48 protein-coding genes and 2 tRNA genes are annotated in these 50647 nt (G+C 42.9%); 29 read left to right on the plus strand and 21 right to left on the minus strand.

The window, feature by feature from the left end:
* Positions 1 to 568 precede the first annotated feature (568 nt).
* Together FTU45_RS11965 and FTU45_RS11970 are read right to left on the minus strand one after the other, a co-directional pair.
* Positions 569 to 644 (minus strand) — tRNA-Gly (locus tag FTU45_RS11965).
* A gap of 48 nt (positions 645 to 692) precedes the next feature.
* Positions 693 to 765 (minus strand) — tRNA-Gly (locus tag FTU45_RS11970).
* A 233-nt stretch (positions 766 to 998) separates the two neighbouring features.
* Here FTU45_RS11970 and FTU45_RS11975 point away from each other — a divergent pair.
* The 5 genes from FTU45_RS11975 (at position 999) to FTU45_RS11995 (ending at position 3835) form a co-directional block, all read left to right on the plus strand.
* Positions 999 to 1307 (plus strand): BolA family transcriptional regulator, encoded by a 309-nt coding sequence (locus FTU45_RS11975; RefSeq protein ID WP_005094610.1) that lies wholly within the window; start codon positions 999 to 1001, stop codon positions 1305 to 1307.
* A 9-nt stretch (positions 1308 to 1316) separates the two neighbouring features.
* Positions 1317 to 1709 carry a SirB2 family protein gene (locus tag FTU45_RS11980; RefSeq protein WP_180076443.1) on the plus strand — a complete coding sequence of 131 codons (393 nt, stop codon included), beginning with the start codon at positions 1317 to 1319 and terminating at the stop codon, positions 1707 to 1709.
* A gap of 95 nt (positions 1710 to 1804) precedes the next feature.
* The gene (locus tag FTU45_RS11985) at positions 1805 to 2641 is read left to right on the plus strand and encodes a ParA family protein (RefSeq protein WP_180076444.1); all 837 of its coding nucleotides are present in this window, start codon (positions 1805 to 1807) and stop codon (positions 2639 to 2641) included.
* A 13-nt stretch (positions 2642 to 2654) separates the two neighbouring features.
* Positions 2655 to 3047: a hypothetical protein gene (locus FTU45_RS11990; RefSeq protein ID WP_005094604.1), complete on the plus strand. Its 393-nt coding sequence runs from the start codon at positions 2655 to 2657 to the stop codon at positions 3045 to 3047.
* 194 nt (positions 3048 to 3241) lie between these two features.
* Positions 3242 to 3835 carry a threonine transporter RhtB gene (locus FTU45_RS11995; RefSeq protein ID WP_180076445.1) on the plus strand — a complete coding sequence of 198 codons (594 nt, stop codon included), beginning with the start codon at positions 3242 to 3244 and terminating at the stop codon, positions 3833 to 3835.
* A 21-nt stretch (positions 3836 to 3856) separates the two neighbouring features.
* Here the strand turns inward: FTU45_RS11995 and FTU45_RS12000 are convergent, their stop codons facing one another.
* The gene (locus FTU45_RS12000) at positions 3857 to 4495 is read right to left on the minus strand and encodes a DedA family protein (RefSeq protein WP_074383709.1); all 639 of its coding nucleotides are present in this window, start codon (positions 4493 to 4495) and stop codon (positions 3857 to 3859) included.
* Positions 4496 to 4766: 271 nt separating this feature from the next.
* Here FTU45_RS12000 and FTU45_RS12005 point away from each other — a divergent pair, with 271 nt between their 5' ends.
* Together FTU45_RS12005 and guaA are read left to right on the plus strand one after the other, a co-directional pair.
* Positions 4767 to 5129 carry a NirD/YgiW/YdeI family stress tolerance protein gene (locus tag FTU45_RS12005; RefSeq protein ID WP_005173783.1) on the plus strand — a complete coding sequence of 121 codons (363 nt, stop codon included), beginning with the start codon at positions 4767 to 4769 and terminating at the stop codon, positions 5127 to 5129.
* Between the two features lie 191 nt (positions 5130 to 5320).
* Complete coding sequence (gene guaA / locus FTU45_RS12010; RefSeq protein ID WP_005094597.1) at positions 5321 to 6889, plus strand: glutamine-hydrolyzing GMP synthase; 1569 nt, start codon at positions 5321 to 5323, stop codon at positions 6887 to 6889.
* Positions 6890 to 7295: 406 nt separating this feature from the next.
* Here guaA and FTU45_RS12015 read toward each other — a convergent pair whose 3' ends face one another.
* Positions 7296 to 8645, minus strand: coding sequence for a GGDEF domain-containing protein (locus tag FTU45_RS12015; protein ID WP_180072484.1), 1350 nt, complete (start codon positions 8643 to 8645; stop codon positions 7296 to 7298).
* Between the two features lie 513 nt (positions 8646 to 9158).
* On the opposite strand from FTU45_RS12015, the gene FTU45_RS12020 reads away from it, so the two are divergent.
* Together FTU45_RS12020 and FTU45_RS12025 are read left to right on the plus strand one after the other, a co-directional pair.
* Positions 9159 to 10106 (plus strand): pirin family protein, encoded by a 948-nt coding sequence (locus FTU45_RS12020; protein WP_180076446.1) that lies wholly within the window; start codon positions 9159 to 9161, stop codon positions 10104 to 10106.
* Between the two features lie 159 nt (positions 10107 to 10265).
* A complete protein-coding gene (locus FTU45_RS12025; protein ID WP_180076447.1) occupies positions 10266 to 10916 on the plus strand; it encodes a glutathione S-transferase family protein in 651 nt (216 codons plus the stop codon).
* 48 nt (positions 10917 to 10964) lie between these two features.
* Here FTU45_RS12025 and phoR read toward each other — a convergent pair whose 3' ends face one another.
* From phoR to FTU45_RS12040, 3 genes are all read right to left on the minus strand, one after another.
* Positions 10965 to 12323, minus strand: a complete 1359-nt coding sequence (gene phoR / locus FTU45_RS12030) for a phosphate regulon sensor histidine kinase PhoR (RefSeq protein WP_074383705.1) — start codon at positions 12321 to 12323, stop codon at positions 10965 to 10967.
* Between the two features lie 25 nt (positions 12324 to 12348).
* On the minus strand, positions 12349 to 13059 hold the full coding sequence (phoB, locus tag FTU45_RS12035) for a phosphate regulon transcriptional regulator PhoB (RefSeq protein ID WP_005094589.1): 711 nt from the start codon (positions 13057 to 13059) through the stop codon (positions 12349 to 12351).
* Positions 13060 to 13308: 249 nt separating this feature from the next.
* Positions 13309 to 13986: a TetR/AcrR family transcriptional regulator gene (locus tag FTU45_RS12040; RefSeq protein ID WP_005173788.1), complete on the minus strand. Its 678-nt coding sequence runs from the start codon at positions 13984 to 13986 to the stop codon at positions 13309 to 13311.
* Positions 13987 to 14209: 223 nt separating this feature from the next.
* Between FTU45_RS12040 and FTU45_RS12045 the strand changes: the two genes are divergently transcribed.
* Positions 14210 to 15058, plus strand: coding sequence for an SDR family oxidoreductase (locus FTU45_RS12045; RefSeq protein WP_074383703.1), 849 nt, complete (start codon positions 14210 to 14212; stop codon positions 15056 to 15058).
* Between the two features lie 97 nt (positions 15059 to 15155).
* Here FTU45_RS12045 and FTU45_RS12050 read toward each other — a convergent pair whose 3' ends face one another.
* Both FTU45_RS12050 and FTU45_RS12055 read right to left on the minus strand, forming a co-directional pair.
* A complete protein-coding gene (locus FTU45_RS12050; protein ID WP_100329698.1) occupies positions 15156 to 16520 on the minus strand; it encodes an MATE family efflux transporter in 1365 nt (454 codons plus the stop codon).
* Positions 16521 to 16648: 128 nt separating this feature from the next.
* Entirely contained in the window at positions 16649 to 17803 is a 1155-nt protein-coding gene (locus tag FTU45_RS12055) for a methionine aminotransferase (protein WP_100329699.1), read from the minus strand.
* A 245-nt stretch (positions 17804 to 18048) separates the two neighbouring features.
* Here FTU45_RS12055 and FTU45_RS12060 point away from each other — a divergent pair, with 245 nt between their 5' ends.
* The 3 genes from FTU45_RS12060 to FTU45_RS12070 are packed head-to-tail and all read left to right on the plus strand — an operon-like array spanning position 18049 to position 23891.
* The gene (locus tag FTU45_RS12060; protein ID WP_180076448.1) at positions 18049 to 20850 is read left to right on the plus strand and encodes a type VI secretion system Vgr family protein; all 2802 of its coding nucleotides are present in this window, start codon (positions 18049 to 18051) and stop codon (positions 20848 to 20850) included.
* Between the two features lie 15 nt (positions 20851 to 20865).
* Positions 20866 to 22998, plus strand: coding sequence for a LysM peptidoglycan-binding domain-containing protein (locus FTU45_RS12065; RefSeq protein ID WP_180076449.1), 2133 nt, complete (start codon positions 20866 to 20868; stop codon positions 22996 to 22998).
* Positions 22999 to 23006: 8 nt separating this feature from the next.
* Positions 23007 to 23891: a hypothetical protein gene (locus tag FTU45_RS12070; RefSeq protein ID WP_180076450.1), complete on the plus strand. Its 885-nt coding sequence runs from the start codon at positions 23007 to 23009 to the stop codon at positions 23889 to 23891.
* A gap of 47 nt (positions 23892 to 23938) precedes the next feature.
* Here FTU45_RS12070 and FTU45_RS12075 read toward each other — a convergent pair whose 3' ends face one another.
* Positions 23939 to 24859 (minus strand): Dyp-type peroxidase, encoded by a 921-nt coding sequence (locus tag FTU45_RS12075; RefSeq protein WP_005094570.1) that lies wholly within the window; start codon positions 24857 to 24859, stop codon positions 23939 to 23941.
* 161 nt (positions 24860 to 25020) lie between these two features.
* Between FTU45_RS12075 and FTU45_RS12080 the strand changes: the two genes are divergently transcribed.
* Entirely contained in the window at positions 25021 to 25641 is a 621-nt protein-coding gene (locus FTU45_RS12080) for a LysE family transporter (protein ID WP_005094568.1), read from the plus strand.
* A 328-nt stretch (positions 25642 to 25969) separates the two neighbouring features.
* Here FTU45_RS12080 and FTU45_RS12085 read toward each other — a convergent pair whose 3' ends face one another.
* The 4 genes from FTU45_RS12085 to FTU45_RS12100 are packed head-to-tail and all read right to left on the minus strand — an operon-like array spanning position 25970 to position 28521.
* Positions 25970 to 26452: a DUF523 domain-containing protein gene (locus tag FTU45_RS12085; RefSeq protein ID WP_005094567.1), complete on the minus strand. Its 483-nt coding sequence runs from the start codon at positions 26450 to 26452 to the stop codon at positions 25970 to 25972.
* A 3-nt stretch (positions 26453 to 26455) separates the two neighbouring features.
* Positions 26456 to 27256 (minus strand): zinc ABC transporter permease subunit ZnuB, encoded by an 801-nt coding sequence (gene znuB, locus FTU45_RS12090; RefSeq protein ID WP_100329705.1) that lies wholly within the window; start codon positions 27254 to 27256, stop codon positions 26456 to 26458.
* A gap of 3 nt (positions 27257 to 27259) precedes the next feature.
* Positions 27260 to 28042, minus strand: coding sequence for a zinc ABC transporter ATP-binding protein ZnuC (gene znuC, locus FTU45_RS12095; protein ID WP_005173813.1), 783 nt, complete (start codon positions 28040 to 28042; stop codon positions 27260 to 27262).
* Positions 28024 to 28521, minus strand: a complete 498-nt coding sequence (locus FTU45_RS12100; protein WP_180076451.1) for a transcriptional repressor — start codon at positions 28519 to 28521, stop codon at positions 28024 to 28026. Before FTU45_RS12100 ends, znuC begins: the two co-directional genes overlap by 19 nt.
* Before the next feature lie 146 nt (positions 28522 to 28667).
* Between FTU45_RS12100 and FTU45_RS12105 the strand changes: the two genes are divergently transcribed.
* The 10 genes from FTU45_RS12105 (at position 28668) to FTU45_RS12150 (ending at position 36860) form a co-directional block, all read left to right on the plus strand.
* Positions 28668 to 29504: a metal ABC transporter solute-binding protein, Zn/Mn family gene (locus FTU45_RS12105; protein WP_100329707.1), complete on the plus strand. Its 837-nt coding sequence runs from the start codon at positions 28668 to 28670 to the stop codon at positions 29502 to 29504.
* A gap of 174 nt (positions 29505 to 29678) precedes the next feature.
* Positions 29679 to 30071 (plus strand): ATP synthase subunit I, encoded by a 393-nt coding sequence (locus FTU45_RS12110; RefSeq protein WP_005173819.1) that lies wholly within the window; start codon positions 29679 to 29681, stop codon positions 30069 to 30071.
* Between the two features lie 110 nt (positions 30072 to 30181).
* Positions 30182 to 31057 carry a F0F1 ATP synthase subunit A gene (gene atpB / locus FTU45_RS12115; RefSeq protein ID WP_005094552.1) on the plus strand — a complete coding sequence of 292 codons (876 nt, stop codon included), beginning with the start codon at positions 30182 to 30184 and terminating at the stop codon, positions 31055 to 31057.
* A gap of 85 nt (positions 31058 to 31142) precedes the next feature.
* On the plus strand, positions 31143 to 31388 hold the full coding sequence (atpE, locus tag FTU45_RS12120) for a F0F1 ATP synthase subunit C (RefSeq protein ID WP_000424060.1): 246 nt from the start codon (positions 31143 to 31145) through the stop codon (positions 31386 to 31388).
* A gap of 39 nt (positions 31389 to 31427) precedes the next feature.
* Positions 31428 to 31898 carry a F0F1 ATP synthase subunit B gene (locus FTU45_RS12125; RefSeq protein WP_005173825.1) on the plus strand — a complete coding sequence of 157 codons (471 nt, stop codon included), beginning with the start codon at positions 31428 to 31430 and terminating at the stop codon, positions 31896 to 31898.
* A gap of 12 nt (positions 31899 to 31910) precedes the next feature.
* Positions 31911 to 32447 carry a F0F1 ATP synthase subunit delta gene (locus tag FTU45_RS12130; RefSeq protein ID WP_005173826.1) on the plus strand — a complete coding sequence of 179 codons (537 nt, stop codon included), beginning with the start codon at positions 31911 to 31913 and terminating at the stop codon, positions 32445 to 32447.
* 43 nt (positions 32448 to 32490) lie between these two features.
* Positions 32491 to 34035, plus strand: a complete 1545-nt coding sequence (atpA, locus tag FTU45_RS12135; RefSeq protein ID WP_100355398.1) for a F0F1 ATP synthase subunit alpha — start codon at positions 32491 to 32493, stop codon at positions 34033 to 34035.
* 88 nt (positions 34036 to 34123) lie between these two features.
* On the plus strand, positions 34124 to 34993 hold the full coding sequence (gene atpG / locus FTU45_RS12140; RefSeq protein ID WP_004280996.1) for a F0F1 ATP synthase subunit gamma: 870 nt from the start codon (positions 34124 to 34126) through the stop codon (positions 34991 to 34993).
* 26 nt (positions 34994 to 35019) lie between these two features.
* Positions 35020 to 36414 carry a F0F1 ATP synthase subunit beta gene (gene atpD / locus FTU45_RS12145; protein ID WP_004280997.1) on the plus strand — a complete coding sequence of 465 codons (1395 nt, stop codon included), beginning with the start codon at positions 35020 to 35022 and terminating at the stop codon, positions 36412 to 36414.
* Positions 36415 to 36440: 26 nt separating this feature from the next.
* On the plus strand, positions 36441 to 36860 hold the full coding sequence (locus FTU45_RS12150) for a F0F1 ATP synthase subunit epsilon (protein ID WP_064096955.1): 420 nt from the start codon (positions 36441 to 36443) through the stop codon (positions 36858 to 36860).
* A gap of 50 nt (positions 36861 to 36910) precedes the next feature.
* Here FTU45_RS12150 and FTU45_RS12155 read toward each other — a convergent pair whose 3' ends face one another.
* Complete coding sequence (locus tag FTU45_RS12155) at positions 36911 to 37549, minus strand: hypothetical protein (protein WP_180076452.1); 639 nt, start codon at positions 37547 to 37549, stop codon at positions 36911 to 36913.
* A 362-nt stretch (positions 37550 to 37911) separates the two neighbouring features.
* Here FTU45_RS12155 and FTU45_RS12160 point away from each other — a divergent pair, with 362 nt between their 5' ends.
* The gene (locus FTU45_RS12160; protein WP_180076453.1) at positions 37912 to 39288 is read left to right on the plus strand and encodes an NAD-dependent succinate-semialdehyde dehydrogenase; all 1377 of its coding nucleotides are present in this window, start codon (positions 37912 to 37914) and stop codon (positions 39286 to 39288) included.
* A 24-nt stretch (positions 39289 to 39312) separates the two neighbouring features.
* Here the strand turns inward: FTU45_RS12160 and FTU45_RS12165 are convergent, their stop codons facing one another.
* From FTU45_RS12165 to FTU45_RS12175, 3 genes are all read right to left on the minus strand, one after another.
* Positions 39313 to 40329, minus strand: coding sequence for a pirin family protein (locus FTU45_RS12165; RefSeq protein WP_074383692.1), 1017 nt, complete (start codon positions 40327 to 40329; stop codon positions 39313 to 39315).
* Positions 40330 to 40458: 129 nt separating this feature from the next.
* Complete coding sequence (locus FTU45_RS12170) at positions 40459 to 41061, minus strand: hypothetical protein (protein ID WP_005173841.1); 603 nt, start codon at positions 41059 to 41061, stop codon at positions 40459 to 40461.
* A gap of 528 nt (positions 41062 to 41589) precedes the next feature.
* A complete protein-coding gene (locus tag FTU45_RS12175; RefSeq protein WP_180076454.1) occupies positions 41590 to 42135 on the minus strand; it encodes a glutathione peroxidase in 546 nt (181 codons plus the stop codon).
* 190 nt (positions 42136 to 42325) lie between these two features.
* Here FTU45_RS12175 and FTU45_RS12180 point away from each other — a divergent pair, with 190 nt between their 5' ends.
* Positions 42326 to 43222: a DMT family transporter gene (locus FTU45_RS12180; RefSeq protein ID WP_180076455.1), complete on the plus strand. Its 897-nt coding sequence runs from the start codon at positions 42326 to 42328 to the stop codon at positions 43220 to 43222.
* Positions 43223 to 43663: 441 nt separating this feature from the next.
* On the opposite strand, the gene FTU45_RS12185 is transcribed toward FTU45_RS12180, so the two are convergent.
* From FTU45_RS12185 to FTU45_RS12195, 3 genes are all read right to left on the minus strand, one after another.
* Positions 43664 to 44233: an L-threonylcarbamoyladenylate synthase gene (locus tag FTU45_RS12185; RefSeq protein WP_074383691.1), complete on the minus strand. Its 570-nt coding sequence runs from the start codon at positions 44231 to 44233 to the stop codon at positions 43664 to 43666.
* Positions 44234 to 44274: 41 nt separating this feature from the next.
* Positions 44275 to 45414 carry a DNA-processing protein DprA gene (gene dprA, locus FTU45_RS12190; protein WP_100329712.1) on the minus strand — a complete coding sequence of 380 codons (1140 nt, stop codon included), beginning with the start codon at positions 45412 to 45414 and terminating at the stop codon, positions 44275 to 44277.
* 92 nt (positions 45415 to 45506) lie between these two features.
* Entirely contained in the window at positions 45507 to 46661 is a 1155-nt protein-coding gene (locus FTU45_RS12195; RefSeq protein ID WP_180076456.1) for a LysM peptidoglycan-binding domain-containing protein, read from the minus strand.
* A gap of 119 nt (positions 46662 to 46780) precedes the next feature.
* Here FTU45_RS12195 and def point away from each other — a divergent pair, with 119 nt between their 5' ends.
* The 3 genes from def (at position 46781) to FTU45_RS12210 (ending at position 49975) form a co-directional block, all read left to right on the plus strand.
* Positions 46781 to 47311: a peptide deformylase gene (gene def / locus FTU45_RS12200; RefSeq protein WP_005173860.1), complete on the plus strand. Its 531-nt coding sequence runs from the start codon at positions 46781 to 46783 to the stop codon at positions 47309 to 47311.
* Positions 47312 to 47403: 92 nt separating this feature from the next.
* Positions 47404 to 47817 carry a DUF2946 family protein gene (locus FTU45_RS12205; RefSeq protein ID WP_005173863.1) on the plus strand — a complete coding sequence of 138 codons (414 nt, stop codon included), beginning with the start codon at positions 47404 to 47406 and terminating at the stop codon, positions 47815 to 47817.
* Between the two features lie 70 nt (positions 47818 to 47887).
* Positions 47888 to 49975 carry a TonB-dependent copper receptor gene (locus tag FTU45_RS12210; protein ID WP_180076457.1) on the plus strand — a complete coding sequence of 696 codons (2088 nt, stop codon included), beginning with the start codon at positions 47888 to 47890 and terminating at the stop codon, positions 49973 to 49975.
* The last annotated feature ends 672 nt before the right edge of the window (positions 49976 to 50647 follow it).

Genomic DNA, 50647 nt, shown 5'->3' on the forward strand with positions numbered 1-50647 from the left:
GTACATAGTGCACTAGGTTATGTATCACCTTTTGATTTTGAAGCAATGTACTATGATAAGATTAACCCGTTAGGTCAGGTGGCCTAACTTAAATAAAAAACTCTCCGACAAACCCGGTACGGTTCAGTTGAAGTGGGTGATTTATTAAAATTTAAGAAAAATGAAGAGCAAAATGATTGATTGAAAGAGAATAAAATTAAGTTTTTTATCATAAGTAAATGTTTTATTTATATATTTTTGGTGACCATATTTGGTCACCATAAAAATTAATAAAATAAAAAATACTAAAATTGATGGGAAAAAGAGAAGTCAAGTGTATGGGGGAGGGGTTCTGATTATCTATAATGAAATTGATTAAAAAAATACCAAAATAGTGAATGAGTTGATTTGTATATGATAAAGGGAAGGCACGTTTAGGGCACTTTTGGTCACGCATCAGCTTCAAAAAACACGTTGTCTAAAAATTTTAGAACTTCTTCCAAAGCTAGAACAGAGAGGTTTTAGAAAAAATATTGTTAATAATCAACATAAAAAAGCCCCCATCTTTCGATGAGGGCTTTTTTGAATCTGGAGCGGGAAAGGAGACTCGAACTCCCGACCCCAACCTTGGCAAGGTTATGCTCTACCAACTGAGCTATTCCCGCGGAGTCTATAAAGTTTTTTAAATGAAAAAACTAAATGAAAAAATTTTGAGCGGGAAAGGAGACTCGAACTCCCGACCCCAACCTTGGCAAGGTTATGCTCTACCAACTGAGCTATTCCCGCATGCCGTGTATAATACAGCATGAAAAAATGTGGTCAACACCTTTGTTAAAAATCTTGTATCAATTGCATAAAATAAAAGCAAAATACTTTAGACCAGACAATAAATCGCCAATATTCATGTGGGAATTCATGAAACTTCGCCACAATCAACAGATTGCGCTGTGACAGATTACCAAAATACTCAGCAGAACAAGGTATACTGACTTTATATTTTCAAAGATTGGAGTCAGGCCATGAGCTTAGAACAACAACTGAAAGATCGTTTAGCACAATTATCTCCGACCCATTTAGACGTGGTGAATGAATCTTCGGGTCATGGCGGTTATTTCCCTGGAAAAGAGTCTCATTTTAAAACTGTGATTGTCAGTCAGGCCTTTGCCGGTTTACGTCCAGTCCAGCGTCATCAGAAAGTCTATGCTGCTGCTGGTGATTTACTGGCCAAAGACAAGATTCATGCGCTGGCAATCCATGCATTTTTGCCTGAAGAATGGGCAGGGCAGGACACGACCAGTCCAGCTTGTGCACATGCACCAAAAAACTAAGAGGAAATGATGGAAACTCAACTTTTAGTCAAAATTATTCATATGTCAGCAGCAGGATTGGTGATTGTCGCCATTCTTGCCCGTGCCTTGACTTTGTTTATTGGTACACAAGGCAACCTACCGAATCCAAAGGCACGAATTGCGCTGGTGGCTTTACAGCATCTGGCCATTACGGTGATCGCGCTTACAGGTATTGTGTCATTGGTGATCAAGGATTTTGATGTGCAACCCTGGTTTTATGCCAAGGTTATTTTATTTTTTGTGCTGGTATCCTCTTTAGCTAAAGCCTATAAAAAAGATGATTCAATCTTGCTGGCACAACGCCGGGCTGGCTTATTTATTGCGGTAGTTGCATTGGTTTCTATTTTGATCTTGGTGATGATCAAGCCGAATTTTGGCTAAAAGCAAGCAGGCTGTGACTTCAAGCGCAGTCTGCCTATGTGAATAATTAAAAAATACAAGTGTGATAAAAGTAGTTAAAAATAACAGGAGGGGACATGAATACACGTGTGGTATTTAATCAAAAAGGTGGGGTGGGTAAGTCCAGTATTACCGTTAATCTGGCCGCGATCAGCGCACATCAGGGTTTAAAAACTTTACTCATTGACCTGGATCCACAAGCCAATTCCAGTCAATACGTATTAGGTGACGATGCGACCTATTCAAGTGACAAGCCGGCATTAGAACCGAATATTGAAAACTATTTTGAAAATGTGCTGGGCAATCAGCAAAGTAAAGGCTTGCTCGGCAATGCAATTGGCTCGATTTTGAAAAGCCGTAGCAAAGGTCTGGAAAGTTATGTGCATCAGTCTCCCTTTAAGTATCTGGATGTTATTCCAGCCAGCCCGACACTGGGCGCTTTGGCTCATGCCCTGGAATCCAAGCACAAGATTTACAAGTTAAGAGATGCCTTGCAACAACTGTCGGGACATTATGACCGGGTGTTTATTGATACACCGCCTGCATTCAATTTCTTTACCCTCTCCGCACTCATTGCAGCAGATCGCGTGCTGATTCCTTTCGACTGTGACGTATTTTCTAAACGCGCCCTGCAGACCCTGATTGAAAATGTGATTGAAACCCAAGATGACCATAATGAAAATTTGGAAATTGAAGGCATTGTCGTCAACCAGTTTCAGGCACAGGCCAAATTACCGCGTGAAGTGGTGCAGCAACTGAAAGATGAAGGATTGCCCGTACTCAATAGTATGTTACCGCCCTCCATCTTAATGAAAGAATCTCATCATAAAAATCAGCCCCTGATTCATTTGGCTACTGATCATAAATTGACTCAGGCCTATCAATCGTTGTTCAATGAGATAGAGCAGAACTAAGATCGAGTGAGCTATGAAACTTGTGAAATTAAGCCTGAGTATTGCAGCACTTGCATTGCTGAGTGCTTGTGCAACAACGGTGAAACCCACCTATGTGTCCCCGACCCAGTATCAGACCTTGGGTTGTCAGCAGCTGCAAGGCGAATATAACCGTATTCAGCAATATATCGACAATGGTGTGGAAGCGCCAAAACGCACGGGTGTAGGTGTGGGCGTCGGTCTGGGTGGTGGCTGGGGCAGTCGCGGTGGTTGGGGAATTGGTCCGAGTGTTTCCGTCAATATGGGACAGTCATCCAATACCAAGCGAACCGAACTGGCACGGCTTTTAGGTGAACAGGAAGCGATTGTTCAGGCTGCCCGTTACAAAAATTGTCCGATTGTGGTTCGTCAGAATATTGCTAAATAACGAATTCCTGATCTCTTCATAAATGCTGATCTTGGGTCAGCATTTTTTATGATTTTTTCAAAATAGCCGAGCTGATATTCCGCTTAATATCACTTGAAATGGCGCGTATCGTCTCAGCATCCTAGATTTATAGAGCTGTTCTGGCATGAGAATATTGATTAAGCTATAAGCTAGGCCCGGAATAGTTCATCACGATGATTGAAAATTGGTTATTTGTATTGGGGCTAATCGCCGTTCTGATGATTCCAGGGCCGGCGAATGCCTTGGTCGCCAGCTCTGCGTATCAGCAGGGTCAGGCCAAAACCAGCCTTTATATTCCTGCCATTCTGATGGGCTATTTTTATGCGATTAATGTCTGGGCTTTGTTAATTCATCTGGCTTTACCGATCTGGCCAAACTTCAAAAGCTTGCTGTATGTCCTGAGTACTATCTGTGTGGGCTGGATGACGCTGCATTTATATAAGGCCCAACAGTTAGAGCGCTATAATAAGAACCATCCTCAGATTCGTCCTTGGCAAATGTTTAGGGCCACCTTAAAAAATCCTAAAGCAGCATTGTTGGCCTCCGGGATTTTACCCATGGAAACCTGGCAAAGTCCGACCAACTTTGTTCTGGTGTTTGCTGCCTTTTGCTTGAGTACCGTTCCAGTAGGGATTTTCTGGATGGTCTTTGGTCAGGCAATTTTGAGCAGTCACTCTGAAAAAATAAAAGCCGGCCTTATTTATAAAGGCTCGGCTCTGTTTGTACTGCTTTGTCTGATCCCATTACTGATCAAGCTTTGGGATTAAATGCACAGGCTATAAAAAATCTTAAGCTGTTTTACTTTTTTTGAGTCTTTGTTGAATAAAGCCGATCACACCTGGCAAGACACTTAAAATAATAATACCGAAAATCAAATAGGTGAAGTTATCTTTGACGATCGGCATATTACCGAACATATAGCCCAGAATGACAAATGAGCTGATCCAGATGAATCCACCCACTACATTATAGCTCAGGAAATATTTGTAATTCATGCTGCCAGCACCAGCGACAAAAGGTGCAAAGGTACGAGCAAAAGGCACAAAACGCGCAAAAATAATGGTTTTACCACCATGTCTGGCAAAGAATTGCTGAGTTGCCAATAAATGTTTTTTATTGATAAAGCGCGATTCAATCTCGAAAACCCGCGGCCCGATATATTTGCCAATATGGTAATTCAGGGTATCGCCCAATACTGCCGCAACAAATAAAAGCGGAATCAGTACCCAGGGATCCATCACACCTGTAGACGCTGCCAAAGCACCTGCTGCAAATAGCAAGCTGTCGCCGGGCAGGAACGGCATCACCACCAAACCTGTTTCCACAAAGATAATCAGGAAAAGAATGGCATAAATCCAGATCCCGTAATTGGTGATAAATTCAAGCAAGTGATCATCAACATGCAAGATAAAATCAATCAGTTCCATGAGCCCAGTACAAGCAAAAGTGTGCTCAAATCCTAACAGCGATCACCTATAAAGTCAGTAATAAAAGTCGACTATTTTGCGGCTTATTTTTCTGCTGTCGGGCGAATCCCTTCACTTTTAAAATAGATATATCAGCGTATAAACATATTTTTATTGGGGCTTTTTGAGCAGATGACACAAGTTCATCATGGTGTTACACAACGTCTGCGGCATCTATTTCGGCTTTCTGTTTAGATCATGGAATCATCATAAAAATGGCAGGTCAAAACACATGAAAAAATATATTCTGGCGACACTGGTTCTGGCAGCTGCCAGTCCGGCACTTTGGGCTAAATCAGATCAGGCTATTCTGGAGGAAGCAAAACAGAATGTGGTCAGTATTGCTCAGGCACATAAAATGAAAGATGAAACTGGCGTGACCTTAAGGGGGCAGATCGTCAAACAGCGTGCAGCACAAAGTGACGAATTTGAATTAAGAGATAAAACCGGCAGCATCATGATTGATGTGGATGACGACCACTGGAAAAGATTAAAACTCAAAGCAGGCGATCGGGTAGAAGTTTGGGGCGAGGTCGATACGCACCGCAACAAACCCACCGATATTGAAGTGATTCAGATTGAACGCGTGAAATAAACCATTCATTTGGCTGGAACAGGAAAGCAGCGAAACTCTGCTCTCCTGTGAACCAGTCAAAAATGAGGGCATTATTTTCTGAAATTTCTTAACTGTTTAATATTTAAACCAATTGGAATAGTGTGCTTAAACACAAGAAAAATGCTAGAATACGGCGCTTATCTTTCGTTTGCCTTTCATAGTTGTTCGTCATGACTACCAATACTCAAATTACTGAAGATCGTATCCTGATTCTGGATTTCGGTTCTCAATATAGTCAGCTCATTGCACGCCGTGTCCGTGAAGCTGGTGTATATTCTGAAATGTATGCCTATGATATGTCTGAAGAAGACATTCGTGCATTTAATCCAAACGGTATCATCTTGTCTGGTGGACCTGAGAGCGTTCACCTTGAAGGCAGCCCGCGTGCGCCACAAGTGGTATTCGAGCTCGGTGTGCCGGTATTGGGTATTTGTTATGGCCTGCAAACCATGTGTGAACAGCTTGGCGGTAAAGTCGAGCCAGGTACTGTGCATGAGTTCGGTTATGCAGAAGTTGATATCGTGGTACGTGACAAGCTGATCGGTAATTTACAGGACCGTGAAAACCAGTTGCATGTCTGGATGAGTCATGGTGACAAGGTTGCCCGTATTCCAGAAGGCTTCCAGATCACTGCACAAACTCCAAGCTGTCCAATTGCGATGGTGTCTGACGAAACTCGTGGTTTCTATGGCATTCAGTTCCATCCTGAAGTGACACATACCTCTAAAGGTGCAGAATTACTGTCGAACTTCGTTCATCAAATTTGTGGTTGCCGCGGTCTATGGACGCCAGAACACATTATTGATCTACGTGTAGAACAGCTTCGCCAACAGATCGGTGATGAAAAAGTATTACTTGGTCTTTCAGGTGGTGTGGATTCATCTGTCGTTGCAGCGCTGTTGCATAAAGCGATTGGTGATCAGCTGACATGTGTGTTTGTCGACAATGGTCTGCTTCGTTTGAACGAAGGTGATCAAGTGATGCAAATGTTTGCTGACAATATGGGGATTCGTGTCATCCGTGCTGCTGCAGAAGAGCGTTTCTTGACTGCACTTGCAGGCGAAGTTGATCCTGAAGCAAAACGTAAAATTATTGGCCGTGAGTTTATTGCAGTCTTTGCTGAAGAAGCACGTAAATTAGATGGGGTAAAATTCCTGGCTCAAGGTACGATTTATCCAGACGTGATTGAATCTGCTGCAAGCAAACAGGGCAAGGCACATGTGATTAAATCGCACCACAACGTGGGTGGTTTACCAGCAGACTTGGCTTTTGAACTGGTTGAACCATTACGTGACTTGTTTAAAGATGAAGTACGTAAATTGGGTACCACTTTGGGCTTGCCACACAGCATGATTTACCGTCATCCATTCCCAGGCCCAGGTCTAGGTGTGCGTATCTTGGGTGAAGTGAAAAAAGAATATGCAGACATTTTACGTCTTGCTGATGACATTTTCATGCAGGAACTTCGTGCCAGCGGTTGGTATGACAAGACTGCTCAAGCATTTGCGGTATTCCAGCCGGTGAAATCTGTCGGTGTTGTCGGTGATGGTCGCCGTTATGCATGGGTGATTGCACTGCGTGCGGTAGAAACTGTGGACTTTATGACTGCTCGTTTCGCGCATCTTCCTTATGATCTAGTCGATAAAATCTCGACTCGTATCATGAATGAAATTAAAGATGTTTCTCGTGTTGTGTATGACGTATCGTCTAAACCACCTGCAACTATTGAATGGGAGTAAAATCGGGATTTCTAAAAGCGATAGCTTTTAGCCGATTTTACGCCAAGCGCTATGCTCGCGCCAATCAGGATTTCACGAAGCACGGCTTCTTGCCTGAATGATGCCAAGCGCTATGCTCGCGCCAATCAGGATTTCACGAAGCACGGCTTCTTGCCTGAATTACTGCCAAGGCTATGGCTGCGCCAGTCAGTGTTTCAAGGAGCACGGCTTCTTGCCTGAATGATGCCAAGCGCTATGCACGTAGTAAATATCTGGTTGATCGGAGATATCCCGATAAAAAAAGAGCGCTTCGGTGCTCTTTTTTATGAGTTTTTATGAGGATTTTTTCTTCGTGATAGAATATGCAACTTTTCCATGTAAAGTTTATAAAAATTTAAGCTTTCACTAATATTCCTGATTTCATTATTTAAAGGGCGGACCAGAACTGCTTGGTTTGATTGGCCTTTGAATGACCTTGCTGGGTCACGGGCTTAAAGGCATTCCAGGGATTGGCTGGAGCAGGTTTGGGCTTTTCCAGCATTTTGGAATGATAAACTTCAATCCGATTTCGGCCTGATTTTTTCGCCTGATATAAAGCGATATCGGCTTGCTTGATCAGCTCCTCCAGCTTTTGCGTAGGCGACTCCAGTTCTGCTATACCAATCGAAATGGTAAAACGAATGGGCTGGTTCGGTTTGGCATAAACAAATTGTTTCTGAATTGCACAACGAATTCGCTCTGCAATCACCAGACTGTCTGGCAGCTGGGTATCTTCCAAGAGAGCAATAAACTCTTCACCACCAAAACGTGCAAGTACATCGCTATGGCGCATTTCTTTACGGGTTACCTCAGCAATCAGCTGTAGCACACGATCACCGATGTCGTGGCCATAGTTGTCATTGATATTTTTAAAATGATCGACGTCAAACATCAGCAGGCAGGTGCTGGCATGTTTGGGCCATTTATGAATCGAACGTTCAGCCATATCGACAAAATGGCGACGATTATACAACTGGGTCAAATCATCGGTATGTGCCAGATTCTTTAAGGTTTGATAGTTCCACTCATCGAGTAGTGATCGCAGGAAAGAACGTCGTACATTCAGAATATTATTCCAGTTAATATAGATGCTAAAAAACCAGAGTGGACTAAAAACCACAGTAAAGATAAAGGCTTGAGAAGCAGTCATTAACTGGGTCACCCCAATCGTGATAAACAGCGCAATCAGGATAGAACAGTACACTGCTACTTTAAACTGGATCTGCACACATAGATTGGCAATCAAGATAAAGATTGCAGAGGCATAGATATAGGTAGCCACATGGGGACTGCTTGAAAGTAACAACAGGCTAATCCAGCCCGCTGCAGCCAGGGTGGTGCCAATTGGCAAAATCCTGTCCAGAATCTGAATATTCTTATTTTTTTTGAACAGGTAATAGCAGCAAACCATGGCGCCGAGTACCAGCACCACACGCATCAGGCCGGAAATAAAAAACATGTCCGGAATAATCAGAATGTCGGCAAAGAAATACAGCAGAAAAGCAATTTGAGCCAGATAGTTAATTTGACGCAAGTTATGATGAGTATTGGTATAGACATAGTCATGGAAATATTGCTGAAATTGGCCAGGAATACGCGCCTGAGTATCGGTCAGCGCCTGTTCAATCAGCTGACGGTTCTGCAGGTCACACTCAGACAGTTTTAGTGATTTATCGGTCATCGAATTTTGAAAAGATATATTCGCTGCTGAATATATATTCTCATTTTTAGAAGACATGTCCATGGTCCGGTATTATTGTTCTAGGTGCCTATTATGCCGTGACTGGGTGAAAAATAACCTCCCTATAATTGGGTATCTGACATAAATTTAAAGTTAAAACGTAACAAAATTTATGTTTATTAAATGCAGAAAAGTTATTGAAATCACTAAAAAATAATTTTTATCCGCTAAAATTTTCTAAATTATGTTATTCGTTTCACGTGAAACATAAGGTAATTAGACCAGTCTGGTTGAGGTCAGTTCGAGTTCATATCTGGCAGCCTATACTTAAGCATTTAGCTGTTTATTTTCAGGTTTTGGCAGGGTGACATTTTAGATTGTATACGCAATGCAGGAGTATAGCGGTTCACTGCAGGAGCGTTTTATACGTATCTAAATATTTCCAAAGATAGATTTTGCAAATAGACCCTGTACATTGTCCTGAATAGGGAGACATCTTGCAGCAGTCCAAGGGAAGAATGTTTCACATAATTTAAGATTTAGAATGAAAATGTTGAGGTGAGCTCAGCCATGTCGAATAATAGTGATATTGAACTGTCCAATTCGGATGATTGTGAAAAATATGTCAATCAGTTTATTCAGGAATTCCCTTTACGCCGTGCCGAAATCGGACAGGGTACCGTAATCAAACGTGCCTTGCCCAGCCGACATAAACGCATGATTGGTGCCTGGTGTTTTCTGGATCATGCCGGTCCGGCCAGCTTTCCACAAGGCGATGGCCTGGATGTTGGGCCACATCCCCATATTGGTCTGCAGACCTTTACCTGGATGCTCAAAGGCACCATGATGCACAATGACAGTTTAGGTACTCAGCAGCTGATTCGTCCCAAACAGGTCAATCTGATGACCTCGGGCTATGGTATTTCACATACGGAAGTTTCTCCAGAAAGCGAAACGCATATGCATGCGGTGCAGTTATGGATTGCCTTACCGGATGACAAGATCAATATGGCACCGGCTTTTGAGCATTATCCTGAATTGCCTGTGGTTAATGATCAGGGCATCGAATTTACCGTCTTAGTCGGTGAATATTTAAAAACCGTTTCACCGGTAAAAGTGCATAGTGAACTGCTCGGGGTAGACCTGTATGCAGCAGAAAGTACCAGTGCGCGCTTAGCCCTGAATCCAAAATTTGAATATGGTTTTATGGTACTTGAGGGAACAGCCAGCATTAATGGGCATGAACTGACGGAAGATAACATGCTGATCCTTGAACCGGGATTAGAGCAGGTTAATGCTGATATTCATGCCGGGAGCCGTATATTACTCATTGGGGGTGAACCATTTGAAAGCTCGATTTTACTGTGGTGGAATTTGGTCGGACGTACCACCGAGGAACTTAAAATTGCGCGGCAACAATGGATTGAAGGCCATGAACGCTTCGGTTCGATTCCGGCCTATGATGGACCACGTTTAGAAGCTCCCGTATTTCCAGACCGGATGCGTGCTTCCAGATAAACGATCAGAATTGCAGGGGTGGGTGGAACCCGGATTTGAACTGAAAATGGCAAATCTGCAACATAGGGAACAGAGCATTACAGTCATCAAAAATTGCGCTACATTCCGCTGCTTTTTGCTATGCTCAGCAAGCAAGAACAATAAAATCATGAGTCTAATATGCGTGTTTTACATCATCTCGAACAATCACGATCGTTTCGTATTCTCTGGGCCATGGAAGAGTTAGGACTGGATTATGAAGTGCAATATTATCAGCGCCAGCCTAATCTTTCCGCGCCACCGGCCTTAAAACAGATTCATCCCTTGGGTAAGGCACCAATTCTGACCGATCAGGAGCAGGTACTGGCGGAATCTGCGGCGATCCTGGAGTATTTACAGGAAAGCTATGATGAACAGCAGCAGTTTCGCCCAGAAGATCCTGCCGATAAGGCCCAGTACCGTTACTGGATGCATTATGCAGAAGGTTCATTAATGCCGCTGTTGGTGATGCAACTGGTGATGACTACTGTACCGAAACATACCCCGTTGCTGATTCGGCCTGTAGCCAAGAAAATCTGTGATGGAGTGAAGAAACAGTTTGTACAGAGCCGCTTAAAAGATCATATCCAGTTTCTGGAAAGCTATTTGAGCGAGCATGATTATTTTGCCGGACATTTCAGTTTTGCCGATATTCAAATGAGTTTTCCTTTGGAAGCGATGCAGAGTCGGACAGGCCAAAGTTATCCGGCCATTCAGGCCTATCTGAAACGGGTCTCGCAACGTGCAGCCTATGCGCGTGCACTGAGTAGGGAAAAACAGATCAGCTCTTAAATGCTTAAAAGAAAAGGTGCCGATGGCACCTTTTTTGATTTTGTGAGATTAGTCCGGGAAGCTGAGACGTTCTTTGGGGAAAATTACCTTAAAAGTGGAACCCTGGTTTTCCTTGGAGTCAATTTCGAGATGTGCCTGATGTTGCATCAGGACATGCTTAACAATTGCCAATCCTAAACCGGTTCCACCAGTACGCCGGCTACGATCTGAATCGATCCGGTAAAAACGTTCAGTCAGACGGGGCAAGTGTTTGGGATCAATTCCGATGCCGTTATCTTCCACTACAAAATAGGCAGATTCACCATCATCATGCCAACCCATGGTAATGATTCCACCTTTAGGCGTATATTTAATCGCATTGGTGATCAGGTTGCTAAAGGCGCTGGCCAGTTCCATATCTGAACCGATCAGATCGCAATGACTGTCAATATCCAGATTCAGGGTATGCCCATAGTCGATATTATAGGCCTGTGCATCATCAAATAGCTGATTCATCAGACTTGGCATTTCGATGATCTGGTTTTTGGCAATATTCTTGTCATTTTCCAGACGTGACAGCAGTAGCAGGTCATTCACCAGCGCGTTCATGCGTCGGGTCTGCGACTGCATCTGATCAAAGGCGCGTTTCCAGCGCGGATTGATATCTTCCTGGTCGGTAAAGGTTTCAATATAGCCACTGAGTACGGTTAAAGGCGTGCGCAGCTCATGCGAAATATTATCGACAAAATCTTTACGCATCTGTTCCAGATTGTGCATCCGGGTCACATCATAGGCGACCAGTACCCGGCTTTCACCGCCGAAACGGGTCATTTTGACCTGGACATAATGATCTTCGAACAGCGAAGATCGCATTTTCAGGCCATCTGGTGACTCATCAATATGATGATAATATTCAATAAAACTCGGTTGGCGCAGCAAAGTTAAAATATTACGGCGACGGTCATCACTGGAAATCCCGAGCAGACGTTCGGCGGCTGGATTCCACCATTCAATCTGCTGGTTTTCATCAATTAAAACCACCGCTTCTTGCAAGGCCACCAGTGAAGACTGCGCTCGATCGATCAGTTCCACCATTTCTGCCTGCACAATCCGTTCCTGCCGCTGAGCGCGATAAACATTGAATAACAGTGCGCCCCAAATCCCGCCGATATTCGGCGGAACATCATAAGGGCGATTAGAAATCCATTCATTGACCAGATATAAAGAGCGCATCTGGGTGCTAAAGAACGCCACAAAGGCAATGACGATACAAATCCAGAAATACCCAATCCCAAAACCGATAAGGCTGGCGATGATCAGGAAAAAAGCCAGTAAGCGTAAATCCTGTTTGGCAAAATCCCATAAACTGCTGTAACGGATTCTTTTGTGCTCACGTGCCAGTTCGGGGACAGGGTAGGGTTCATACATAAAACAAGATTTACCTTAAAAGACGTTAACCTAAAGCCACATCTGCACGGGTTGAAAAACGGTAACCGGTTCCACGTACGGTTTGTACATAGCGGTTTGCGCCATAAGGTTCCAGCACTTTGCGCAAACGGCGTATATGGACGTCAATAGTGCGGTCTTCAATATAGACGTTGCCGCCCCAAACCTGATCCAGCAATTGCGCACGGGTATAGGCACGTTCCGGATGGGTCATAAAAAACGCCAATAGACGGTATTCAGTGGGCCCCATTTCCAGAATTTTATCGCCAAAATTAACCCGCTGACTGACCGGATCCAGAATCAGGCCATTGGCATCAATGGTTTTTTCACCGCTGAGTGCATTGGCACGGCGCAGGACAGCTTTAATGCGTGACACCAGTTCCCGGGTCGAGAACGGCTTGGTCATGTAATCATCGGCACCGGCATCCAGACCTTGTACTTTGTGGTCTTCTTCACCGCGTGCGGTCAGCATGATCACCGGAATTTCTGACAGGCTTTCATCACGTTTCAGACGACGACATAGATCTACACCGCTGATCCCGCCCGGCATCATCCAGTCCAGTAAAATCAGTGCCGGACGCTGATCCACAATCATCTGATGCGCCTGCTTGGCATCTTCGGCTTGTAAGCATTGAAAACCGGCCATATCCAGAGAGGTATGGATCATTTCCCGAATCGGGAGTTCGTCATCGACGATTAATATGTAGTCATCTTTCACAACGCAATACCCTATTTCATGTAAACGGTGAACCGTTTTATATTTATGACAGGCTTATTACAAAGACTAATTATGACAGTATCATTGCAGAAAGGGAAAAACTGCTGAAATTCGCAAAGATTTGTGACAATTTTAGTAAAGAAACTTGTTAAAAAATCATAAATTAATTTTACTTTTATCGGTGCTTCAGCAGAAATTAGCAACCTGTTTTAGAATGCAGAAAATCTGGTTAAGCCTTCGATTTAACAGCTATTTTTTGTCGGAAAATGACTCCAATAATGCCAAAAATACCACACTGCACGATGATAAAACTTCCTCCAATGACTGCTTGAATCCGCTCATGACCCAGCGAATGGCAATTTGGGTGACATAGCCATTTAACCCGGTCGACACCAGTGAAATTTCCTGCTCACTACGATTTAACTGCGGCATCATTAACATGACAAAGGCATGAATCATGCGGTCGAAGCGCGACATGGTTTCATGAATGGTGGCCTGATTATGCAACTCCTGTACCAGCATGGCATCAATATAAATGATCCGTGCCATACGCGGATTGTCACGCAAGGTGCTAAGCAAGGCGGTTAGCCCCGCTTCAATCATTTTTTTCGGATCAGTGGATGCCTGCATCATGGCCTGCATGACATTCTGTTGCAGTTCATCAATCAGTTTTAAAAAGATGGTCTGAAACAGGTGCTCACTTTTTTTAAAAGATTCATAAAAATAACGTTCGGTCAGTTTGGCTTCATTGCAGATATCTTTTACGGTTACTGAAAAAAAGCCATGGCTGCCATAAGCTTCAATGCCGGCTTCAATCAGCTTTTCACGACGTACCTGCTGTCGCTCAGCCATCGACAGGCCTTTAAACTGACGTTCCTTGCTTTTGGGTGGTCGTGATGGTGCTGCTGCATTGATTGAATCGGTCATAAGGCCTGGCTACTCATCTGCATGAAGATTTTGAATATCTTAGCAATAAATCACGCTTTGACCTATGTCGAAATTCAGCAGAGGAATTTGGCCGCTAAGGACATCGGATAATTATTGACAATATATATTGTCAAAATTATATTGAGGGTCTGTGCTAACTCCTGAAACAACAGAACAAGATCCTGCTGTCATGGAAGAGCAGTTATTTACATAAGGAAATTCAATGAAAAATTTTAAGAATAAAGTCGCTGCCATTACCGGTGCCGGTTCAGGGATCGGTCAGCAACTGGCAGTTTTGCTGGCACAGCAAGGCTGTCATCTGGCACTAAGTGATATTAATGAACAGGGACTGGCACAAACGGTTGAATTGTTGCAGGGCAGTGATGTCCGGGTGACGATTCAAAAAGTCAACGTGGCCAAGCTACAAGAGGTACGCAGCTGGGCAGCACAGGTGGAGCAGGATCATGGCAGTGTCAACATGATCTTTAACAATGCCGGCGTGGCACTTGGCTGCACCGTAGAAGGTGCGAGCTATGAAGATCTGGAATGGATCGTCGACATTAATTTCTGGGGCGTGGTGTATGGCACCAAAGAATTTTTGCCTTTAATCAAGAAAACCGGCGATGGTCATGTGATTAATATTTCCAGTCTGTTTGGTTTAACCGCGCAGCCGACCCAGTCGGCATATAACGCGACCAAGTTTGCAGTGCGTGGTTTTACCGAATCCTTGCGTCAGGAACTGGATCTGCAAAATTGCGGTGTGAGTGCACTTTGTGTACATCCGGGGGGAATTCGTACCAATATTGCCAATGCTGCGAAAATGAATGACAGTATGCTGACCCTGGGCATGAATCCGGAAAAAGCCGCCCGTAATTTTAATAAACTGCTGCGTTGCCCGCCAGTAGAAGCCGCTCGTCAGATTCTGGAGGCGGTACAGAAAGACAAACGCCGTTTATTAATTGGTAACGATGCCAAAGCTGTTGATTTGATTCAACGGATCTTGCCAAGCGGCTATCAGCATGTCACTGCACTGGCAAGCCAATTCGGCAAAAAGAAGAAAAAATCTGCTTAAATCATTGGATATTAAACCCGCGAAAGCGGGTTTTTAATCTTTTATTGCAGATCAGGAGTGAGTTGCTGTAAGGCTGTAGGCATGTAAAATAATGAAGCTAAACCAATATTTTAATGGTTTTTTTCTTCCAGACCAACTGATAATACAGTCCCTGCAAAATACACATGCTGACAAAGGCCAATGCATAGGCATACCAGATCCCTTCCAGCCCCCACCACTGGCTAAACAGATAAGCGGCAGGAACTTCAATACAAAGAATTGCAAAAATATTGATCAGCATCGGTGCAGTTACCGTACCACTTGAACGCATAATTGACGCAAAAATGGCGCTGGCACCAAAGAATAAAATAGACCAAAGCACAATGAATAAAAGTTGCTGACCCAGCACCACGACCTGAGGATCAGTAATAAACAGTGCCATTAAATATTTTGAGAACAGATAGGCCAAAACCACCAAACCGCCAGTAAACAGAATATTCATACTGAGTGCAGTCCGTGTGACTTTATTCAGCAAATCGGATTTTCCTGCACCAATCGCTTGTGCACCAAACACAGAAGCTGCAATCGCAATCGACAGAGCAGGAAACTGGATATAATTTAACACCTGGTTGACCGCACCATAGGCAGCCGTTGCTTCTGCGCCATAGCGGTTGACCAAGCCGACAATCACCAGACCGGCGACAGAAGTCGTGATCATCTGTATTCCAGTCGGAACGCCCAGACTTAAAATAATTTTGCTTAATTTAGGCTGATGGCGGATATGTTTTAATAATGCCCAGTCCAGCCTGAGCGGATGTTGTTTATAATTTAAATACAGGACTAGAAACAACAATACGGCCAGATTACCCAAAATGGTGGCAATTGCCGGCGAGATAATGCCCATTTGGGGAAAGCCAAAATATCCGGCAATTAATATCGGGGTGACTACCAAGCCCACGCCAATGGTGAGTGCGGAAGCAAACAGCGGTGTGGTGCTGTCGCCTACACCGCGCAAGATAGAGGTATAAATAATATAAATAAAAATTAGGGGACTACCTGCCAGCATCCATTGCACATAGGGCAAGGATAAATGCATCACCTCCAGATCTGTACCGAGCGCCAAGAGGATATTTTCGGCAAAAATCACTCCAAACAGCGCGATCAAGCTTCCGCCAATCAAGGTCATAAATAAAGTTGAACCGACCACACAGCGCACTTTTTCGATATTTTTTGCGCCCCAAGCCTGTCCAATGAGTACAGTAGAACCGGCAGATAAGCCAATGACAAAAGCCATCAAACAAAACAGGATCGGGAAAAATACCGCAACCGCAGCAATAGCATTGACTCCCAGCATTTGCCCGACAAAAACCGTATTAATCGTACCTGAAAGGCTTTGCAGGATGTTGGTTGCAATTAATGGCAACAGAAATACCAGAAAGGCCTTCCATAAATTCTGTTGTTGGATCAGTGATTGCTGTGCCATGCCCTATCCTGTTATTGATTTTTCATCTATTTAATTATGTTGCTATTATTGAATAAAGCAGGAATAAAGGCCTTAGCTTTTAAGTAACTAAGGCATTTATTTTATAAGAATTTTAGTTAAAATTTGAATTAAACCTTTGAAAGAATTTGACCTGCCTGAATCAGGGTCTGTTCTTTTTTTGCAAAACAGAACCTGAGCAGACGTAAATTGGCAGGCGGTTGCTGGTAGAACACAGAGACTGGAATTGCCACGATCCCGTGTTGCTCTGCCAGAAAATGACACATCTCTACATCATTTAAATCAGGCCGGATAGCCGAATAATCGAGATTCTGGAAATAAGTTCCTTGAGAGGGCGTCCATTTAAAACGTGATGTTTCAATTGATGAATTAAATAGATCACGTTTGTTTTGATAGAACCGTGAAAGTTCGCGTATATGTTCAGGATGCTGTTGCATGTATTCTGCCAAAGCCACCTGAATCGGAGTCACGCCACAGAAGCTGGCAAACTGATAAATCTGTCTGAACATTTTCATGAGTGGCGGTGCCGCAATACAAAAACCGGTTTTCCAGCCGGTGACATGAAAGGTTTTACCAAAAGAACCGATCACGAAGCTACGCTCGCGCAGTTCAGGAAATGACCAGGCTGAATGGTGCTGAACGCCGTCAAAAACCAGATGTTCATAGACTTCATCGGATAACACCACAATATTGCGCTCACGGATCAGCTCAATCAGATGCTGCCAGTCTGCTCTGGACCAGACACTACCGCTGGGATTGTGAGGAGTATTGACCACAATCATGCGGGTATGGTCATTGATGGCATCTTTCACCTGACTCCAGTCCACAGAAAATTCTGGATGCTGTAATGCAATATGTACGGGGGTTGCACCAGCCAGCTGTATTGCAGGTGCATAACTGTCATAGCTCGGATCGAAAATAATCACTTCATCACCCGCACGAACTGTGGCCTGAATCGCACAAAAAATCGCAATTGTGGCGCCGGAAGTAATCGTGATCTCTTCTAGCGGGTCAATGCTCAGCTGATCGCGCTGTCGATACAGATCGGCCACCAGCCCACGCAATATCGGCAAGCCATCTCCAGGTGCATACTGGTTAAATCCGTTATGACTGGCCCGGCTCAAAGCCTCAATCAATGCCGGTGGCGCAGGAAAGTCTGGAAATCCCTGTGAAAGGTTCAATGCGCCGAGTTTTTGTGCCAGGGCCGACATGGTGCTAAAAATCGTGATGCCTAGATCAGGCAGTTTAGAGGGGAATTCCAGCATGTCCTTGGCCTTGAAAATAAGATTGAATCCAGTGTAGCAGCAAGTTCTACTCTGGATAATCAGAAAATTCTGAAATATTTGGCATTATTTTTACTTCTATTTTTCAGAGATTTATTGAATAGGTGCAATTGAATTACTGAAAATCAAATGCCTAATTATGTGAAATGCACACTGAGCTGGACGAAATGGACAACTTTTCCTAGAATTTGCTCCACAATAATAATGCTTAAAACTATAACTATAAAATGCCAAAACATATTCATCTGCTACTGGAGCAACTTGGGCTGAACCGGCAGCATCGTGCGCTGTATCTGCAGTTTTCACATCTGCTCTTAAATCATCAGGTCCTGATTCAGCGGATTGATGGCCAGCATCAGATTAATCAGGGTCTGCAGGCAGAACTGATCTGCCTTTCTACGCAGGCCAATCTTGCTTTAAAGCAATTTATAGGCTGTCAGGTGGCAGTAGATCAGGTAACAGATCGTGGCGAACTTTTTCGAACCAGTGGCATTATTACCGCAGCCAGTCAGGGACACAGCGACGGTGCCTTGAGTCTGTATAAACTGACCATGCAGGATGCTACTGCATTCTGGCACAAACGCCGTAATAGTCGGGTGTTTATGAATAAGAGCGTGCGCGAAATCAGTGAAATATTATTTAGTGAATGGCAAAGTAGAAGTGCATTATTTGCAGCCAGTCTTAGTCTGGACTTGACCGGATTAAATCGGGATTACGATGTACGCCCTTTTGTGATGCAGTCCAATGAGTCGGATTATGATTTTTTAACACGTTTATGGCGTAGTGAAGGAATAAACTGGCTGGTTGATGAAAAGCACTCCATTGTTCCGGTGTCCGCTACTGAGATTCAGCCGCAGATCCTGCGTTTAATCGATCATTCTCAAGCCTTTTCAGCTTTAAAACGCCGTTCAATCCGCTTCCATCGCAGTCATGCCACCGAGCAGTTTGATACGCTGACCAGTCTGATTGCCGTACGTCAGCTTAATTCCAACAGTACCCATACCCAGCGCTGGCAAGCGCAGCACCTTGCGCAGGATCAAAGCCAGTCCTTATTAAATACTCATCAGCAAAGTAGCGTGCAGGATACGGCCAGTCTGAATCTTGAGGATGCCTGGAACATTAGTCCGGCCTGGACAGGTGATTTGAATGCCGAGGATCAGGTGACGGCATCTGGTACGGCACAACTGGAACGACTGAATCAGCAGCTCAATCATTATCATGCGCTGCAATCCAAATATTTTAAAGCCAGCAGCAGTGTACGTGATGCTCAGGTCGGGTATTGGTTTGAATTAAAACAGCATGCTGAAATTGATCAGCATCCCGTGCATGAGCGTGAATTTTTGATTTTGGGTAAACGCTTCTATAACCAGAATAATTTACCTAAAGATATTTTATTGCAGCTAGACAGCTTGCTCGGCCAAAGTGATTGGCAAATTTCGGAGGAAGAACGGCAGGGCAATCAGCTGTATATCGTCCGTCGTGACATTCCGGTCGTACCTGAATATCAGCCTTTTGTGCATCGCCCCGTTGCATATCCGCAGCGAGCTCGAGTGGTCGGGCCTGAAGGTGAAACAATCCATGTCGATGCTTGGGGAAGAGTGAAAGTTCGTTTTCTATTTACCCGAAGTGATGACCATCAACATGATGCCGGTGCAGGCAGCAATGACAATGATAGCGATTCGGCCTGGATTGATGTATTAACCCCTTGGGCTGGTGAAGGTTATGGAGTCAGATTGCATCCACGAGTTGGTGAAATGGTGGTGATTGATTTTTTTGAAGGCGATATCGATCGGCCCTTTGTTATGGGACGGATTCACGAAGCAGAACGACATCCAGTGATGTTTGATGCGAAGGGACAATTACCAGCCACCAGAAAACTCAGTGGGATCCGTTCCCAAGAAGTGGATGGCGAGGGTTTCAACCAGCTGCGTTTTGATGATACGACGGATCAGATTAGTGCGCAGTTACACAGTAGTCATGGTGCTAGCCAGTTGAATTTAGGAAATCTCAGTCATCCTAAAGAAACAGAATCGAGTGAAGGTCGTGGGGAAGGGTTTGAACTTAGGACAGATCAGTGGGGGGTGGTACGAGCAGGGCAAGGCTTACTGATTTCGACCTATTCGCAAGATACAGCAGCAGGTAATCACCTGGATGCTAAGCCTACCAAGAACCAGATGGAATCAAATCTGAATAACACCAAAGTTCTGAGTGACATGGCAGAAGCTCAGCAAACTGATCCGCTTGAGCTTTTTAATAGCTTAAAACAATTTCTGAATCAACTAGAAACTGAAGATGCGAGCAAAGCCACTGCATTTAAACAGGCTGTTATGGTATTAACGGCACCACATTCGATTGCGCTGAGTACAAATGAAAATATTCATTTATCTGCAGACCAGCAGATAAATTACAGTGCAGGGGAAAGTATCCATCTATCGACTCAACAGTCTCTGATTGCACATGCGCAGCACAAGATCAGCCTATTTGCTGCTCAGAACGGAGCACGCTTATATGCAGGCAAAGGTAAAATTGAAATACAGGCCCAAGATGATGCCATCGAAGCAATTGCACGGAAGGTGATTAAGCTGATTTCAACTGAAGACAAGATTGAGATCACCAGTCCGAAAGAGATCCTGCTAACCGCGGGAGGGTCTCAAATAAAGATTAATAGCAGTGGAGTATGTATCACAACTGGTGGAAAGTTTGAATGTAAAGCGGGGCAGCATTTGTTTGAAGGTGGAGCCAAAGTTGCTTATAAGCTGCCTCAGCTTCCAAATAACGCTTTATGTAGCAATAGGCTAGATGCATATAATCTATTTTGGCAATCTGATTTCAGCTCAATAAGCTATAAGGCTTTTATTCCTGATACGAATTCGTATATTTCAGGCCAGCTGGATAGACATGGCCGCACTGGCAAAATTGCTACAACAGACCCCTCTAAAGTTGAAGTATTGGTGGGTTTCGATGGGGACTGGGGGTTAAGTGTCCAAGGCTACAACATAGATGATTTAATAGAGCATCATAATAAATAGGATATAAAAATAAAAATGACGAATAAGTCTTTAGTTACAGTACAAATTTTAGATTTGCTAGGTAATCCCATCCCTAAAGTTCAATATGAGGTTAAAAACAGTAAAACAGGCCAGCATGTGGTACGGGGGGCTACTAACTCCAAAGGATGTCTGTATGAAATACAAAGAGATAAAGGAACAGTCTTAGATGTATACGTCAAAAACTTTTTTGGCGGCAGTATGAAAAAAGTTCAGACATTTAAAATGTCTAAAGACCGTATGTTGGTTAAAGTGATTAGTCCAAAAATTCTTTTAGATTTAAAGACTATAGAGAATGAAGGAAGCAACGGAGATTATAAGCGCAAAACGCATATAGTTAAAAAGGGTGAAAACTTATTTTCTATTGCGCAGCAGTATCATACGACAATCCGGGTGTTGGAAAGACTGAATGGAATAAAAGACCCTAATATAATCAGCATTGGGCAAGTAATTAAGTTACCAGTTAACGTACCGGAAACAGGGAATAATACAAGCAGTGATAGAAAGCTAAATCCTCAAAAAATCGATTCTCAAAATAATAAACTTCAATCATTTGAAGAGTACCAAAAGAAAGCATTAGAACAACTTAATGAATGGTATGAGGAAGGGAAGAAAGCACTTTCAGATGTGGTGAAAATTGATATGAAAGAGAAACGCAGTCAGGATGGTGGAACACCGAAAATGGAGACTTCTAATTTATGTAAAACCAATCCTCAATGTATATCTCAAGGTAAAAGTGAACTCATTAGAGAAGTTAATATTAGGTTGGTGGGCTTTGGAGGTGCGTTGCCTACTGATGAATTTACTCCCTTAACAGTTGAATGTATTAAGCAGTTTCAGCGGGACTATATGGGAGTTTCTGAAACTGGGAAAATATGTGGAACATTACTAGCCGCATTAGATAAGTTCTATTATGATTATCCAATTGCAGATTTTATGAAGAAAGCAACGTGTCCATGTGGTCAGTGTAAAGGATATGGAAACAATAGAAGAGGGTTTAGTTCCGGGGTTAGTACAGCGAATGAATATCCAGGTTTGCATCGTTCACTGATCTGGATTTTAAAAAGTTTAAATTTTTATCTCAAAAATGAATTTAAGTCTAGACAGCTTGAAGTAGCGTATATTGAGTCAGGGTATCGATGTATATTTGATAACCAAAGAAAAGGACGAACCACCGTAAATCATATGGGATTAGCGCTGGATTTACATATTAAAAAAAATGGAGTAAGAACCCGAGATGTGAGTGACATGGAATTTATTAGAAAAAATATTATGATTGTTAAGATGAAGGCTAGTGAAGAAAGGATCACTAATAGAATATATTTGGAACCTACAAAATTTAAAAGTGGAGCTAAAGGGGCAGATACTTGGATTCATTTTGATATAACAAGATTCTCAAATAATTATATTGATGACCAATATTTTAAAAAAAGTATTTTGGAGTTAAATGGTCAGGTTCTAGCTGCTATTGTGCAATCATCAAATTCAATGTCCCTGTTAAATTGTTCTGGATTGAAAATAGATGCTTCCATAATTCTAAAGGTATCGGATCAGACAATTGATGACTTAGTGGTTGAGCTAGGCAATGCAATCGCTAGTGGTGAAGGTAGTTATGAAGCTTGGAATGCTGGAGCTCCAGAAGGAAAAAGGGTCAAATTTGGTAAAATGAATGATTTACCCGGAACGATTACAGGTAAAACTATTAATCAACTTTTAAATGCTGCAAAAAATTATACATGGGAAGATAAAAGAAGAAGATTTGCAACAGGAAAATATCAAACAATTCCTTCAACTTTAAATGCAGCTAAAGCCAGACTAACTTTAACTGGAAATGAATTGTATGATGCAGCGATGCAAGAAAAAGTTTTTAAAGAACATCTTTTGAGGGGACGTTCTTCTATCTATAACTTAATTACTATAGGAAGCAGTACAGTAGATCAGGCTATGATAGATGCCTCCAAAGAGTGGGCATCAATAGCCCTGCCGAAAGGATATAAAAATAAATATGGTATTCTCTCTGAGGGAAATATTGGATATCATGAATCCGGTACTAATAAAGCAAATAAAAATTCTACAGAAAAAGTTAAAAATATATTTGAAAAAATCAAAAGCTACCATTCACAAAAATGAGTATTAAAATGAAATTATTACAATTAATAGGGTTATTTTTTTTAATTTTATTACTCTCAAACTGCAGCTATTCTAAAGAAAATGATAATGAAAAATTAATTAGTCGAGATAATATCTCAATATGTAAATTTGAAAATGAAAATATTGATTTTTGCTCAAAAGAAAAAATATTAATTTATAATAAAAATATTAAAGGTATTGCTAATTTTTCAAAAGATAAAATACTCTTAACTTTAAATCATAAGCGAAATGTAGGTAAGGGTGAAGAAAGAATTGTTAAGATAATGGTGATATTAGATCCAAGTGAAAAAACTGTAACTCCAGTTCCTCAAGTAGTGGGAAATTTTGTAGATTCAAGGTTGAAAGAGATTAGTAATGAGCCTGCTAAAATTGAATACAGTAAAAATAATAATAAATTTTGTTTATCGGGAACAACTTATTTTTTAAAAGATAATAATATTAATGTTGAAAATGAATGTTATAAATTTGAAAATGGTAAAGTGTTTAAAGTTAAGAATATTCAAGGGGTAAATATAAATAAATTTTCAAATCTACCTTATTATTCAGATCTTCATGTTAAATGTATAAATAACTTTAATAAAGTGGAATGTAAGGATATGAAGTTATTTCCACCAAATGAAATAATAAAAATTTATAGTTTTATCAATCGTCAAGATGGGGAAAGTGTTTTTTTAAGAAGTGATAAAAAATATTTTTTAATTGTCTCTCCTTTTGCTGATGAAGAAGGTAATTTTTTAAGGATCATGCAAGTTGAAAGTGATCGTTTAATTGCAGAAAAGTATTTTTATATTGAGAGAAATATAGAAATAGATAGTGATTTAAAAATAAAATATTTTGAAGGAAGTAATAGAAAAGAATTTATTTTCAAGTAGTGATAGCTTTTTTTAAGGTTAAAGCCGACTTCCGTCGGCTTCTTAAATTAACCTTCCAAAACTTCTTCCAACAACTCTTCACTCGGTGCAAAGTAATATGCTCCATCTAGTGGAGTGACGAAGTGTAGCAAGCGGTCATGGATCCCATCGCCAGACGTACCAAACATACGCTCTAACATGGCATCAATAATAGTTAAATCTTTGGTATAGGCAATGAAGAATAGACCTTGGTCACCACGGCCATCACCATAAGGCAAGGAATGACGGAGAATCTCCATTTCTTCGCCTTCTTCATCTTCCACTACAGTACGTGCAACGTGAGCATTTGCCGGTTTAACCTCATCCTCCAGTTCAATCGATTCCAGTTTGGTACGACCCATCACTTGCTCTTGAGTATCGACTTTCAGCTTTTTCCACTTTTCCAGATCATGCGCATAACGCTGGGCAAAAATAAATGAACCATCCTGGAAAATGCCCGTATCTTCACTAAGTAATGCCACCTCAGCACGATCATCTGGGAATTGCGGATTTTCAGTGCCATCAATAAAGCCTGTCACATCACGGCCATCAAAATAGCGGAAGCAGACACGTTCATCCAGAACTTCAACCTGATCCTGAATTCCTTCAAAAAAAGCCTGACTCAGCGCAAAACAGATATCCGCCCGTGCACTGGCAATATGAATCAGAATATCTGCCGGAACAACCGGCATTGCAAATGAACCCTGAATCGGTTCAAGCTGTTTGAAACCCGCAGGGCTTTGTGAATAAAGTCTTGACCAAAGCTCAGGACCAAAAGCGACCGCTGTTTTAATTTGTGCTTGAGGATGTTGCGTAATCAGACGATCACGAGAAGTAAAAAGATGTTCTAATTTTTCTTTGAGTGCTTCAATATTTAAGTCTTTAAGACGCAATACAATAAAGCGAGCATGATCTGAGGGGAGGGGCAAGATTACCGATTGGGCTGTCATTCATGGCTCCTGTAATGATAAATCCTGTTTTTTAATGCACATATTGTGCCTGAAGCTCTGCAGAGTGAACAGTGCAGCGCCTTATATTTAAGCAATTTTTTAGCCTGAACCTATTGGATAAGTCCTATAATATTGTGCAAGTTTTCCAGAGTTGAATGTTCATGTCCTACCAAATGTGGTTTGCCTATATGCTGGCCTGTTGGGTGATTAGTGTTTCACCCGGTGCAGGGGCAATTGCCTCGATGTCGAGTGGGCTGAATTATGGTTTTCGACATGGCTACTGGAATGCATTGGGTCTGCAACTGGCATTACTGGTGCAGATTGCAGTGGTGGCAGCCGGAGTGGGGGTGCTGTTTGCGACCACGCCATGGGCATTTTTGGTGGTGAAATGGTTTGGTGTGGGCTATTTATTATATTTGGCTATTTTACAGTGGAAAGCGCCACTACAATCCATTGAAATTAAACATGAATTGGCACGTAAATCTGCGGGAAAACTGATTTTATATGGTTTTTTGGTGAATATGAGTAATCCAAAAGCCATTGTATTTTTACTGGCTGTATTGCCACAATTTCTGGATTTATCCAAACCACAATGGATTCAGTATGTGATTATGGCGCTGACCATGATCACGATTGATCTGATTGTGATGGCGGGCTACACGGGGCTTGCTGCAAAAGTTTTACGATTGCTCAAGTCACCAAAACAACAGAAAATTCTAAATCGTACATTTGCCGTATTATTCGGTTGTGCTGCTAGTTTGTTGAGTTTGGTACATCAATAACAGTATGGAATACATTTTTAAGTCTATTAATTGATTTTTAAGCGTATTTCATCTAGTTTGATCGCATGAAAACAACAATAGGCAAAGCAGCATGTCAACGCCATTATGGATTTTGATCTATGTCTTACACTGCATTTTAACCAAGTGGATTATTTCGTGGGGCGGGGCAGCATATATTAGAGGCTGGAAAACATGGTTTGTGTTTAACACATCTCAATCTGAAGAATGAACGAAAGATCAGGTAATTATGATGGCGTGGTTCTTTTGGATTGCATTCACGATTTTATTTTTGATTGGGCTGTTTAATCCTGAATTTCGCTTTTATAAATTAAAGAATAGTCTGTGATAATTGCGCCAAGAATTCATCTTCAGTCATCACAACAATGCCATGTTGTTTAAAGAGTGCAGCGGTAACACCATCGCCCTGAATTTTATGTCCTGAAAATGATCCGTTATAAATCAAATCACTACCACAAGAGGGACTGTGAGCTTTAAGAATTGCATGTGTGGCGTGAAAGTCTTGCGCAACTTTTAAAGCGAGATATGCACCTTGTATAAAAGCTTGAGAAACATCATTGCCTAGAATATCTATAACTAAAGATTTTTGCGCAAGTACATCTAAGCCTGAACCATTTTGAATTTCGGCAGGTGGACGTGGAATCGGTAGTCCACCTGAGATTTCAGGACACAGACTGATATATTGATTTGGAACTAAAGATTCGAGCACTTCTTTGACAAGGCAATCCTTGCCATCGTAACGAACTTTTTGACCGAGCAAACAGGCACTCACAAAGTAGCGTTTAGTCCCCATGTCCTAGCTCAGCTTTTTAAATTTCTGAAAGATAAACATCATTGCAAATAACACTGCCATGGTCAGCACAATGGTCAGCCCAGTTGAAGTATTAAGGCCTGCGCTCGACCAGAGGCCTACTGTCACGCCAATCTGTGCAATCACGAATGCCCAGATCACCATTTGGCGTGGAGAGTTTGCCAAAAGGCGAGCAGTCAGAGCAGGAATAACCAACAATGCACCCATCAATAGGGAACCGACTGCACGTAAAGCCAGTACGGTAAACAGTGCCAATAGCAACATAAAGATCAGGCGTTGCCATTTGGCATTTACCCCTTCACTGACCGCCATATCCGGATCAATCGCGATCTGAATCTGGGCTTGCCAGCTTTTATATAAAACACCTAAGGCCAGAATGATCACAATGGCAAACGTGGGCAAGTCCGTCCAGGAAATGGTCAGTAGATCACCGAATAAATAGCTGAGCAGTTCAGGTCTTAAACTTGGTAAATGTTGAATAAACAATAAACCCGAGCAAAGTAAGGTCGCTGAACACAGTGCAAGCAGGGCATCATTGGGGAGGCGGGGATCATGTAGCACCCACAGAATGGCAACCAGCAATAATGCCAAGAAGGTCACGCCCATCCACAGCGGTAGACTTAAGGCGCCTGCAATCGCAACACCTAGTAAAGTACCATGTGCCATAGTATCAGCAAAAAATGACATACGACGCCACAGCATCAAGCAGCCTAGCGGCGCCGTCAGAAACACCAGTAGTGTGCCCATAATCCATGCAGGTAAAAGGAGTTGTAACCAATCCATCATGGTTTAAGCTTCCGGCTCGGGGTGAATATGAGGGCGCGTATCATGCTGACACGGCGTAGCAGAATCGCCATGCGCACAATGATCATGATGATGCTGATAAAACACCCGATTGGTGCCAAAGATTGCCTGATATTCCGGATGCTGCTGTACGCTTTCTGGCAGGCCACTGCAACAGATATGCTTGTTCAAGCACACCACCCGAGTCGTACCTTGCATCACCCATTGCAGGTCATGTGACACCATTAATACGGCACAGCCATATTTTTCCGGCAAGTTACGCACATATTCATACAGTTCAGCTTCGGATTGAATGTCCAGACCTTGCATCGGTTCATCCAGCACCAGAATATCCGGCTGGCGTAATAAGGCCCGTGCCAAGAGCACCCGCTGACGCTCACCGCCTGAGAGTTGCTGAACTTTGGAATCTTGCAGTTTACTAATGCCAGTATCGCGAATAATTTCAGTTTTGATTTTGGATGGACATTTTTCCAGCGCCAGTAAATCTTTGACCCGCAGCGGCAAGCTATGCGATGGATTGAATTTTTGCGGCACATAAGAGAATTTCAGTTTACGTGCAGTTTTGATCTCACCGGATTGCGGTTTCAAGATGCCGAGCATGACTTTAATTAAAGTCGACTTGCCTGCACCATTCGGGCCAATCAGCGTGACAATCTCTTTTTCTTGCAATGAAAAATCAATGGCTTTTAAAATATCACGCTCATCAATCTTGACCCAGATCTGGGAGAGCTGAATCAGGGGGGAGGCACTTAAGCTTTGTTGCGACACTGCTGACAGATTCCTGAAATTTCAATAATGCTGTGATGTGCGCTAAAGTCATCCGAGCTTGCAAGTGCATCAAGTTGGTCAAGCAGACCTTGCGCTGATGCTTCTGTCACCGCTTTACATTCGGTACAGATTAAAAAAGCCGCCTGATGCCCTTCACGTGGATGGCAACAAGGAATATAGGCATTGATCGAGGTCAGGCGGTGAATCAGCCCTTTACCCAATAAAAAATCCAGAGTTCGGTATACCGTAGGTGGCGCCGCAGGACGATCACTGGTATTTTTCATTTGTGCCAGTAAATCATAAGCCCCCATCGGGCCAGTCGCATTTAAAATGAGTTCCAGCACTTCTTTACGCAAAGGGGTAAGGCGTGCGCCTGTTGCTGCACAAAGACTTTCCGCTTCAGCAAGACGTTGTGCGACATTGGGATGGTCGTGCACGCCGTGCAATGCGTTGTGGTGTTCGTGCGAACAAGAACCCATAGTTCACCTCAAGTGCGAAACTGAAAATTAATAGATTTCAAATCTTAACATGAAGCGTTCAGAGTTTCGATTGGGCATAGGTATTTTTGTATTTTTGTTATATTATAACACTTACTAATTTTCTCGTTTTTAAGTGATTTCTACTCATGTTCCGTCTCCTTGCAATGGGTCTTTTGGCTTTGTTCAGCACACTCAGTTGGTCACAAAGTCTGGTGGTCTCGACTCAGCCGATCTATCTGATTGCCAAGAAAATTACCCAGGGCGTGGAACAGCCGACTTTATTACTGGCCAATCAGAGCGGACATGATGTCAGTCTGACCCCGGCACATCGTAAAATCATTCAGGATGCCGGTCTGGTGATCTGGTTGGGTCAGGCGCATGAAGCACCGCTGGCCAAAGTGCTGAATGACAGTCATAAAGGTATCGCTATTTTGGAATCCGGTATTTTGACCACATTGCCGATGCGTAACCCGCGTGGTGAGGCCTTAAAAAATACGGTAGATACGCATGTCTGGCTCGATCCAAACAATGCCGTAAGGATTGGCTTCTTTATTGCGGCGCTGCGTTCGCAACAATTGCCGGAGAACCGTGAACTGTACTGGAAAAATGCACGCGACTTTGCGCAAAGCATGTTTGCGACGGCCCAGCGTTATAGCTCCAGCACTAAAGCCAAAGCTTACTGGTCGTATCATGATGCCTATCAATATCTGGAACGTCCCTTGAATCTGAAGTTCATGGGCGCACTGACCGATGATCCACATGTCTCGCCAACTGTGGCACAAATCAAGTTCTTACAGGATCATCGCCCACAGCCTAAAATGTGCCTTCTGGCCGAAGGTCATGCCAGTGAAAATCAGTACCGAAAACTGAAACCGGTGGTGTTTCAGCATGTCGATGAAAGCATGAGCGGGGCAGGGGACTTTGTGCAAGCCTGGCAGCAATTAGCAGCAGAAACCCAGAAGTGCGTATTAAATGCACGCTAATGATTTAAAAAATAGACAGATTTTGATTAGTTTAACAGCATTGCCCCGATTTAAAAAAACACGACTAAGGTCGGGAAAAGATTGCATGTTCAGGGGTGTAACTCTATAATGCCTGCGATTAAAAATAATCACCTGTTAAACTTGTCAAGCATGATTGCTGTGAGTGAATAAATAATGAGCCGAACTAGTCGCTTGATTGACCGACGATTAGCGAAAGCTTTGGTCCTCCTGCAAGCCTGTATGATCCCTGTTTCAGCCTTGATCGGCTGGGTCGTGAAAGACTCAACCGCAGCCCTGAGTGCAGCATTAGGTGCGCTCGTTTGTTGGCTTGCGACTTGTTATTTTTCGTGGCAATCGTTTCGAGCAGCAGGAGCCCGCGCGTCTAAACAAGTTCTTTCGAACATGTATAAAGGCTTAATGGGAAAGTTTGCAATTGTGATTGTTGGTTTCATTTTAATTTTAAGCAATGTCGAACCGTTGTCAGCGGTGGCGTTGTTTTGTGGTTTTATACTTGTTCAAGCCATGTCGTGGGTCGCTCCGTTTTGGGCGTCACGTCTACAAAAATGAGTATAGACACAACAAGAAATTGAAAAGTTTTTCAGGAGCAGGCGAGATATCAAGCAGCACGCGATATTCGTTTGTTCTATTAGTTTTTTGACATTGACCAGGTGTGATTTATGGCTGCTGAAGAACATGCCCTTACTTCGACCGAGTATATCAAGCATCACTTGACCAACATGACCTATGGCAAAATGCCAGATGGTACATGGAAATTGGCCGAGAGCGGTGCTGAAGCTCAACAGATGGGGTTCACTGCTATTCACTTGGATTCAATGGGTTGGTCTATCGGACTGGGTCTGATTTTCTGTTTGTTGTTCTGGTTGGTTGCGAAAGCGGCTAATGCTGGTGTTCCTACCAAGTTCCAGTCTGCAATTGAAATGATTATCGAGTTTGTAGATTCAAGTGTACGTGATACCTTCCACGGGAAGTCTCGATTAATTGCACCCTTAGCTTTAACCATTTTCGTGTGGATTTTCCTCATGAACTTGATGGATTTGATCCCTGTTGACTTTATTCCTTATGTAGCTCAACACGCGATTGCTTCTATGCTGGGTGTAGACCCTCATCAGGTTTACTTTAAAATTGTTCCGACTACAGATCCAAACGTTACCCTCGGTATGTCTATTTCTGTATTCTTCTTGATCATTTTCTATAGTATTCGTGAGAAAGGTGTTGGCGGCTTCGTTGGTGAGTTAGCACTTAACCCATTTAACCCAAGTAACCCAGTTGCTAAAGTGCTTTTGATTCCATTCAACTTATTGTTGGAATTGACCACTTTCTTGGCGCGACCAGTTTCATTGGCTCTACGACTGTTCGGTAACATGTATGCGGGTGAGTTAATCTTCATTCTTATCGCGTTATTACCGTTCTGGATCCAGTGGGCGTTGTCTGTGCCTTGGGCGATTTTCCACATTTTGATTATTACGCTACAAGCATTCATTTTCATGATGTTGACTATCGTGTACATGAGTATGGCAAGCGAAAAGCATTAATGGTATTGCCTAACTGTCAACGGATGGTTGGGCACACAATTTTTTAACTTAATTTGGTATAAAACCTAACCTCTGAGGAATTATCATGGAACTCACTTTAGGTCTAGTTGCAATTGCATCTGCTATCTTGATCGCTTTCGGTGCTTTAGGTACTGCGATTGGTTTTGGTCTTCTAGGCGGCCGTTTCCTTGAAGCTGTTGCTCGTCAACCAGAATTGGCTCCGCAACTTCAAACTCGTATGTTCTTAATCGCAGGTCTTCTTGATGCTGTGCCTATGATCGGTGTTGGTATTGGCTTGTTCTTCATCTTCGCTAATCCATTTGTAGGTTAATCAGCTTAATTCCGAAATTCACTATTTGAGGAATTTGCAATGAATATCAACCTCACATTGTTTGGCCAAGCGATTGCGTTTGCGATTTTTGTCGCGTTCTGCATGAAGTTTGTATGGCCACCACTAATCAATGCGATTAGTGAACGTCAGCGTCGTATCGCTGATGGCTTAAATGCTGCTGAAAAAGCGAAAGCTGACCTTGCAGATGCGCAAGCACAAGTGAAAGCTGAACTGGACACGGCAAAAGCACAAGCGGCTCAATTGATCGAACAAGCGAACCGTCGTGCAGCACAGTTGGTAGAAGAAGCGCGTACTCAAGCATCTGCTGAAGGTGAGCGTATTCGTCAACAAGCGAAAGAAGCTGTTGATACCGAAATCAATTCTGCTCGCGAAGAATTGCGTCAACAAGTGGCTGCTCTTGCAGTGACTGGTGCTGAGAAAATTCTTAGCCAGCAAGTTGATGCAGAAGCTCACAATGCCATGCTGACTCAGCTGGCTGCTAAACTTTAAGAGAGGCAGATTATGGCTGAACTCTTGACGTTAGCACGCCCTTATGCAAAAGCAGCATTTGCTTACGCTTCTGAGCAGGGTGCAACTGACTCTTGGTCAACTGCACTTGAATTGCTCAGTGCTGCGGTGCAAGACGAAGCATTTTCAGCTTATCTAAATCGCCCGGAGCTTACACCTGCTGAGCAGGTGTCTCTTTTTGCCAAAGTTTTAGGTGAAGACCAAACTGCAGCAGTGTCTAACTTCCTGACATTGCTTGCTGAAAACAACCGTTTGACGCTTCTTCCTGAAATTGCTGCAGAATATGAACAGCTCAAATCACAGAATAACAATACTGTGGATGTTGTGATTGAATCAGCATTCCCATTAACTTCTGTTCAGGAACAATTACTGACGCATGCATTAGAGAAGAAATTCGAAGCTGCAGTAAGTGTTTCTGTAGAAGTGAAACCAGAGCTTATTGCTGGTGTAGTTATTCGTGCAGGCGACCAAGTGATAGATGATTCTGCGCTTAACAAGCTTGAGAAAATGCGTACTCGTCTTCTTGCTTAAGAAATAAGAAGACTGAACTTTAAAAAGATTGAGGTATAGCGCAATGCAACAACTGAATCCATCCGAGATCAGTGCGCTCATTAAACAGCGTATCGGCGATCTGGACACCAGCGCAACCGCTAAGAACGAAGGAACCATTGTTATGGTTTCCGACGGTATTGTGCGTATTCACGGCCTTGCTGATGCAATGTACGGTGAAATGATCGAATTCGACGGCGGCCTTTATGGTATGGCACTGAACCTAGAACAGGATTCAGTGGGCGTCGTTGTTTTAGGTAACTACTTAAGCCTTCAAGAAGGTCAAAAAGCGCGTTGCACAGGTCGTGTATTAGAAGTTCCGGTTGGTCCAGAACTTTTAGGCCGTGTAGTCGATGCTTTGGGTAACCCGATTGATGGTAAAGGCCCAATTGATGCTAAATTAACTGATGCTGTTGAAAAAGTAGCACCAGGCGTAATTTGGCGTCAGTCAGTGGATCAACCTGTACAAACTGGTTATAAATCAGTAGATACAATGATCCCTGTAGGCCGTGGTCAGCGTGAGTTGATCATTGGTGACCGTCAAACTGGTAAAACAGCAATGGCGATCGACGCGATCATCGCTCAGAAAAACTCTGGCATTAAATGTGTATACGTAGCCATCGGTCAAAAACAATCGACTATCGCTAACGTAGTACGCAAGCTAGAAGAAACTGGCGCTATGGCGTATACCACTGTTGTCGCAGCAGGTGCATCTGATCCAGCAGCAATGCTGTATTTGGCTCCGTACTCTGGCTGTACAATGGGTGAATACTACCGTGACCGTGGTGAAGATGCGTTAATCATTTATGATGACTTGTCTAAGCAAGCTGTTGCGTATCGTCAAATTTCATTGCTTTTACGCCGTCCACCAGGTCGTGAAGCTTATCCAGGTGACGTGTTCTATCTACATTCACGTCTACTTGAACGTGCTTCTCGTGTATCTGCTGACTACGTTGAGAAATTCACTAACGGTGAAGTTAAAGGCCAAACTGGTTCATTAACTGCATTGCCGATTATTGAAACTCAAGCGGGTGACGTATCTGCATTCGTACCAACCAACGTAATTTCGATTACTGATGGTCAGATCTTCCTTGAAACATCATTATTCAACGCAGGTATTCGTCCTGCTGTGAACGCGGGTATCTCTGTATCTCGTGTTGGTGGTTCAGCGCAAACCAAGATCATCAAGAAATTGTCTGGTGGTATCCGTACTGCTTTGGCGCAATACCGTGAATTGGCAGCATTTGCTCAGTTCGCTTCTGATCTTGACGAAGCAACTCGTAAGCAACTTGAACATGGTCAACGTGTAACTGAATTAATGAAGCAAAAACAATATGCTCCATATTCAATTGCTGACCAGGCTGTTTCAATTTATGCATCTAACGAAGGTTATATGACTGACGTTGAAGTGAAGAAAATCGTAGACTTTGATGCTGCGTTAATTTCTTACTTCCGTTCAGAACATGCTGCGTTAATGCAACAAATCGATGCCTCTGGTGATTACAACAAAGACATCGAAGCTGCAATCAAAGCAGGTATTGAAAGCTTTAAAGCGACTCAAACTTACTAATTTAGCAACTTGCTAGATTAGTGTTGGTTTGGTTCACGGAATCAACCTTCGGAAGCTCGCAAGGGCTTTCGAATACTAGGTTAAGCGTATGGCAAATTTAAAAGAAATTCGCGCCAAAGTAGCTAGTATCAAGAGCACGCAAAAGATTACTCGAGCGATGCAAATGGTAGCAGCTTCTAAGATGCGTCGTGCGCAAGAGCGCATGGCTCAAGGCCGTCCGTATGCCGAAAATATGCACCGTGTAATTGCTCATTTGGTCCAAGCGAACCCTGAATACAAACACCGTTATATGGTTGAACGCCCGGTTAAGCGCGTTGGCTATATCATTGTGTCTTCAGATCGCGGCCTTGCTGGTGGTTTGAACATTAACCTGTTCAAGAAAGTGGTAAAACACGTTCAACAGCAACAAGAGCAGTCAATTGAAGTTCAATTTGCTTTAATTGGTCAAAAAGCGGTTTCGTTTTTTAAAAACTACGGCGGTAAAGTGCTTGGGGCGACGACGCAAGTCGGTGATACTCCGAGTCTTGAGCAGTTATCTGGTTCTGTACAGGTGATGTTGGATGCTTATGATAAAGGCGAGTTAGATCGTATTTATCTAGTGTCAAACGGCTTTGTCAATGCCATGACTCAAAATCAAAAGATCGAACAACTTGTTCCTTTGGCTGCTGCTGAAGAAGACAAGACTCTTAACCGTCAATACGGTTGGGATTATATCTACGAGCCTGAAGCTGAAGAGCTTTTAAATGGCTTGTTGGTTCGCTATATCGAGTCTGTGGTGTATCAAGGTGTGATTGAAAACATCGCATGTGAGCAGTCTGCACGTATGGTCGCTATGAAAGCAGCGACAGACAACGCAGGTGAGATCATTAAGAGCCTGCAACTTATTTATAACAAGCTGCGTCAAGCCGCGATTACTCAGGAAATTTCTGAGATCGTTGGTGGTGCCGCTGCCGTTTAACATTATTTTGAATTGAGGAGACAGCAATGAATAGCGGTCGTATCATTCAGATCATCGGCGCGGTTATCGACGTCGAGTTTGAACGCAACAGCGTTCCTAAGATCTATGACGCTCTCCAAGTAGATGGTACTGAAACTACTTTAGAAGTTCAGCAACAGCTTGGTGATGGCGTAGTTCGTACTATTGCAATGGGTTCTACTGAAGGCCTTAAGCGTGGTTTGAACGTAGTTAACACTGGTGCGCCGATTTCTGTACCTGTAGGTACAGCGACTCTAGGCCGTATCATGGACGTTCTTGGTCGCCCGATCGACGAAGCTGGTCCTGTTGCGACTGAAGCGCGTTTACCAATTCACCGCTCTGCACCTTCTTATGCAGAACAAGCAGCTTCTACTGACCTTTTAGAAACTGGTATTAAAGTCATCGACTTGCTATGCCCGTTCGCTAAAGGTGGTAAAGTTGGTCTGTTCGGTGGTGCCGGTGTTGGTAAAACTGTAAACATGATGGAATTGATCAACAACATCGCGAAAGCTCACTCAGGTTTATCTGTGTTTGCTGGTGTTGGTGAGCGTACTCGTGAAGGTAATGACTTCTATCACGAAATGAAAGATTCTAACGTTCTAGACAAAGTAGCAATGGTCTACGGTCAGATGAACGAGCCACCAGGTAACCGTTTACGCGTAGCGTTGACTGGTCTTACTATGGCTGAATATTTCCGTGACGAGAAAGACGAAAACGGTAAAGGCCGTGACGTACTATTGTTCGTAGATAACATCTATCGTTATACACTAGCGGGTACTGAAGTATCAGCACTTCTAGGTCGTATGCCATCTGCAGTAGGTTACCAGCCTACACTTGCAGAAGAGATGGGTGTTCTTCAAGAACGTATTACATCGACTAAGTCTGGTTCTATTACGTCGATCCAAGCGGTATACGTACCTGCCGATGACTTGACAGATCCATCGCCTGCTACAACGTTTGCTCACTTGGACGCAACTGTTGTATTGAGCCGTGACATCGCATCTTCTGGTATTTACCCGGCGATCGATCCACTAGACTCAACTTCACGCCAGTTAGATCCGTTAGTTGTTGGTCAAGAGCATTATGAAATTGCACGTTCTGTACAGAACGTATTGCAACGTTATAAAGAGCTTAAAGACATCATCGCGATTCTTGGTATGGACGAGCTTGCTGAAGAAGATAAACTGGTTGTTTACCGTGCGCGTAAAATCCAGCGTTTCTTCTCTCAACCGTTCCACGTAGCTGAAGTATTTACTGGGGCTCCTGGTAAATTAGTATCTCTTAAAGAAACGATTCGTGGCTTTAAAGGTCTTCTAGCTGGTGAATACGATCACATCCCAGAACAAGCGTTCTACATGGTTGGTGGTATTGACGAAGTGATTGCTAAAGCTGAGAAACTTTAATTAGTTCCCTAATTTAGGAGATTCTCATGGCGACTATGCAATGTGACGTTGTAAGTGTTCAAGAGTCTTTGTACTCAGGCACTGTAACTATGCTAATTGCTAAAGGTGCTGGCGGTGAGTTAGGTATTATGCCTGGTCACGCTCCGCTGGTAACTTTGCTCCAACCTGGCGCAATCCGCGTTATTTTGGAAAACGGTACAGAAGAGTTGATCTATGTATCTGGTGGTGTTCTAGAAGTTCAACCGCATGTTGTTACGGTTCTTGCAGATACTGCAGTCCGTGCAGAAAACTTAGATGAAGCTGCAATTATTGAAGCGCGTAAACACGCTGAACAATTGCTAGCAAATCAAAAGGGCGATTTGGACGCTGCTGCTGCTTTGGCTGCTCTTGCAGAAACTGCTGCTCAGCTGGAAACGATCCGCAAAATCAAAAACCGCGCTCAATAAGAGACGGTTTGAGATTGAAAAAACCACCCGAAAGGGTGGTTTTTTTTGGTTCATAGGTTCTTATCATGTTTGTTTTTATATATGTGTTCATAAAAAAAGATTAAGTCTTTTTCTCTACCATAATTATTGCCAGAACCAAATGTAGCTACTACGTACAAAAAACCAAACTTTTCTAATTCAGATGCTGAAAAGTTACATTCATTATTCTTAAGGTGGTAATCCTTCTTGGATTTGTTCATTTCAAATGATAAGTAGGCTTTTTCTAACCCTTCTAGTAAAAACGATGTAAATTGATGAATAATATGAGCATATCTTAAAAAAGTTTCACGATTTATTTCTTTCGCATCATATAAAAGAGCTAAACGAGCGAGCATTTTAGATTGATGTATTAAATAGGCTTTATCTAAAGCATTGAGTAATTCACCACCTATTTCTAAGTTATTTTGATCCTTGAAGATTTTCAGTAATGTTCCTGATGCTAACTTTTCACCTTCTTTTATAAATTCCAGGATATTTTTCAGTTTTTGCTTTTCGTTATAGCTCCTAAAAACTTGATAAATAGCTAAACCTGATGATGCTATTGGAAAAGCTTTTAAAATTTCTTGAAAAATAGTATCAGTCGTTTCTAAAACTGTATTATCAAAATAGTTTTCTGCTGTTTGAATGATATTAGATTTTATTTGACTCATGATGAATTTTCTTTTTTCAAGTATATAGATAATGTACTACACACCTGAAAATTTGAAATTTATATTTTTTAGCATCACCTTAAAACAGCTGATTTAGATTATTTATTTTAGCTTGGAATTTTTGCAAGTATTGATCTTGAGAGTGTTAGTTTTACATTTCCGATTCTTAAATAAATTTCATTTTGTACCGCTCGATATAACTTTTACCCTTTCTCAGTAATATTTTGAACCAATCTGTAAGCAAACATACACCATAAAAAAATCAATGATAAGTTAAATAATTCGAACAGATACTCGTTTGTTATAACTTGATGCGATTGGGTTTTGAACAAGCGAAACTTATAATTGAAAAAGGGAAAATCATGGCTTATCAATCTATTAATCCATTTACCAATCAAAAATTGAAAGACTACCCATCCCATAGCGATCAAGATATTCAAAATGCACTCGATAGCGCAGAAAAAACCCTAAAGTCAGACTGGTCACAACAGGTCGATACTCGTATTGAAGTACTGCGCAAATTGGCCAGCAATATGCGAGAGCAAAAATCTGAACTGGCCAAGCTCATGACGCTGGATATGGGGAAACTGATCAAGCAGAGTGAAGGTGAAATCGAAACCTGCGCCAAAATTGCAGAATACTATGCCGATCATGCCAAAGAATTTTTAGCGCCAGTGTCTTATCAAACCGATCTGGGTGAAGCCTGGGTCGAACATCATCCACTGGGTATTATCATGGCAGTTGAACCGTGGAACTTCCCGTTTTATCAACTGATGCGGGTCTTCGCTCCAAACTGTGCGATTGGTAATCCAGTCCTGGCAAAACATGCCGGAATTGTGCCGCAATGTGCCGAAGCATTTGAGAAGCTGGTTTTAGAGGCAGGTGCACCCAAAGGTGTCTGGACCAATCTGTTTATCAGCTCCGATCAGGTTAAAGATGTGATTGCAGACAAGCGTGTACGCGGGGTGGCACTAACCGGTTCTGAAGGCGCAGGCAGTGCAGTGGCTGAGCAGGCCGGGAAACATCTTAAAAAATCCACACTGGAATTGGGCGGGAATGATGTATTTATCGTACTCGATGATGCCGATCTGGAACGTGCTATTAAGTTGGGCTGTCAGGCACGGGTGAATAATGCCGGCCAAGTCTGTACGGCAGCAAAACGCTTTATCCTGCATGAAAAAATCGCTGAACAATTCAAGGCTGGGATGCTCAAAGCCTTTGAACAGTTAAAGCTGGGCGATCCGCTCGATCCGGAAACTACCTTAGGGCCGCTGTCTTCCGCTGACGCTTTGGAAAAGCTGACCGAACAGGTCGATAAGGCGGTAGAACATGGTGCGAAAGTGGTCACTGGTGGTAAGCCGTATGAGCATGCAGGCAATTTTTATCAGCCGACGATTTTGGAAAATATCACGCGTGAAAACGATGCCTGGTATGAAGAATTCTTTGGTCCGGTGGCGCAAATCTATGTAGCGAAGGGTGATGATGAGATTGTCGAAATTGCCAATGATTCCAATTATGGCTTAGGTGGCGTGATCCATGCTCAGGATATTGAGCGGGCGAAAAAGCTAGCGTCACGGGTAGAAACTGGCATGATCTGGATTAACTGGTTTACCGACACCACGCCCGAATTACCATTTGGCGGAATCAAAAACTCCGGTTATGGGCATGAACTGTCGATTGATGGTTTTAGAGAATTTGTGCAGAAGAAACTGGTCGTCGTCAAAAGCCCGAAAAAATAATATGAACTGATGTCAGAGAAGCCACTATTGAGTGGCTTCTTTGTCTAGTTTGTCTGGATATTCTTCATGTTTGCCGCCTTCATAACTGGCAAAACGTGGATGTTCTGGTGGAAATGACGGTTCAGCACTTGGCCAAGGCCAGCCACCAAACTGGGTTTCACGATAACGACGGAAAGCAATCTCCAGCTCTTGAGCACTATTCAGAACAAAAGGTCCATGCATGGCAACCGGTGCACCAATCGGTTCACCTTCTAGCCATAAAATATGTGATTCCAGTAAACCACCTTTGAGATGAATATCCTGATCTGGTTTGAGTTCTATCAGATGCTTGACCTGTATTTTCTGTCCTTCCAGCTCCAGACTTTTGCCTTGGTAGAAATAACAAAAACGCGTCGCGCTCGCAGTACTTGCCGGAATAATCAGCTCTGCCTCAGGCGCAAGTGTGATCAGGTAAATATTGACCCTGTTTTCAGCAGGTGCTGCCCAAGAATGGGGTGGACGATCCAGTGCTTCGGTATCTTTAAACTGCCCTGAAATGACCCGAATATCCGCTTTAGGTCCGGCTGCATTGGCTGAAAATACATGCGGAATCTGTTCACGCCACAACATTTTATAATCGGCCGGCTGCTTTTTCTGTTCCGGTGAGGAATTCAGCCAGATTTGAAACAGCTCCAGAGGATTATCCTGATCTTGATGAACTAAGGGAAACATTTCGCAGTGCTGTACCCCATTGCCGGTGGTCAGCCATTGCACATCACCTGCGGCATAACGTCCCGAGTTTCCGAGCGAGTCAAAATGGTCGACATAACCGCGCTCGACAATGGTAATGGTTTCAAAACCGGTATGCGGATGCTCCGGAAAGCCGGGAATTTGCTCGCCATAATACATGTCATATTCATGCTGATACGGCGGTGTAACTGGCCCTAATTGGGCATTGCCTTGTGGATAATGATCCTGATGGTGAACAGTAAAAATAAAGGGATCTTTCAGGTCAAGTCGGGATTCGACCGGAACAACAGAATACAGCACTGAATTCGACATGATTGAACTCCTGATTATTTTATTAGATATAAGCTTTTAATTTAAATTAGTTTTTATAATAAATCACAGTGTAAAGCAGATAAGGCGATTGAGGAAGATGCTTTCCGATCTATCGCCTTAGATGAAGGTTTAGGTATTTTCCTGTTCAGTCGTACTGTCTGATTTTTGCTCTGGATTCTGGATCAGCAGCCCCGCCAGTTTGATCATTTCAGCTTGCACATTGACCATCTGCGATTCAATTTTTTTCAGGTCGATCTGGCTTAAATCCATGTCACCATTCAACAGCGGTGAGGCCAAGACTTGCTGATTGGCACTCATGATATTGCTGCGGATCTGGTCAATTTCCTGACTTTTTAAGTTCAGGTTGCCGAGTACCTGATTAAAGCTGTTGAGTTGCTGTTGTAACTGGGTTGCGGTGGACTGCAGTTGCTGAGTATCCTTGGCTTCTACTGCACTTTGTAGCTCAGTCTGAGTCTGCTTCAACTGTTCCACATAACTGCCTGCTTTCAGCTGTAAGTCAGCCACATCACGAACCATATAAAACATATTGCCCGATCTAAGCTCAGTTGGTGCGGTAGCGCCAGTTTGCGGCTGGCTGGCAGTGTCAAGATCGGAACTACGAGTTTCCGCTTGCTCAGTGGGTGCTTCAACTGCCTGTTCACATCCCATCAGTAAAATCCCTGAGCTAAATAATGCAAAAGGAAGAACGGCATTGGCAAGAATCTTGGACATGGAATCAGGGTCTCGGTGCAGGTGGAAATATTTCATGATTTAATATAGGGACAAACTATGGAGATAAAAAAGATTGTTGCAAAGTTATAACAAATTTACTGAAGCGCAGACCGTCTTCGATTAAAAATGCTTAAAAAATAAAGATAAAACTCACGTTTTCAACTCAATAAATTGTTTGGGCTGTAATGATGTTAAGAAACGGAGAGTTCTGGATATGCATGCTTACATTCTCCCTATTCACTTGATCCAGTACGGGTTTCTCATACGCGTAGAATGCATTTGATATAGAAAATACGCTTGCTTTTACTCAATGGTTTATTGCTTCAAGTGTATTGTTAATCTAACCGAGGATCGTTGCAGATTAGGCCTGTTAGATTGATGAACAGGCGACGAACTATAGCCAAAAATAAAAGTTGAGGGCGACTTATAGATAGGATTTATATGAATCATTATGTATTTAACTCGCTGTGTTTAAATTACAAAGTAAGTATCTATTGGGTAAATACATACTTACTTTGTAATTAGCAATTATTTGGCCAGTTCGGCATTTACCGCATCCACAATTCGCGGATCATCTGCAGTAATGTCAGGCGCAAAACGTGCAACCACTTCGCCATTCTTATTGATCAGAAATTTCTCAAAGTTCCATAACACTTCAGGCGGTTGGTTTGGAGTCAGGCCATAATCGACCAGATCTTTCCACCACGGGCCTTCACCGATCCGCTCTGGTACAGCTTGAGTCAGCGTGGTATAGAGCGGATGCTTGTCTTCGCCCGCCACAGAAATTTTAGCAAAGAGCGGGAAGTCAACCTGATAATTGATAGAGCAGAATTCCTGAATCTCTGCTTCGCTACCTGGTTCCTGCTCCAGAAAGTTATTGGCAGGGAAGCCCAGAATTTCCAGACCTTGCGTTTTTTTGTCTTTATACAGCTTTTGCAAACCTTTATATTGCGGAGTCAGACCACATTTCGATGCCACGTTCACCACAAGCAATACCTTGCCCTGATACTGGTTTAAGGTGGTTTCTGGGCCTTGAATGGTTTTGACTGGAATGTCATATACAGAGCGAGTCATTAGATTTCCTGTTTATTCAGACTGAATCGTCTTTGTTTTAACGGGTATTTAGATTCAATACAAGTAACAGCAGCTGAAGCAGGAGGCTTAAATCGGTAAATTGCCTGAATATCATGTGAAAAATCTATTATGCTAGGGTGCGCAAATAGCAATCGCTAAATAACAAGACAAGCGACACATGGATGAGGGTATGACACAGCAGCACAAAGCAGTCTGGTGGGCGATGGTATTGCCATTGGCCGCAGTTTTTATTTGGTCCTTAAACATGACGGTGACACGTTATGTGGCGGATTATATTTCTCCCATCAGTATCAGTTTTTACCGCTGGGTACTGGCACTGCTGATTTTAAGCCCATTTCTGTTGCCCAAGGTCAAAGCGGCCTGGCCGGAAATTCGACCACATCTTGGACACTTTGCAGTTTTGAGTGCCTTGGGGATGGTGCTGTATCAAGGATTGGCCTATAGCTCTGCACACTTTACCACTGCGACCAATATGGGGCTGATCAATGCCTTTATTCCTATTTTTACCATTATTGTGGGTATTTTTGTCTTAAAAATTCGCCCGACACAGGCTGCGGTACTGGGGAGTCTGCTGTCTTTTATTGGGCTGATGTATGTCATGGCCCAAGGGCAGGGGTTGCATTTCTTGACGGTGGGCGACAGTTATATCGGTGATTTGCTGATGCTGATCGCAGTATTTTTCTATGCCTGCTATGGTGTCTTGCTGAAAAAATGGCAGATTCAGATTCCACTGTTGCTGAGTCTGTATATCCAGATTTTTATGGCCTGTCTCTATCATATTCCGTTGGTACTTTACTTCGGTCTGGACAGTATCAATAGCCATAATGCAGCCAGTATTATCTATGCCGGAATTTTTCCTTCTATTTTAGCTCCGTTCTTTTGGATGATGGCGGTACAGCAACTCGGTCCAAATCGTAGCAGTATTTTTATGAATCTGATGCCGGTTTTTACCGCGATAGTCGCCTATCTCTGGTTAGGTGAAGCCTGGACCATGTATCACAGTATTGGAGGTGGTATCATTTTACTGGGAATTATATGGGCACAATATCCGGGAAGAGCAAAGTGATAAGCTAAGGAACAGTTTATCAAGATATTAATTGTTTGAATATTAAGCAAGCAATCAAGGTTTTTTAATTGAAATAGCCTGTTAAATCCCAATTTTTAAATGTGAAAATAAATATAAAAATCTTAATTTATTTTAAAACTGGAATAGAAAGAGCAAGATAGTTTGAATTTTGGTTAAAAGTTGCCTAGTATTAATAGAAAATATGTATTAATTGAGTTTTTTATTGTACTTGTCGTTGCACTAATTTTCTCTCATAATGCGTCCATCGAGAATGATTAAACATATTTTTCCTTGTTTTATCAAACTCCCAGAGATTTCTGAACCCTCTGGATGTGATTTATGCACATCCTTTTTTATGCTCAACCATCCCTATATGGTTGAGCTTTTTTTTGTCTTAAAACTTTAGTCGAGCTTGAATATCTGAGTCGACTGAGAACCAACTTAGTCGCGAATAATCGCCCCACTGACGGCGTCAATAATCCGGCTCGGTTGCTGGCTTAACCCTAAGTCACCATTCAGATAATTCAGATTCTGATCAAAGTAGCGAATCGCATCTTGCAGTGAACGCGCCGGTTCTAATCCTGCAGGATTGGCGCTGGTAGACACAATAAAACCGCCAAAGGCCTGACATAGTGCCATACAGAGTGGATGGTTGGTAACGCGAACCGCCACTTTGGGATGATCGCCCTTAATCCAGGCCGGAATCTCCTGATGCGCGGGAAGCAGCCAGGTGATGGCGCGTTCAGCTGGTCTGTCATTGCTCCAGGATTCAATCACTTGTTCACGCATTTCTGTAGTTAAATCTTGCAGCAGATGTTCTACCTGTGAAATATGCGCTGCCAATAGAATCACCCCTTTTTCAATCGGGCGCTGTTTCAATTTTAAAATCTGATGAAATGCCTGTTCATTATAAGGGTCGCAACCCAAGCCCCAAACAGCCTCTGTAGGATATGCCAAGACTTGTCCGTCTTTAAGACATGCTGCTGCTTCAGCAACAGAGGTAGTAATCATGTGAATACCTTATACAAAACAACAAAGCCCTATTGTGAACTTTATTTCAGTGGACGACAACGCTGATACATGCCCGCTTGTTGAGTACTCAAGCCGAGCAGCTCAAGTTCCATCAGTTGACTGGTCAAGGAAGATACTTCCTGTTGTAAATGAAAACTGAGCTGATCCAGACTCTGTCCGACCCAATCGAGTTGATTATAAAGATGAATTAAATGGGGCGGGATAGTGCGCTCTTGCTCAGGATAAGTATCTTTTTTGAAGTGATTTGCATTCGCTTGCCACTGTGTTGCTAGGGCTAAATCCTCAATCACTTGCTGTGGATGGTCAATTAAAATTGCACCTTCACGAATCAGTTGATGACAACCTTGATGATGTTCACTATAAATATGCCCCGGAATTGCAAATATGTTCTTGCCTTGTTCCGCTGCCCATTGTGCCGTAAGCAATGAACCACTTTTTAACGCGGCTTCTGCCACAATCACCCCAAGACTTAAGCCGCTGACAATTCGGTTGCGCCGTGGAAAATGCTGCTGCAAGGGTGGGGTAAAAGGTAAAAACTCAGTAATAACTGTACCACCGTGGTTAATCATTTGCTGACGTAGTGCTTGATGTACAGCAGGATAGGTCTGTTCGATCCCTGTACCCATCACTGCAATCGTTCGTCGATGTTGTAGCGCAGCCCGATGTGCTGCTTCATCAATCCCTTGTGCCAAGCCACTATTAATATAAAAACCTTGCTCACTCAGATAAAAGGCAAAGTCATAGGCGACTTGCTGTCCGTGCGGACTTGGCTTGCGACTGCCAACAATTGCAATTTGTGGCTGGAGTAACTGATCTGCATGTCCCTGCCCGAACAGAATTGGCGGCTTATGCTCATAATGACTCAGTTGTTGTGGATATTCAGCATCTGTATGCAAAAGCACAAAATCACTGTGCAACTGAATCTGTTCTAGACTGTGCTGAAAATGGGTTTGAGATTCGCTGCTTTGAAAGTCTTTCAGGCGTTGAATATGATTTTTATGAAGGCCGAGCTTTTGCCAGGTCTCGATTTGAGAACAATGGACTGCATCCGCAAGATCTGCATAATGCCGACTGATTTTATAAAAGCTGGTGAGGGAATGTTGCACCAAATACCACAGCGTGATGGCATTGATTTGTGATGTCGACAATCTGTTCAACATAGTGAGACCTATTTTTGCGTCTTCTTATTATTGGTATGAATGAAAATAAGTGAGATGATGCTGATCTATCAACATCATCTCACTTTGCAACCTTAGTCTTCTAACAAAGGAGGCTGAATGCCGGCACCCACTTTAATTGGAAGCTCGCTATCCAGCACATAGGCATAGCTCAATTGATCGAAGGCTTTAAAGACCATCACCTGACCAATACGCTCACCTGGCAATTGCACCCGTTCTTTAGTCTTCGGATCAGCCACCACTTCACCTTTCTGGTTTACGCTAAAGACATGACCTGTCTGAACGCCATGTGCCGTACCACGGTCAAGGGTGACGACACTATGACGTGCTGCAGTACCAATCGACCCCAATACACGCACAATCTGACCACCAGGCACAATACTTTCTGCATTGGTTGGGTAGAACAGCGTCGGTAACATCGGGTCATATTCAGCGAGTACGCGGTCACCGCGACGCACCTCCGCGTTATAACTGTCAGTCAGCTCCAGTGTGGTTACCTCACCTTCACTACGTACCGCAATACCAGATGCCACCTGTTGCAGCTCGAGTGCAGCAGTATATTTCTTGCCATTCGCATCGGTAAATACATAAGGCTCAGCTTCACGATAAACGGCATAGCGTTGACCAACGACCAGACCGTTACCACGTACATAGACTTTCTGGCCTTTGCCCGCCAGTACGCGCTGATCTGCAGTTCCAAGAATGTATGGGGTGCCTTGAACTGAATCAGGCGCCATCAGGGTATAGCGCTCTAGCCACTGTTTGATATGTTCTAGTGGAATCACTGGAATGGTATTGTTTAAAGATTCAACCCGAATCTGAGGTTGCAGAGAGGTGCTGCCCAGATAGCGGCTGATAATACCGTCACAACCATCACCTTCATCTTTGCCAATAATCGGACGGCCCTGGTAATCACACATCAACAGGCGATCGCCCGGGAAAATCCAATGTGGATTTTTCACATGCTTGTTGCTGGCCCAGATTTCAGGCCAACGCACCGGGTTTTTCAAAAAGCGTTTTGAGATGTCCCAGAGGGTATCGCCTTTTTTGACCACATAAATATTGGGTGCACTGGCTTTTAATGCCGGCGGATTGACATTACGTGCAGGTGCGGCCTCGGCAGAATGAATAGTCCCCATACCGACACCGACACAAACGGCGAGTGCCAGCATCTGATTTTTAAACCCCAAGGCACTAAAAAATGGCATGCCCTTCAAAACCTTTTTCATTATCATAATTCCTAAAATTATGTGCGTAGTTGCGTTATAATAACGATCTTACACACATTTTTTGATGAAGCATTCCCTTCATTTGGTTTTTTGATCAATGGCATAATTGAGGACGCAGTATGGCCTTATTACCTATTTTAAGTTTCCCGGATCCCCGTCTTCGTACCATTGCACAACCTGTCGAAGATGTGACTGATGAAATTCGTCAGCTCGCTGCAGATATGTTTGAAACCATGTATGAAGCACCAGGTATCGGACTTGCCGCGACTCAGGTGGATCGTCATATTCAGCTGATTGTTATGGATCTGTCTGAAAATAAAGATCAACCGATGGTGTTTATTAACCCCAAAATTACACCATTGACTGAAGAAACGCAGCCCTACGAAGAAGGCTGTCTATCAGTTCCTCAAATATACGATAAAGTTGACCGTCCGTCACGTGTAAAAATCGAGGCAATTAATCTGGAAGGTCAAGCATTTGAACTCGAAGCTGACGGACTTCTCGCTGTGTGTATTCAACATGAAATGGATCACTTAAGTGGCAAATTATTTGTTGATTATTTATCGCCATTAAAACGTCAACGTGCACGTGAAAAAGTAGAAAAACTGGTACGCCAGCGTAATAAAGACAAGGTGGCAGTTAAACGCTAGGATATTTTTTTAATTTATTTTAATGATCCAACAAAGCCCAATTCTGATTGGGCTTTGTTATAATCGACATGAGCATATTTTAGGAGTGGCCTGTGTTTTTACGCGCGGGGCTGCTATTTGCATTTGCAGCTGTGTTTCTACAGATTGCTGTATTTTTACAGCCTTTGTTACCGACGCAATATCAGGTTGCTCCGGTCTGCGAAACCATCACGCGTGCGCTTCTTATCGCGACAGACGTTCATACACAGCATAGTGCCAGTGAACATCACCATTTCAAAGTCCAATCTGGTCATATTCAGCATGATCATCATGATGCCAATCATCAGTGTCAATACTGTACGGTTTATGCCAATTTAGTCTTACCGCCGGATCTGGATATCAAACAGGTACTTGACCGGATTCAGGTACGTTTAATTGCTTATCAAAAAACCTTTAAGCATGTCTGGTTTGTCCTTCAGCAGCTCTTTTTAATTCCTCAGGGACGAGCGCCGCCACTGCCTGCATAAACCTGCATTTTTCGCTTGGGTTGTTATTGACTCAAGCCATGCTTTTTTATGTATTCAGTGAGATAAAAAAATGGCTCAGCCTAAATTTTTTTTACAGCCACTTGCGGCTGCGATTTGTGTTATCTGTTATTCACCAGCCACAATGGCAAATGAAACGATGCCCGTGCAAACTTTGGCACCGATTGTGGTGACTTCTACAGCAGGTAATGATGCCAATGGACTGATTGTCCGTGCTGATCCGAAACAGCCGATTCAACCGATTCCGGCATCAGATGGTGCAGACTATTTACAAAGTATTGTCGGTTTTAGTGCAGTGAATAGCGGTGCCGGCACCAATGGTGATGTGACTTTCCGGGGTATGTTTGGTTCAAGAATTAAAATCCTGACCGATGGCACTGAAAACCTGGGGGCCTGTCCAAGTCGGATGGACTCACCCACCTCATATATTTCCCCAGAAAGTTACGACCAGATTACGGTGATCAAAGGCCCGCAAACGGTTCAATATGCCAATACTGGATCTGCCGCAACCGTGATTTTTGAGCGCAGTCCGGAACAGTTTAAAGATGATAAAAACTATCGTGGTCAAACAAGTGTCTTGATGGGTTCATTTGACCGACTGGATCAGAATATTGAAGTGGCAGCAGGCGATGAGCAGAAATATGTCCGACTCAATACCAATCGTTCGGTATCGAATAGCTATCAAGATGGTGATGGAACCACTGTGCCTTCAGATTGGGAGCGCTGGAATGCAGATCTGGCTTTGGGATGGACTCCAGATGCAGATACCTGGGTAGAACTAGCGGGTGGTAAGGCGGATGGTGAAGCTGTTTATGCTGGTCGTGATATGGATGGATCACAGTTTGCCCGTGAAAGTCTGGGTTTACGTGTTGAAAAGAAAAATCTGACTGATGTAACTCAGAAAGTTGAGGCACAGATCAACTATAACTATAACGACCACATCATGGATAATTTTAGCCTGCGTCCAGTGCCGATGAAGCATGATGAGCATACTCATAACATGCAGCCAGCACCCTCTGAAATGCAGGTTACGCGCCGTACTTTAAATACCCGTATGGTGCTAACGAGTGAATGGGATCAAAACCAATTGATTGCCGGGATGGATTCTCAGCGCAATACGCATGCTGGAGGAATGACATCCACAAGCATGAATATGCCGCTCACTCCAGATATGAAATTCCAGTCATATGGAGCGTTTGCTGAGTTAAGTCATGAACTAAGTGATAACAACAAATTGGTTACTGGTGTGCGGGTCGATCAAGTGGACATTGATGCCTTAAAAACTGGACAGAACCGTCAGGAAACCTTGCCAAGCGGCTTCATTCGTTTTGAAAATACCCATCCAGAACATGATGAAGGTAAAACCTATATCGGACTGGGGTATGTGGAGCGTGTGCCTGATTATTGGGAATTATTTAAGACCGATTATCATGGAATAACTGCAAATACATTTAAGCAACTGGAAACAGAAAAGACCTTACAACTCGATCTGGGTTATCAACATCATCATGGCGCGTTTAATTCTTGGGTATCAGCTTATGCCGGTGTGATTCAGGATTTTATTCTGATGACTTATCCTAAGTCTGCAAACTCTGGGCATGGTCATCCTATGGGTAATGATACCGGAGAAATGCAGCCAGCAAAAATGAATAGTGCGGATTCAAGAAATATCGATGCAACCATTGCAGGCGCAGAAGCTGGAATTGGTTATCAGTTTACTGATGCAATTCACGCAGATATCAGTGCCATGTATGCTTGGGGCGAAAACACCACAGACAATACGCCGTTGCCACAAATTTCACCTTTAGAAGCCCGTGTTAACTTGCGCTATGTTCAAGACAAATATAATTTTGGATTATTGTGGCGTGTAGTAGATGGTCAAAGTCGTATTAGTGAACGAGAAGGTAATATCGTTGGTTATGACAATAAGCAGAGCGCAGGCTTTGGAACTTTGTCTTTAAATGGTAGCTACCATGTCATGGATAGCGTGGATATATCAGTCGGAGTCGATAATGTCCTAAACCGGACTTATACCGAGCACTTAAATAAAATGGGGGCTTCCGGGACAGGTTTACCAACAACCGAGCAGTTTAATAATATGGGACGTAATTACTGGGCACGTGTCAGTATGAAATTCTAATTGTTCCTCAGTACTCCAAAAGCCATTGCTCAATAGCGATGGCTTTTTAATTTTTAGCGTTGCAATCAATATTTCCATATTTAAATAGGGCCTATGTATCTTGGATGAAGACCGGATAAAACAAGTTTTGTGTATATAAACGCCAGGTTGATGAAGAATCAAACAAGAATAGAATGTGAATTGAACGATATAAGTCATGTGATAAAGATTTTTATAATTTAAATTGAAATAAAACAATATCTTATTGTGTTTGTGGAGGGGGTTTATTGAATGTGCTCAATAAAATTCAAAAACAATGAAAATAAATTAACTATATATAACAATTACTTATATTTTTATTGGTTTGAAAAATAAACACACGATAAAAAATCTTTGCAAGAAGTGTTGCAAGCCTCCTGAAATCCTGTAGAATGCACATCCATCGGCGGTGATGAAGATTAAAACTTCTGATAAAACAGTAGCTTAGTTAAGATTGACTAAGTTGGGTTTTAGAAAGAAAGTTTAAAAATAGTTTTCATTACTGGTTGACTTTCTAGAGATAGAGAGTAATATAGCCGACCTAGCTTGCTGGTGACGAATCAGCAAGAAGATCATTAAGAGATTATGAAGAACAACTTGTGTGGATTTTTACTGGTTGATTGATCGAAATTATTTTCATTGATTGATGGTAGA

The sequence above is a fragment of the Acinetobacter sp. YH12106 genome, from assembly GCF_013418995.1.
Taxonomy (GTDB): domain Bacteria; phylum Pseudomonadota; class Gammaproteobacteria; order Pseudomonadales; family Moraxellaceae; genus Acinetobacter; species Acinetobacter pseudolwoffii.

Excerpts from the sequence above, each read along its gene's own strand:
- atpD (WP_004280997.1), top strand. The coding sequence starts at position 35,020 with ATGAATAGCGGTCGTATCATTCAGATCATCGGCGCGGTTATCGACGTC.
- FTU45_RS12155 (WP_180076452.1), bottom strand. The coding sequence starts at position 37,549 with ATGAGTCAAATAAAATCTAATATCATTCAAACAGCAGAAAACTATTTT.
- guaA (WP_005094597.1), top strand. The coding sequence starts at position 5,321 with ATGACTACCAATACTCAAATTACTGAAGATCGTATCCTGATTCTGGAT.
- atpB (WP_005094552.1), top strand. The coding sequence starts at position 30,182 with ATGGCTGCTGAAGAACATGCCCTTACTTCGACCGAGTATATCAAGCAT.
- FTU45_RS12015 (WP_180072484.1), bottom strand. The coding sequence starts at position 8,645 with ATGTCTTCTAAAAATGAGAATATATATTCAGCAGCGAATATATCTTTT.
- FTU45_RS11975 (WP_005094610.1), top strand. The coding sequence starts at position 999 with ATGAGCTTAGAACAACAACTGAAAGATCGTTTAGCACAATTATCTCCG.
- FTU45_RS11985 (WP_180076444.1), top strand. The coding sequence starts at position 1,805 with ATGAATACACGTGTGGTATTTAATCAAAAAGGTGGGGTGGGTAAGTCC.
- FTU45_RS12105 (WP_100329707.1), top strand. The coding sequence starts at position 28,668 with ATGTTCCGTCTCCTTGCAATGGGTCTTTTGGCTTTGTTCAGCACACTC.
- FTU45_RS12080 (WP_005094568.1), top strand. The coding sequence starts at position 25,021 with ATGTCCTACCAAATGTGGTTTGCCTATATGCTGGCCTGTTGGGTGATT.
- FTU45_RS12025 (WP_180076447.1), top strand. The coding sequence starts at position 10,266 with ATGCGTGTTTTACATCATCTCGAACAATCACGATCGTTTCGTATTCTC.
- FTU45_RS12085 (WP_005094567.1), bottom strand. The coding sequence starts at position 26,452 with ATGGGGACTAAACGCTACTTTGTGAGTGCCTGTTTGCTCGGTCAAAAA.
- FTU45_RS11990 (WP_005094604.1), top strand. The coding sequence starts at position 2,655 with ATGAAACTTGTGAAATTAAGCCTGAGTATTGCAGCACTTGCATTGCTG.
- FTU45_RS12000 (WP_074383709.1), bottom strand. The coding sequence starts at position 4,495 with ATGGAACTGATTGATTTTATCTTGCATGTTGATGATCACTTGCTTGAA.
- phoR (WP_074383705.1), bottom strand. The coding sequence starts at position 12,323 with ATGTATGAACCCTACCCTGTCCCCGAACTGGCACGTGAGCACAAAAGA.
- FTU45_RS12180 (WP_180076455.1), top strand. The coding sequence starts at position 42,326 with ATGACACAGCAGCACAAAGCAGTCTGGTGGGCGATGGTATTGCCATTG.
- FTU45_RS12005 (WP_005173783.1), top strand. The coding sequence starts at position 4,767 with ATGAAAAAATATATTCTGGCGACACTGGTTCTGGCAGCTGCCAGTCCG.
- FTU45_RS12050 (WP_100329698.1), bottom strand. The coding sequence starts at position 16,520 with ATGGCACAGCAATCACTGATCCAACAACAGAATTTATGGAAGGCCTTT.
- FTU45_RS12175 (WP_180076454.1), bottom strand. The coding sequence starts at position 42,135 with ATGACTCGCTCTGTATATGACATTCCAGTCAAAACCATTCAAGGCCCA.
- FTU45_RS12075 (WP_005094570.1), bottom strand. The coding sequence starts at position 24,859 with ATGACAGCCCAATCGGTAATCTTGCCCCTCCCCTCAGATCATGCTCGC.
- FTU45_RS12065 (WP_180076449.1), top strand. The coding sequence starts at position 20,866 with ATGACGAATAAGTCTTTAGTTACAGTACAAATTTTAGATTTGCTAGGT.
- def (WP_005173860.1), top strand. The coding sequence starts at position 46,781 with ATGGCCTTATTACCTATTTTAAGTTTCCCGGATCCCCGTCTTCGTACC.
- FTU45_RS12060 (WP_180076448.1), top strand. The coding sequence starts at position 18,049 with ATGCCAAAACATATTCATCTGCTACTGGAGCAACTTGGGCTGAACCGG.
- FTU45_RS12150 (WP_064096955.1), top strand. The coding sequence starts at position 36,441 with ATGGCGACTATGCAATGTGACGTTGTAAGTGTTCAAGAGTCTTTGTAC.
- FTU45_RS12170 (WP_005173841.1), bottom strand. The coding sequence starts at position 41,061 with ATGTCCAAGATTCTTGCCAATGCCGTTCTTCCTTTTGCATTATTTAGC.
- FTU45_RS12165 (WP_074383692.1), bottom strand. The coding sequence starts at position 40,329 with ATGTCGAATTCAGTGCTGTATTCTGTTGTTCCGGTCGAATCCCGACTT.
- FTU45_RS12130 (WP_005173826.1), top strand. The coding sequence starts at position 31,911 with ATGGCTGAACTCTTGACGTTAGCACGCCCTTATGCAAAAGCAGCATTT.
- FTU45_RS12160 (WP_180076453.1), top strand. The coding sequence starts at position 37,912 with ATGGCTTATCAATCTATTAATCCATTTACCAATCAAAAATTGAAAGAC.
- atpG (WP_004280996.1), top strand. The coding sequence starts at position 34,124 with ATGGCAAATTTAAAAGAAATTCGCGCCAAAGTAGCTAGTATCAAGAGC.
- atpE (WP_000424060.1), top strand. The coding sequence starts at position 31,143 with ATGGAACTCACTTTAGGTCTAGTTGCAATTGCATCTGCTATCTTGATC.
- FTU45_RS11995 (WP_180076445.1), top strand. The coding sequence starts at position 3,242 with ATGATTGAAAATTGGTTATTTGTATTGGGGCTAATCGCCGTTCTGATG.
- FTU45_RS12070 (WP_180076450.1), top strand. The coding sequence starts at position 23,007 with ATGAAATTATTACAATTAATAGGGTTATTTTTTTTAATTTTATTACTC.
- FTU45_RS12195 (WP_180076456.1), bottom strand. The coding sequence starts at position 46,661 with ATGAAAAAGGTTTTGAAGGGCATGCCATTTTTTAGTGCCTTGGGGTTT.
- atpA (WP_100355398.1), top strand. The coding sequence starts at position 32,491 with ATGCAACAACTGAATCCATCCGAGATCAGTGCGCTCATTAAACAGCGT.
- FTU45_RS12020 (WP_180076446.1), top strand. The coding sequence starts at position 9,159 with ATGTCGAATAATAGTGATATTGAACTGTCCAATTCGGATGATTGTGAA.
- znuB (WP_100329705.1), bottom strand. The coding sequence starts at position 27,256 with ATGATGGATTGGTTACAACTCCTTTTACCTGCATGGATTATGGGCACA.
- FTU45_RS12045 (WP_074383703.1), top strand. The coding sequence starts at position 14,210 with ATGAAAAATTTTAAGAATAAAGTCGCTGCCATTACCGGTGCCGGTTCA.
- dprA (WP_100329712.1), bottom strand. The coding sequence starts at position 45,414 with ATGTTGAACAGATTGTCGACATCACAAATCAATGCCATCACGCTGTGG.
- FTU45_RS11980 (WP_180076443.1), top strand. The coding sequence starts at position 1,317 with ATGGAAACTCAACTTTTAGTCAAAATTATTCATATGTCAGCAGCAGGA.
- FTU45_RS12040 (WP_005173788.1), bottom strand. The coding sequence starts at position 13,986 with ATGACCGATTCAATCAATGCAGCAGCACCATCACGACCACCCAAAAGC.
- FTU45_RS12125 (WP_005173825.1), top strand. The coding sequence starts at position 31,428 with ATGAATATCAACCTCACATTGTTTGGCCAAGCGATTGCGTTTGCGATT.
- FTU45_RS12055 (WP_100329699.1), bottom strand. The coding sequence starts at position 17,803 with ATGCTGGAATTCCCCTCTAAACTGCCTGATCTAGGCATCACGATTTTT.
- FTU45_RS12100 (WP_180076451.1), bottom strand. The coding sequence starts at position 28,521 with ATGGGTTCTTGTTCGCACGAACACCACAACGCATTGCACGGCGTGCAC.
- FTU45_RS12210 (WP_180076457.1), top strand. The coding sequence starts at position 47,888 with ATGGCTCAGCCTAAATTTTTTTTACAGCCACTTGCGGCTGCGATTTGT.
- FTU45_RS12185 (WP_074383691.1), bottom strand. The coding sequence starts at position 44,233 with ATGATTACTACCTCTGTTGCTGAAGCAGCAGCATGTCTTAAAGACGGA.
- FTU45_RS12110 (WP_005173819.1), top strand. The coding sequence starts at position 29,679 with ATGAGCCGAACTAGTCGCTTGATTGACCGACGATTAGCGAAAGCTTTG.